General features: G+C 35.5%; 42 protein-coding genes, 1 tRNA gene, 1 other RNA gene and 4 riboswitches (1 of these 48 cut by a window edge). Of the genes, 33 read left to right on the forward strand and 11 right to left on the reverse strand.

What is annotated here, in order from left to right:
- Positions 1-407: 407 nt before the first annotated feature.
- Positions 408-1,100 (reverse strand): alpha/beta fold hydrolase, encoded by a 693-nt coding sequence (locus tag QQS35_RS02295; RefSeq protein WP_285930147.1) that lies wholly within the window; start codon positions 1,098-1,100, stop codon positions 408-410.
- 175 nt (positions 1,101-1,275) lie between these two features.
- Between QQS35_RS02295 and QQS35_RS02300 the strand changes: the two genes are divergently transcribed.
- The 15 genes from QQS35_RS02300 to QQS35_RS02370 all read left to right on the forward strand — a co-directional run bounded on the left by QQS35_RS02300 (position 1,276) and on the right by QQS35_RS02370 (position 21,404).
- A tRNA-Arg gene (locus QQS35_RS02300) sits at positions 1,276-1,348 on the forward strand.
- 624 nt (positions 1,349-1,972) lie between these two features.
- Complete coding sequence (locus tag QQS35_RS02305; protein WP_285930148.1) at positions 1,973-2,557, forward strand: hypothetical protein; 585 nt, start codon at positions 1,973-1,975, stop codon at positions 2,555-2,557.
- Positions 2,558-3,301: 744 nt separating this feature from the next.
- Positions 3,302-3,417: riboswitch (SAM riboswitch) on the forward strand.
- A gap of 121 nt (positions 3,418-3,538) precedes the next feature.
- Complete coding sequence (gene metX, locus QQS35_RS02310) at positions 3,539-4,633, forward strand: homoserine O-acetyltransferase MetX (protein ID WP_285930149.1); 1,095 nt, start codon at positions 3,539-3,541, stop codon at positions 4,631-4,633.
- A gap of 91 nt (positions 4,634-4,724) precedes the next feature.
- Positions 4,725-4,841: riboswitch (SAM riboswitch) on the forward strand.
- A gap of 81 nt (positions 4,842-4,922) precedes the next feature.
- Positions 4,923-6,719 (forward strand): PLP-dependent aspartate aminotransferase family protein, encoded by a 1,797-nt coding sequence (locus QQS35_RS02315; protein WP_285930150.1) that lies wholly within the window; start codon positions 4,923-4,925, stop codon positions 6,717-6,719.
- A gap of 78 nt (positions 6,720-6,797) precedes the next feature.
- The gene (locus tag QQS35_RS02320; RefSeq protein WP_285930151.1) at positions 6,798-8,027 is read left to right on the forward strand and encodes a homoserine dehydrogenase; all 1,230 of its coding nucleotides are present in this window, start codon (positions 6,798-6,800) and stop codon (positions 8,025-8,027) included.
- Between the two features lie 1,050 nt (positions 8,028-9,077).
- A complete protein-coding gene (locus QQS35_RS02325) occupies positions 9,078-10,031 on the forward strand; it encodes an L-lactate dehydrogenase (RefSeq protein WP_285930152.1) in 954 nt (317 codons plus the stop codon).
- 94 nt (positions 10,032-10,125) lie between these two features.
- Positions 10,126-10,356: a glutaredoxin family protein gene (locus QQS35_RS02330; protein WP_285930153.1), complete on the forward strand. Its 231-nt coding sequence runs from the start codon at positions 10,126-10,128 to the stop codon at positions 10,354-10,356.
- A 247-nt stretch (positions 10,357-10,603) separates the two neighbouring features.
- Entirely contained in the window at positions 10,604-11,632 is a 1,029-nt protein-coding gene (locus QQS35_RS02335) for a sugar-binding transcriptional regulator (protein ID WP_285930154.1), read from the forward strand.
- 34 nt (positions 11,633-11,666) lie between these two features.
- Positions 11,667-12,674 carry a type I glyceraldehyde-3-phosphate dehydrogenase gene (gene gap / locus QQS35_RS02340; RefSeq protein WP_285930155.1) on the forward strand — a complete coding sequence of 336 codons (1,008 nt, stop codon included), beginning with the start codon at positions 11,667-11,669 and terminating at the stop codon, positions 12,672-12,674.
- A gap of 175 nt (positions 12,675-12,849) precedes the next feature.
- Positions 12,850-14,031: a phosphoglycerate kinase gene (locus QQS35_RS02345; RefSeq protein ID WP_285930156.1), complete on the forward strand. Its 1,182-nt coding sequence runs from the start codon at positions 12,850-12,852 to the stop codon at positions 14,029-14,031.
- A gap of 18 nt (positions 14,032-14,049) precedes the next feature.
- The gene (tpiA, locus tag QQS35_RS02350) at positions 14,050-14,808 is read left to right on the forward strand and encodes a triose-phosphate isomerase (RefSeq protein ID WP_285930157.1); all 759 of its coding nucleotides are present in this window, start codon (positions 14,050-14,052) and stop codon (positions 14,806-14,808) included.
- The gene (gpmI, locus tag QQS35_RS02355) at positions 14,805-16,343 is read left to right on the forward strand and encodes a 2,3-bisphosphoglycerate-independent phosphoglycerate mutase (protein WP_285930158.1); all 1,539 of its coding nucleotides are present in this window, start codon (positions 14,805-14,807) and stop codon (positions 16,341-16,343) included. Before tpiA ends, gpmI begins: the two co-directional genes overlap by 4 nt.
- Before the next feature lie 29 nt (positions 16,344-16,372).
- Positions 16,373-17,659 carry a phosphopyruvate hydratase gene (gene eno / locus QQS35_RS02360; RefSeq protein WP_285930159.1) on the forward strand — a complete coding sequence of 429 codons (1,287 nt, stop codon included), beginning with the start codon at positions 16,373-16,375 and terminating at the stop codon, positions 17,657-17,659.
- 661 nt (positions 17,660-18,320) lie between these two features.
- On the forward strand, positions 18,321-19,355 hold the full coding sequence (locus tag QQS35_RS02365) for an ABC transporter substrate-binding protein (protein ID WP_285930160.1): 1,035 nt from the start codon (positions 18,321-18,323) through the stop codon (positions 19,353-19,355).
- A 9-nt stretch (positions 19,356-19,364) separates the two neighbouring features.
- The gene (locus QQS35_RS02370) at positions 19,365-21,404 is read left to right on the forward strand and encodes an iron ABC transporter permease (RefSeq protein WP_285930161.1); all 2,040 of its coding nucleotides are present in this window, start codon (positions 19,365-19,367) and stop codon (positions 21,402-21,404) included.
- A gap of 208 nt (positions 21,405-21,612) precedes the next feature.
- Here the strand turns inward: QQS35_RS02370 and ptsP are convergent, their stop codons facing one another.
- The 5 genes from ptsP to QQS35_RS02395 all read right to left on the reverse strand — a co-directional run bounded on the left by ptsP (position 21,613) and on the right by QQS35_RS02395 (position 27,789).
- On the reverse strand, positions 21,613-23,328 hold the full coding sequence (gene ptsP, locus QQS35_RS02375) for a phosphoenolpyruvate--protein phosphotransferase (protein ID WP_285930162.1): 1,716 nt from the start codon (positions 23,326-23,328) through the stop codon (positions 21,613-21,615).
- A gap of 6 nt (positions 23,329-23,334) precedes the next feature.
- The gene (locus tag QQS35_RS02380; protein ID WP_285930163.1) at positions 23,335-23,604 is read right to left on the reverse strand and encodes a phosphocarrier protein HPr; all 270 of its coding nucleotides are present in this window, start codon (positions 23,602-23,604) and stop codon (positions 23,335-23,337) included.
- Between the two features lie 60 nt (positions 23,605-23,664).
- Positions 23,665-25,566: a PTS fructose transporter subunit IIABC gene (locus tag QQS35_RS02385; RefSeq protein WP_285930164.1), complete on the reverse strand. Its 1,902-nt coding sequence runs from the start codon at positions 25,564-25,566 to the stop codon at positions 23,665-23,667.
- Positions 25,567-25,577: 11 nt separating this feature from the next.
- Complete coding sequence (pfkB, locus tag QQS35_RS02390) at positions 25,578-26,492, reverse strand: 1-phosphofructokinase (RefSeq protein ID WP_285930165.1); 915 nt, start codon at positions 26,490-26,492, stop codon at positions 25,578-25,580.
- 370 nt (positions 26,493-26,862) lie between these two features.
- Positions 26,863-27,789, reverse strand: a complete 927-nt coding sequence (locus QQS35_RS02395) for an alpha/beta hydrolase (RefSeq protein ID WP_285930166.1) — start codon at positions 27,787-27,789, stop codon at positions 26,863-26,865.
- A 187-nt stretch (positions 27,790-27,976) separates the two neighbouring features.
- Here QQS35_RS02395 and secG point away from each other — a divergent pair, with 187 nt between their 5' ends.
- The 3 genes from secG to rnr all read left to right on the forward strand — a co-directional run bounded on the left by secG (position 27,977) and on the right by rnr (position 31,562).
- Positions 27,977-28,207 carry a preprotein translocase subunit SecG gene (secG, locus tag QQS35_RS02400; RefSeq protein ID WP_285930167.1) on the forward strand — a complete coding sequence of 77 codons (231 nt, stop codon included), beginning with the start codon at positions 27,977-27,979 and terminating at the stop codon, positions 28,205-28,207.
- Between the two features lie 221 nt (positions 28,208-28,428).
- Positions 28,429-29,172, forward strand: coding sequence for an alpha/beta hydrolase (locus tag QQS35_RS02405; protein ID WP_285930168.1), 744 nt, complete (start codon positions 28,429-28,431; stop codon positions 29,170-29,172).
- A 104-nt stretch (positions 29,173-29,276) separates the two neighbouring features.
- Positions 29,277-31,562: a ribonuclease R gene (gene rnr, locus QQS35_RS02410; RefSeq protein ID WP_285930221.1), complete on the forward strand. Its 2,286-nt coding sequence runs from the start codon at positions 29,277-29,279 to the stop codon at positions 31,560-31,562.
- A gap of 205 nt (positions 31,563-31,767) precedes the next feature.
- Here rnr and QQS35_RS02415 read toward each other — a convergent pair whose 3' ends face one another.
- On the reverse strand, positions 31,768-32,631 hold the full coding sequence (locus tag QQS35_RS02415) for a GNAT family N-acetyltransferase (RefSeq protein ID WP_285930169.1): 864 nt from the start codon (positions 32,629-32,631) through the stop codon (positions 31,768-31,770).
- Positions 32,632-32,856: 225 nt separating this feature from the next.
- Between QQS35_RS02415 and smpB the strand changes: the two genes are divergently transcribed.
- Together smpB and ssrA are read left to right on the forward strand one after the other, a co-directional pair.
- On the forward strand, positions 32,857-33,321 hold the full coding sequence (gene smpB / locus QQS35_RS02420; protein WP_285930170.1) for an SsrA-binding protein SmpB: 465 nt from the start codon (positions 32,857-32,859) through the stop codon (positions 33,319-33,321).
- 180 nt (positions 33,322-33,501) lie between these two features.
- Positions 33,502-33,864, forward strand: a transfer-messenger RNA (tmRNA) gene (gene ssrA / locus QQS35_RS02425).
- A gap of 136 nt (positions 33,865-34,000) precedes the next feature.
- Here ssrA and QQS35_RS02430 read toward each other — a convergent pair.
- Positions 34,001-34,912, reverse strand: a complete 912-nt coding sequence (locus tag QQS35_RS02430; protein WP_285930171.1) for a LysR family transcriptional regulator — start codon at positions 34,910-34,912, stop codon at positions 34,001-34,003.
- A 144-nt stretch (positions 34,913-35,056) separates the two neighbouring features.
- On the opposite strand from QQS35_RS02430, the gene gdhA (QQS35_RS02435) reads away from it, so the two are divergent.
- Together gdhA (QQS35_RS02435) and gdhA (QQS35_RS02440) are read left to right on the forward strand one after the other, a co-directional pair.
- Complete coding sequence (gene gdhA, locus QQS35_RS02435; protein WP_285930172.1) at positions 35,057-36,448, forward strand: NADP-specific glutamate dehydrogenase; 1,392 nt, start codon at positions 35,057-35,059, stop codon at positions 36,446-36,448.
- 423 nt (positions 36,449-36,871) lie between these two features.
- Positions 36,872-38,275 (forward strand): NADP-specific glutamate dehydrogenase, encoded by a 1,404-nt coding sequence (gene gdhA, locus QQS35_RS02440; protein WP_285930223.1) that lies wholly within the window; start codon positions 36,872-36,874, stop codon positions 38,273-38,275.
- 154 nt (positions 38,276-38,429) lie between these two features.
- On the opposite strand, the gene QQS35_RS02445 is transcribed toward gdhA (QQS35_RS02440), so the two are convergent.
- Positions 38,430-39,620, reverse strand: a complete 1,191-nt coding sequence (locus QQS35_RS02445; protein WP_285930173.1) for a DUF4317 domain-containing protein — start codon at positions 39,618-39,620, stop codon at positions 38,430-38,432.
- Between the two features lie 383 nt (positions 39,621-40,003).
- Here QQS35_RS02445 and QQS35_RS02450 point away from each other — a divergent pair, with 383 nt between their 5' ends.
- From QQS35_RS02450 to QQS35_RS02465, 4 genes are all read left to right on the forward strand, one after another.
- Entirely contained in the window at positions 40,004-40,777 is a 774-nt protein-coding gene (locus QQS35_RS02450; RefSeq protein WP_285930174.1) for a tyrosine-protein phosphatase, read from the forward strand.
- 360 nt (positions 40,778-41,137) lie between these two features.
- Positions 41,138-41,791, forward strand: a complete 654-nt coding sequence (locus QQS35_RS02455; RefSeq protein ID WP_285930175.1) for a TraR/DksA C4-type zinc finger protein — start codon at positions 41,138-41,140, stop codon at positions 41,789-41,791.
- Positions 41,792-41,939: 148 nt separating this feature from the next.
- Positions 41,940-42,044, forward strand: a riboswitch (purine riboswitch).
- Between the two features lie 150 nt (positions 42,045-42,194).
- Positions 42,195-42,272, forward strand: a riboswitch (ZMP/ZTP riboswitch).
- Between the two features lie 128 nt (positions 42,273-42,400).
- Positions 42,401-43,597 carry a phosphoglycerate dehydrogenase gene (locus QQS35_RS02460; protein ID WP_285930176.1) on the forward strand — a complete coding sequence of 399 codons (1,197 nt, stop codon included), beginning with the start codon at positions 42,401-42,403 and terminating at the stop codon, positions 43,595-43,597.
- Between the two features lie 262 nt (positions 43,598-43,859).
- Positions 43,860-45,635 (forward strand): glycerophosphodiester phosphodiesterase, encoded by a 1,776-nt coding sequence (locus QQS35_RS02465; RefSeq protein ID WP_285930177.1) that lies wholly within the window; start codon positions 43,860-43,862, stop codon positions 45,633-45,635.
- Positions 45,636-45,738: 103 nt separating this feature from the next.
- On the opposite strand, the gene QQS35_RS02470 is transcribed toward QQS35_RS02465, so the two are convergent.
- Positions 45,739-47,184, reverse strand: a complete 1,446-nt coding sequence (locus QQS35_RS02470) for an aldehyde dehydrogenase family protein (protein ID WP_285930178.1) — start codon at positions 47,182-47,184, stop codon at positions 45,739-45,741.
- 444 nt (positions 47,185-47,628) lie between these two features.
- Between QQS35_RS02470 and QQS35_RS02475 the strand changes: the two genes are divergently transcribed.
- The 7 genes from QQS35_RS02475 (at position 47,629) to QQS35_RS02505 (ending at position 56,688) form a co-directional block, all read left to right on the forward strand.
- On the forward strand, positions 47,629-49,407 hold the full coding sequence (locus tag QQS35_RS02475) for a cache domain-containing sensor histidine kinase (RefSeq protein ID WP_285930179.1): 1,779 nt from the start codon (positions 47,629-47,631) through the stop codon (positions 49,405-49,407).
- Positions 49,382-50,935 carry a response regulator transcription factor gene (locus QQS35_RS02480; protein ID WP_285930180.1) on the forward strand — a complete coding sequence of 518 codons (1,554 nt, stop codon included), beginning with the start codon at positions 49,382-49,384 and terminating at the stop codon, positions 50,933-50,935. The genes QQS35_RS02475 and QQS35_RS02480 overlap by 26 nt, the downstream gene beginning before the upstream one ends.
- A gap of 122 nt (positions 50,936-51,057) precedes the next feature.
- On the forward strand, positions 51,058-52,392 hold the full coding sequence (locus QQS35_RS02485) for an ABC transporter substrate-binding protein (RefSeq protein WP_285930181.1): 1,335 nt from the start codon (positions 51,058-51,060) through the stop codon (positions 52,390-52,392).
- An 89-nt stretch (positions 52,393-52,481) separates the two neighbouring features.
- On the forward strand, positions 52,482-53,378 hold the full coding sequence (locus tag QQS35_RS02490) for a carbohydrate ABC transporter permease (protein ID WP_285930182.1): 897 nt from the start codon (positions 52,482-52,484) through the stop codon (positions 53,376-53,378).
- 3 nt (positions 53,379-53,381) lie between these two features.
- Positions 53,382-54,263: a carbohydrate ABC transporter permease gene (locus QQS35_RS02495; RefSeq protein ID WP_285930183.1), complete on the forward strand. Its 882-nt coding sequence runs from the start codon at positions 53,382-53,384 to the stop codon at positions 54,261-54,263.
- Positions 54,264-54,308: 45 nt separating this feature from the next.
- A complete protein-coding gene (locus QQS35_RS02500) occupies positions 54,309-54,932 on the forward strand; it encodes a YesL family protein (RefSeq protein ID WP_285930184.1) in 624 nt (207 codons plus the stop codon).
- Positions 54,933-55,470: 538 nt separating this feature from the next.
- Positions 55,471-56,688 carry a coiled-coil domain-containing protein gene (locus QQS35_RS02505; RefSeq protein ID WP_285930185.1) on the forward strand — a complete coding sequence of 406 codons (1,218 nt, stop codon included), beginning with the start codon at positions 55,471-55,473 and terminating at the stop codon, positions 56,686-56,688.
- A 209-nt stretch (positions 56,689-56,897) separates the two neighbouring features.
- Here the strand turns inward: QQS35_RS02505 and QQS35_RS02510 are convergent, their stop codons facing one another.
- Positions 56,898-57,671: the 3' portion of a Na+/H+ antiporter NhaC family protein gene (locus QQS35_RS02510; protein ID WP_285930186.1), read on the reverse strand. 627 nt of this gene lie beyond the right edge of the window; the window shows 774 of its 1,401 coding nt (coding positions 628-1,401); the start codon falls outside the window, past its right edge; the stop codon is at positions 56,898-56,900.

Below are 57,671 nucleotides of genomic sequence, written 5' to 3' on the forward strand. Positions count from 1 at the left end.
GATTATAATACTAACTTATATGTCTTTTTAGTACTACCGTTTTGTGTAAAGTGGGTTGATGATTTTATTTATAAAAGTATATCGTAAGTTTTGACGGTATTAACCGTTGCAGTTTATAAAACTACAACATAGCTTTAATTTCGCTCCTTCTAAAGATGAGTACTTAATTCGAAGCAAATACCCTCTTTTCATGGAATACACTTTTATCATTAATAACTATTTTGACATAAATAAAATAATCTCCTTCTTTTTTAGAATAGAAGAAAATAATCCTGAGTTGAAAAACTGTTAGTGAAATTTTAGATGTTCTAATAAGTGGCTAGCGAATAAAGACGGTTGATTTAACATGCTATAATGTTTGCATTTTCAATGATTGTAAAGCTTGAATTAGGAAAGGTTTGATCTAGTTATCTTTCCCAATAGGGTGGAAGGTATCTATCGTGCTGTCCCCACATAAGCTTAACTGGTAGGGTAACCTTTGGAAGGTATGGTACGATATCTTCTGTCTGGTGATGATCAAGCGCAAAGGATGCTTGTTGCAGGGCTAGTTGACCTTGCTCGCCGGAAAACTGTTTTGTGAATTTTTCTAATAAATAAGGTGGTAGTAACTGCGGATGATAAAGACCTTCACGTAACATTCTTTCGATAAATAAAGGAGACGGTTGAAATTCAAAAGCTGTAGGATAACGAATAGAAACAACTTTTGGAAGCGGCCAGTTTGAATAAGTAACACCATCTGCAATTGTAAGGCTTTTAATCCGGTGAGGATTTGTTACGGAAAGAATTTGAACAACCCCACCTCTAAGATCATGTCCTACTAAGTTTGCCTTTTCTATACCTAATTGGGCCAATAGGCTTATAACATAGGCTGCCTGTTTGGGAAGCGTTAAGTCATAATAAGGGGCACGGTCAGAATCCCCGTATCCAATCATGTCAACTGCAATTACTTTGAAATCTTTATTAACGTATGGCACTATTTGATCCCATAAATGAGAGTTAGTTGGAATTCCATGGATAAATACTACAACTTCATTACTAGGATTATCATAGAACTGGTAAGCCATTTGATAGTTTCCCACATTAGTTTTATATTTTGTCATATTTTTCATCCTTTTCATTTTAAAAATGTGTGTCTGACCATATACCTTATGTAGTGAATGGCCTATTCGTTTGGGCAGTTTGAAAAAATATGAGTTTAAATTGAATAAAATTGATTTATCGGTTATAATTGTTTTTGTCCCATTTTTACTGGGGTTACTTATCAAATTAAAATATGCGCCCGTAGCTCAGGGGATAGAGCAATGGTTTCCGGTACCATGAGTCGGGGGTTCAAATCCCTCCGGGCGCGCTACTACAAAAATAGAAAGGACAAGGGTGCGAATTCGCCCCTTGTCCTTTCTATTTTATTCGTTTGTATAACTTTTAAAATGTTGGAATATTAAGATTTTATAATCAGCATCGAAAGATATAATACAATCCCAAGTAGGCTTCACTTGAATATTATTGTTTTCTTCTATCCAAATCAGTCCGTTAAACTCATAATTACGCTCTACTATCGCTATTTGTTTAGTATTTTTTTCAATAATTGGATTTAAATGATCTGGAAGTTTAATTAAGGTAATTAAGAAATTGACTCACCCCAATGTACCATTGGTTTTTTACTGATGGTTATACAAGTCATTAAACATGAAAAATGTTTATATGAGCTTCTAACGGTGTTAGTTCATATGTAATAATTTATTCATTCTCACGGCAATACCATAACAATATAATTATATTACACACTAGAAATATGGAAGTTGATTTACTAGTTTTTTATAAAGTAATTGGTAGTAATTGTAATCATTCGATATATATATATAGCTTAGGGTAGTTATTGTGGTTTAAATTACCATATTTGGAAATTGACTACTTCATTTTACAAATTGTACAGTTTAATAGAATTAAATTTTAAAAATAGGAGGAATTAATTTTGAATCTTAAAAACCCATTAACTAGCAAGGTATTTTTAGTTGTACTTAGTTTCGTATTCCTTTTTACAATGGTGGCTCCTTCAGTAGGTGCTTCTAATTCTACATCGGTGGATCAGAGCGAATTGGAAAAAATTGAGGAATTAAAAAATGAATTAGAAAAACACAACATTTCCGAGGAGGACATTTTAACAGGTCTACAAGAGGAGTTTGAAAAAGTAACACCTAAAAACAAGAGTGTATCTGATGTTTCTTTAAATAATGATATAGTTATAGAACCGCAGGGAGTAAAGTCAAAATCTGCTGCAATTGCAGCGAAAGCGATGATTAAAAAACTAAGAGGTTATGGCGCATACGCCTGGAATTCAACAGTGAAGGAGTACATAAACAAATTACCTATTCCTTCTGGCGCAAAAACTACTCTTGAAAATTATACTAAATATCAAGTTGTTATGGACTCTTTAAATGTAGTAATTAATTTTCAGGGCGACATCACGTCAGCTTTAACTACACAAATGAAAAATATAGGTGTTCCAGGTTGGTTAGCTGGCATGGCTTCAAGAGCAATTGTATTTATACTTCTTTAAATCACCTAGACTTTTAACTGGAAAGGATACATGAAGTATGAAGAATTTTCTATTAACTATACTTTGGATAACTGGTTTATTCGTTCTGTTTGATATTATTTTCGGTTTCAATATAGATGAAAATATATTTATATTTGGGATAGATACTCACATAACTATCAGTTTTGTAAGTAGATTGATAAGATTACTATTTTTTGTTTTTCTTCTAATATATATGAAAAAATATATGAGAACTTCTGATAAAAAAGCTAAACGCTAATTTTAGCGTTTAGCTTTTTGCATAATCTATTTAAGGTATCTTTATTCTTACTGAATTTTAAAAAATGAAAAGCTGTCGAGTCGTATTAAACAAAGGATTCGAGTGGATAAAGTGCAAAAGAAGGTTGCAAACAATACAAAACTTCCTTCAGCAAAAATCAAAAGTGTTAGCAACCATATAGGATAGAATTATCATTTTGGATATAGGCTGTTTATAAAAAGTCGATTAGGCAACATAAAGAATTTCTTCAATTGAATCGCAAACAATTAGTAAAATTAAATCATTATCGCAAAATGTTAAATGTAGTTGCTTCACTCTGAAAGAAAAAGATTGAACTCATAACCGGAGACCATCTTAAGTATTACTATCCCCTATTGTAAGTTAACGAACTTTTCAGAGTTTTCTCACTTATTATGATTGACAGTACTTGTTAGCCATGCTAAACTTTTTGATAGCAAATGTTTCGGAATTTTGACAATTACATAGTCTTATCGAGAGAGGTGGAGGGACTGGCCCTTTGAAGCCCGGCAACCATCAAATGGATTACCATTTGGAAAGGTGCCAATTCCTGCTAAGCTTAATTGCTTAGAGTAGATAAGAGGAGTAGATTACCAATCAACCTCTCTTTCTTAAGAGAGGTTTTTTATATGTCTAGGAACTATAGGTTTCTGTCAACTTTTTAATTGTGTATTTATTTACTTAGAAAGGTGGTAGTGCTTCTTATGAAAGTTGCCACACGAAGAGATACAGGGGTTATTAATATTGGTGAGCTAAGGCTCGAATCAGGAAAAATTCTTCCTAATGTAGAACTAGCTTATGAACGTGTTGGATCGACGAATTTACCTGCTATCCTCGTATGTCACGCTTTAACAGGAACACAAGATTGCGTAGGGAACGAGGACGCTCCTGGTTATTGGGCTAACCTAATCGGGCATGGTGGTTATATAGATTTAGATAAATATCAGGTTATCTCTTTTAATGTGTTAGGCGGATGTAATCAATCAACAGGACCATTAAGCATAAATCCATTAACAGGAAAACCATACCAAACGGAGTTTCCATTTATAACGATTCGAGATATGGTCCAGGCACAATACCAAGCATTAGAAAAGATAGGTATTGAGCATTTGAAAGCTGTTATAGGTGGTTCCTTAGGTGGTATGCAAGTACTTGAATGGGGGATAATGTATCCAAACAAAATGGATGCTTTATTTCCAATTGCTGTGACACCTTTTCTGAACGATTATGCGATTGCTTTTAATAACATTGCTCGTTTAGCTATTTTACAAGACCCGAAATGGAATAATGGGAATTATACACAGGAAGATATACCAGAACATGGATTGAGTCTAGCGAGAATGGTTGGAATGATTACTTATCGTTCTGGAGATTTGTTTAATGAACGATTCGGGAGAGAGCAACGTGGTCCAGTAGGGGTGGCTCATGAGGAGATTGCTTATGAGATTGAATCTTACCTTGATTATCAAGGGAAGAAATTGACGAAGCGATTTGATGCGAATAGTTATTTGTATTTATTAAAAGCAATGGATACGCATGATATAGGAAGAGAACGTGGTGGTTGGAAAAAAGCTGCATCAGCAATTACCAAGCCATTACATGCGATTGGCTACTCAGGTGATTTACTATTTCCTACAAGTGAGTTAAAACAATTGGTTGAGCACTTACAGGTAACTGATAAAATAACCACTTTTGATGAAGTGGATACGCGCTTTGGTCATGATGGATTCCTTGTAGAATTCGAAAAATGGGGTGCACGTATTGAACAACATTTGAAGATGCTTCATAACCAAAAATAATTCTACCAACAAGGGTATAAACAATTTTGACAAAATTCTAAAAACATAGTATTCTCTTAAATACGAATGAATAATTTAATAATTTTTGGATCTCTTATCCAGAGAGGCGGAGGGACTGGCCCGACGATGCCCAGCAACCATCAAAGTTATTTTACTAACTTGAAAAGGTGCTAATTCCTGTAGGAAGCTATTTCCTAGCAGATAAGAGGAGGATTGAGATAATGAGCCTTCTTCTTAAAAAAGTTGGCTCTTTTTGTTTTTTTATTATAAATATTAGGGGGAAGTTAACATGACAGAGTACAAAAATACAACGTATGATCTTGAAACATTATCATTACATGGGGGGCAAGCGCCGGACCCAACAACAGGATCAAGAGCAGTTCCTCTTTACCAAACGACATCGTACGTTTTCCACGATACCGAACATGCGGAGCGTCTTTTTGCTTTAGACGAACCAGGAAACATTTATTCTCGTATTGGTAATCCTACTGTCGATGTATTCGAAAAAAGATTGGCTTTACTTGAAGATGGTGTTGCTGCAGTTGCCACATCTTCTGGAATGTCAGCTATTACACTATCAATCCTAAACGTAGCAAGTGCAGGTGATGAAATTGTAGCAGCTACTAATCTATATGGTGGTACATATAATCTATTTGCAATCACACTTCCGCGCTACGGAATCAATGTAAAATTTGTTGACCCAACAGATCCAAATAACTTTAAGGCAGCAATTAATGATAAAACAAAAGCGGTATTTGGAGAGACAATCGGCAATCCAGGATTACATGTATTAGATATTGAAGCAGTTTCTGAAATTGCACATCAAGCAGGTGTACCACTCATAATTGATAATACATTTGCCACACCGCATAGTTGTAAACCAATTGAATTAGGTGCTGACATTGTTGTCCATTCCGCAACAAAGTGGATTGGTGGTCATGGTACATCAATCGGTGGAATAATTATTGATGGTGGACGTTTTGACTGGAACTCAGAAAAGTATCCACAATTTACAGAACCAGATCCGAGCTATAATGGCATCAGATATGCTGTTGATTTTGGCACATTAGCATTTAGTACAAAGGTACGTGTGCAACTATTAAGAGATTTTGGTGCGGCACTTAGTCCGTTTAATGCTTTCCAATTGTTGCAAGGATTAGAGACATTGCACTTAAGAGTTGAAAGACATAATCAGAATGCTGCAGAACTTGCAACTTACTTAGAAAGTCATCCGGCTGTTGAATGGGTGTCTTACCCTGGTCTTGAAAGTCATCCAGCGCATCAAATAGGTAAGCGAATTTTGAAAAATGGATTTGGTTCTGTGATTGTATTTGGTATAAAAGGCGGTAAAGAAGCCGGTAAGAAGTTGATAAATAATGTTTCGTTATGGTCACACGTTGCTAATGTTGGTGATGCGAAATCGTTAATCATTCATCCAGCTTCGACAACGCACCAACAATTATCTAAACAACAATTAGAAGAAACAGGTGTTAAAGAAGAGCTTGTTCGTCTATCTGTTGGGATTGAATCCATTAGAGATATTAAAAATGACTTAAATCAAGCACTTGCTAAAGCGACAGGAATCTCTACTGGAGGAACAGAAGAAATCGTCATTAATGATGAAGGTGTCATTCGTTGGGCATTAAACTCTGCAATTGAAAGAACGGACGAAAATGGTAATGAGGTAACTCGTCAAAAGACGTTAGCGGTTGTTGGTTTAAGTGGTAAAGAAGGTCGACCTAGTTATCGTTTAGCAAGAAAGATGCAACGTCTTGGATATAAAATTGTACCAGTTAATCCAAAAGAAACAGAAATACTTGGTGAAAAAGCCTACCCTGATTTATTGAGCATACCTTTTGCTATTGATGTAGTTCAAGTATTCAGAAAGCCAGAAGCTGCTGTAGGAGTTGCGAAAGAAGCGGTTCAGATAAAACCAAAACTTTTCTGGCTACAAGAGGGAGTTGTGTCTCCAGAGGCAGCTGAAATTGCAGTAGCAGCTGGAATAGAAGTTGTTCATAACAGATGTACGTATAAAGAAGCACAACGTTTACGTGGTTCGATTTCAACATATGCTTGTGAAATTTAATTATGATTAACCAGTTATATGGAATGTTAACTTTTAACATGATAAGTAAAAGATCAATAGGAAGAGGAGGATGGGGATATGGGCAATATAAAAGTTGCTTTGTTAGGGTTTGGTACAGTTGGTGAAGGAGTGTACCAAGTCATTCAAACCCATCAGCAACGTCTTGAATCCCTGTTAGGTAAAAAGGTAGAAGTAGTAGGTATTTTAGTTCAAGACGATTCTAAACAAAGAGCTATTGATAAAGGTATTCTCCTTAGTTCTGATATTGATCAAATCATTAATATACCTGAATTAGAAGTGGTAGTCGAAGCAATTGTAGGTGTAGAACCTGGCTATAGTTATGTAACTAAGATCCTTAAAAAAGGTATACATGTCATTACAGCAAATAAGGAACTATTAGCCCATAAAGGCGCAGAGTTAAGAAAAATCGCAAATGAATATAACGCTCGTTTAGAATATGAAGCCGCGGTGGCGGGTGGTATTCCAGTTATTAGTACATTAAAGCATTTGCTGCGTCTCAATTCAGTCGTGAAGATAGAAGCGATTCTTAACGGTACTTCTAACTATATCTTAACGGATATTCGTGAAAAACAATCTTCTTTTCATGAGGCATTGCTTTTGGCACAACAAAATGGATATGCTGAAGCGGATCCATCGAACGATATTGATGGTTGGGATGCTTTTTATAAGCTAATGATTATAAGTGATTTGTTATTCGGAAGCCAACCGGATTGGAAAGACATTCCACATAAAGGGATTCGTCATGTAGAAGCTGCCCACATTGAGGCGGCGAAGTCGATCGGTTATCGAATCAAGCATGTTGCAACATTGGAAAATATAAATGGTCTTATTTATGCTTCGATTGAACCTATATTAGTATCTAAAGAGCACGCCCTTTATTCGGTAGAGGGTGTAAACAATTCGATTATTATAACAGGCGATGTTGTTGGCGAACTTTCATTACAAGGACCTGGGGCGGGCTCATTTCCAACTGCTAGTGCTATTATCGAGGATTTAGTGAATATTTATAAACTCAACGATGAAAAGTTGGTTACCGATGATGTATCCTTTGCTTCGAAAAACATCAATCAACAACAAGAATGGTTAATGATTGGCCCTCTTGAACCAATGACAAATATTGAAATTGTCAGTGAATGGTTAGTACCAATTGGTCTTCAATCTATACAATGTTCTCAAGTAAGAGGTAGCTATCAAGAAGTTAAAGAAATAGTAGACAGGTCCCAAGATATTACTGGATTTAGAATTAATATATTACCGATTTCCGAAAAGGAAATAGCAACGGTTTAGTTTTTTAAAAAACCAAACTTCTTTAATTAAATCAGCAATTTTAACTAACTCTCTCTGTATATAGTTGACAGGGAGAGTTTTTTTGTACAGCTGTAAATTTAACAGGACTGTAAACACGATAGAATAGTAGTGAGGTATCGCTAAAAGAAAATCGAAGGATTTAAGTTTACAATCATTTATTGTATAATTGTGACAAAATGATGAAAGGAATTCTTTATGATTAAAAAGTTCTTTATGAATAAAAAGATAGAAATCATCTTAGGTTTAGCTCTGTATTTTTTGCTTTGCATATTCGATTATATCTTCACAAACTCATTTAATTGGAGAATGAATATATTAGAAGCTATAGTCACAATGACAATTATTGTCTTTTTAAACAAACTTGAAACAAAAAAATGATATAGTAATCAGTTTAATATCTATTTAGCACCTTAACCCATTCACCATTTTTAAATTCTTGGAATAAAGTAACCAATGGAGTAGGTATAAACGTTCCCATAAAGGAGGGTCAGTTCATCACACATACATTCTTGCATTTCCGGATCTACCCCGGAACAATTACTGATGCAGAAGAGAATCTATTTAATTGACTTGTCCTGCTAGGTACATAATAAGTATTTTGTTTTAAATTCCAGGCTTTTCTCCTATTTTTATTCTATCAGTTTAATATCAAACCCTACAATTTCACCACTCGAAATCTCTTTTAGATGCTTTGTCAAAGATAAATGCTAGTTATTCGGCAAATTCGGTTACGTCTGAATCTTCCTTTGTTTTTGCTTTTGCCACCGGAGTATATGTGAACAACGTCATATGCAAATGAATAGTTAAACAATATTTTTTGAAAATACTGTGTTTTCCAGATGCTAAATAGGATATAGTAACAGTAGAATATCAACTTAGTAGTTATAAAAGTTAAAATGAAAACTTGGTGAACATGTTATTTTTAAGTGTATGGTTTGGCTTTTTGGGAAAATAGTAAATAAGGATTGTAATTTCCATGAGTCGTTAAATGAGTGAGAATAACTTTTTTGCAAGGAAAGGATGGTTAAGATGAAAAACGGACTAACGAAAACGAGAAAAGTAGTTGTTATTGGAACTGGATTTGTAGGTTCTAGTTATGCATTCTCCTTATTGAATCAAGGGGTTGTCAATGAACTTGTCTTAGTAGACTTAAATCGTGAAAAGGCAGAGGGAGAAGCAAGAGATTTAAATCATGGCATGCCATTTGGTTCTCCGATGAAAATTCGCGCAGGTGATTACCAAGAATGTAGTAATGCTGATTTAGTAGTAATTACAGCTGGAGCAAATCAACAACCAGGTGAAACTAGATTAGACTTAGTTACTAAAAATGCAAAAATTTTCAGAAGTATAGTAAGTACCATTATGGATGTTGGTTTTAAAGGAATCTTCCTTGTAGCGACAAACCCTGTTGATATTTTAAGTCATGTTACACTTGAAGTATCAGGGTTGCCAAAAGAGCGAGTGATTGGTTCAGGTACTATTCTAGACACTGCAAGATTTCGTTATTTGTTAAGTGAACATTTCGAGGTTGATTCTCGTAACGTGCATGCTTATATAATGGGAGAGCATGGTGACTCAGAATTGCCAGTTTGGAGTCATGTCCAAATAGGAGGTATTCCGTTAAGTAGGTATGCAAATATTGAAAAAATCGAGGAAGACAAAGAAATGCAAGCCATTTTTGAAAATGTGCGCGATGCAGCTTACCATATCATTGAACGTAAAGGCGCAACATATTATGGAATTGCTTTAGGACTTGTTCGGTTAACAAAAGCAATTTTACATAATGAAAATTCAATTGTCACTGTATCAACGTTGCTAGATGGTGAATATGGATTAAAAAATGTATTTTTAGGTGTACCTGCGATCGTAAATGAATATGGTATTCGTCAGGTCGTTGAATTAGATCTAAATGAGAAAGAACAGAAGCAACTAGAAAACTCAGCTTCAATTTTAAAAGAGATGACTAACAAAGCACTAGGTTAAGTTTTACCAGACTAAAAAACTCCTCTATAATTGTATAGAGGAGTTTTTTTCTTTAATAATAAAAAAAGGATATTGGTAACAGGAGGCTTAGATAATGAAGCAAGTCATTTTATATACGAAAAAAAATTGCCCTTTATGTGAAGAGGCAAAACAACTGCTATTAATGTTACAAAAAGATTCAGTCTTTGTATTAAATGAAGTTGATATATATGAAGATGATAACTTACTTGAGAAGTATCAATTAATGATTCCGGTTGTAGAAGTTGATGGTATAGAGGTTGATTATGGGCAAATAAACATGGAACAACTGTTACAATATATATAAGGTACCTTCTATATTTTAGACAGATAATAGCTTATACTTCCATTGTCAAGCATATAGTGAGTAAATTAACACTGAAAAGGGAATAGTGTTAACAAAACCTTAACAAAAAATATGTAGAAATTAGTTGTGGTAAATACAGGCATCTGATACAATAATTAATGGAAAAGGTTTTTTTGCCGCTTGCGGGACATTATATGACTAGCAGGGACGCAATTATCCCAGGAGATTATATAAAAGGAGTTTACTCATGAGAGCATTGATAGATCTTCAAAAGAAATTATTCCCTGATCTGCTCGATGTCATGCAGCGAAGATACAAAATTTTGCATTATATTCACTTAATGGAACCAATTGGTCGAAGGAGTTTGGCTGATAACATTGATATGACAGAAAGAATTGTTCGAAGTGAAATTGATTTTTTAAACAAAAATGGCTTTATTGATGTTACTGCCAAAGGCATGCATTTAACTAGATCAGGCAATGATGTTCTTGATCAATTAGCAAACTTTATGAAAGAAGTTTCTGGATTTAGTGTTTTAGAACAACACATTAAGGATAAATTACAATTGGACCATGTAATTGTTATTCCAGGTAATAGTGATGAGCATGATTGGGTAAAACAAGAGTTAGGGAAAGCATGCGTACAATTTCTAAAATCAATGCTTAACTCAGATCAAACGATAGCTGTTACTGGTGGAACTTCAATGGCAGCTGTAGCTGAAGTGATGAAGCCGCTAAAGGGTATCAATAATTGCATGTTTGTTCCTGCGCGTGGCGGACTTGGCGAACGTGTGGAAAATCAAGCAAACACGATTTGTGCTGAGATGGCCAAAAAAGCAAATGGGCAGTACCGGTTGTTATATGTACCTGACCAACTGAGTGAGGAATCATATCAATCCATTATTGGTGAACCTTCCGTAAAAGAAGTTCTAGACCTAATTCATGAAGCTGCTGTAGTAATTCATGGCATAGGCGATGCAATTACAATGGCAAAACGAAGAAAAGCATCTGAACAAGTGTTAAAAAAGATAAAAGCGGGTAATGCAGTAAGTGAGGCATTTGGTTATTACTTCAATGATTACGGGGAAGTTGTTCATAAAGTTAGAACCGTAGGTATTCAATTGGAGGATTTGTCTGATACTAATTGTGTCATTGCAGTTGCTGGGGGAGAATCAAAAGCTAAAGCGATAATCTCTTACTTCAGACAAGGTAAAAGCAATGTATTAATAACTGATGAAGCTGCAGCAAATGAGTTAATAAGGGGATTTTCCCTTTAAATATATTTTTTTCAAAAACAAGGAGGAAACAAGAATGACTGTAAAAGTTGGTATTAATGGTTTTGGACGTATAGGTAGAAACGTATTTCGTCAAGCTCTAAAAAATAATGAGGTGGAAGTAGTAGCTGTTAATGATTTAACAGATGCAAATATGCTTGCTCACTTATTAAAATACGATTCTGTTCATGGGAAACTTGAAGAAGAAGTAACAGTAAACGGTACAAACCTAGTAGTAGCTGGTAAAGAGATTAAAGTACTTTCCGAGCGCGATCCTGCTAACCTTGGTTGGGGAGATCTTGGCGTTGAAGTTGTAATCGAATCTACTGGTCGTTTTACTAAGCGTGAAGATGCTAAAAAACACCTTGATGCTGGTGCGAAAAAAGTAGTTATTTCTGCTCCTGCTAATGATGAAGATCTTACAATTGTTATGGGTGTTAACGAAGATAAATATGATGCTGCTAGCCACCATGTGCTTTCAAACGCATCTTGTACAACAAACTGTCTTGCACCGTTTGCAAAAATACTTAATGACAAATTTGGTCTTAAGCGCGGTATGATGACAACTGTACACTCTTATACAAATGATCAACAAATTCTTGACTTGCCACACAAAGACTACCGTCGTGCACGTGCGGCAGCTGAAAACATTATTCCTACAAGTACTGGAGCTGCAAAAGCAGTTGCATTGGTACTTCCAGAATTAAAAGGTAAATTAAATGGTATGGCTATGCGTGTTCCTACTCCAGATGGTTCTCTTGTAGATCTAGTTGCTGAACTTGATAAAGATGTAACTGCTGAAGAAGTTAACGCTGCATTTAAAGAAGCTGCAGAAGGAAAACTTAAAGGTATCTTAGGATATAGTGAAGAGCCATTAGTATCTGCTGATTATGTTGGAGATCCTCATTCTTCTACTATCGATGCTCTTTCTACAATGGTAATGGAAGGTAACATGGTTAAGGTTGTATCTTGGTATGACAACGAAATGGGTTACTCTTCTCGTTGTGTAGACTTAGCTGTATTTCTTAAAAAACAAGGACTTTAAGTAGAACTTGAATAGAAATTAGTAATATTAGGGAAATGTAAGTGGGAGGGGGATCAATCCTCCTCCCATTTTGCATTAAACTATGTGCTCCTTTGGTTTTTCTTGTATAGTTTCTCGGGTGGAAATATACATAAAAGAAACATAAAATTAGGGATAAATACTAGGAGGCCGCAAAATGAATAAAAAAACAATTCGTGATTTAGCAGTTAATGGAAAGAAAGTATTTTGTCGTGTAGATTTCAACGTGCCAATGTCAGGTGGAGAAGTAACAGATGATACAAGAATTAAAGCAGCTCTACCTACGATTCAATATCTTGTAGACCAAGGAGCGCGTGTTATTCTTTCCAGTCACTTAGGTCGTCCAAATGGTGAAGTTGTCGATGAGCTAAGACTAGATCCTGTTGCAAAACGTTTAAGCGATTTACTTAATAAGACTGTTACAAAGACAGATGAAGTTTTTGGTCCGGAAGTGGATAAAGCATTAGCAGATTTAAATGACGGGGACGTATTATTAATAGAAAACGTTCGCTTTAATCCAGGTGAAACTAAAAATGATCCTGAATTAGCAAAAGAATTTGCTAAGATGGCTGATTTCTATGTGAATGATGCATTTGGTGCCGCACACCGTGCGCATGCTTCAACTGCTGGTGTTGCAGAACACTTGCCTTCTGCTGCTGGTCTTCTGTTAGAGAAAGAGCTTGAAGTATTAGGAAAAGCACTTTCTAATCCAGAGCGTCCATTCACTGCTATCATTGGTGGAGCAAAAGTAAAAGATAAGATTGGTGTTATTGATAATCTATTAGACAAAGTTGATAATCTGATTATTGGTGGTGGTCTAGCTTATACATTTATTAAAGCCCAAGGTCATGAGATTGGAAAGTCTCTTCTAGAAGAAGATAAAATTGATTTAGCAAAAGAATTCATGCAAAAAGCTAAAGACAAAGGTGTTAACATGGTATTACCAGTTGATGCAATTGTTGCAGATGACTTTTCTAATGATGCAAATACACAAGTTGTAGCTATCGATAGCATTCCAGCTGATTGGGAAGCGTTGGATATTGGACCTAAAACACTAGAAAAATACGCTTCAATCGTAAAAGATTCAAAGCTTATTATCTGGAACGGACCAATGGGTGTATTTGAGATAGAGGCGTTTGCTAAAGGTACAACAGGAGTAGCAAAAGCACTTGCTGAAACAGAAGGGTATACGGTTATTGGTGGAGGAGACTCTGCAGCTGCTGTTGAGAAATTCAATTTCGCTGACAAGATGGACCACATTTCTACTGGTGGTGGAGCTTCTTTAGAGTTTATGGAAGGTAAAGTACTACCAGGTGTTAATGTATTAAGTGATAAATAATTGAGGAGAGGTGTTAACATGAGAAAAAAAGTAATCGCGGGTAATTGGAAGATGAACAAGGTACTTTCAGAAGCAGAGAAATTTGTTGCAACTACGAAAGACAACATCCCTACGAGTGATAAAGTAGAATCTGTTATTTGCGCACCATTCCCATATTTAGCTGCATTGGTCGAAAGAGCTAAGGGTTCTGATGTGAAGATTGCTGCTCAAAACATGCACTATGAGGCGAACGGGGCATTTACAGGCGAAGTTAGTCCAGTGATGTTGAAAGACATTGGGGTTACTTATGTTGTAATTGGTCACTCGGAACGACGTGAATTGTTCGCAGAAACAGACGAAACAGTTAACAAAAAAGTTCATGCAGCATTCAATAATGCTTTAACACCAATCATTTGTGTTGGCGAAACACTTGAACAACGGGAAAGTAATGAGACGATGTCAGTAGTTGAGTTACAAGTGAAAAAAGCGTTAGAAGGTCTAAGTGATGCACAAGTACACGAAGTAATTATTGCTTATGAACCAATTTGGGCGATTGGAACTGGTAAAACTGCTTCAACAGAACAAGCAAATGAAGTTTGCACACATATTCGTGGTATTGTAAGTGAATTTGTTTCTTCTGATGCTGCTGAAGCTGTTCGAATTCAATATGGTGGAAGTGTAAAACCTGCCAACGTTGATGAATTATTATCTCAGTCAGACATTGATGGAGCATTAGTTGGAGGAGCTAGTCTTGAAGCTGATTCGTTCTTAAAATTAGTGGAGGCTGGTGCAAAATGAGTCAGGATAAATTAGCTGCACTCATTATTCTTGATGGTTACGCCATTCGTGATGAGGTAGTAGGTAATGCTGTTAAGCAGGCAAACACACCTAATTTTGATCGTTTTTGGAATCAATATCCACATAATCAATTGCAAGCAAGTGGCGAAGCTGTTGGTTTACCAGACGGTCAAATGGGTAATTCAGAAGTAGGGCACTTAAATATTGGTGCTGGAAGAGTTGTCTATCAAAGCTTAACAAGGGTAAACTTATCCATTCGTGAAGGTGACTTCTTTGAGAATAAAGTATTGGTAAATGCAGTAAATCAAGCGAAGGATAATAATAAAGCTCTACATGTATTTGGTTTATTATCTGATGGTGGCGTCCATAGCCATATCGAGCACTTGTATGCAGTATTAAAATTAGCTGCTAGTCGAGATTTGAAGAAGGTTTATGTTCACGGATTTCTAGATGGACGTGACGTTGGACAAAAATCAGCTAAAAAGTATATTAAAGCTGTCCAAGAGGTAATGGATGAGTATGGTGTAGGAGAAATTGCGACACTATCAGGTAGATATTACTCCATGGACAGAGATAAACGTTGGGACAGAGTAAAGAAAGCATATGACGCTATGGTTTACGGCCAAGGTCCGACTTACAAGGATCCTATGGCGCTAGTAGATGATTCATATGAGAATGGTATCTATGATGAGTTTGTTCTCCCTTCCGTTATGACTGATGAGCAAGGACAACCAATCGCTACAATTGAAGATGAAGATTCATTAATTTTTTATAACTTTAGACCAGATCGTGCGATTCAAATTTCTCGTACATTTGCTAATGAGGATTTCCGCGATTTTGACCGTGGGGATAAAGTTCCAAAAAACCTACACTTTGTTGGCTTGACTAACTTCAGTGAAACGGTTGATGGATTTGTTGCATACGAACCAGTTAATTTAGATAATACTGTAGGTGAAGTATTAGCACAAAATAACTTAAATCAATTACGTATTGCCGAAACAGAAAAGTATCCACATGTCACATTTTTCATGAGTGGCGGTAGAGAAAAAGAATTTCCAGGTGAAAAGCGAATCCTAATTGATTCACCTAAAGTAGCAACGTATGATCTTCAGCCAGAAATGAGTGCTTATGAAGTAACAGATGCATTATTGAAGGAACTTGATGAAGGTAATCAAAATGCTATCCTTTTAAATTTTGCTAACCCGGATATGGTTGGTCACTCCGGAATGTTAGAACCAACAATTAAAGCAATTGAAGTTGTTGATGAATGCCTTGGTAAAATTGTTGATAAAATAATTGAAAAAGGCGGGCATGCTATTATTACGGCTGATCACGGTAACTCTGATGAAGTAGTTTCTGTTGATGGAACACCGATGACTGCCCATACAACAAATCCTGTACCAGTAATTGTAACGAAAAAAGATATCGAGTTACGCGATGGTGGTATTCTTGGTGATTTATCACCAACATTGTTAGAATTATTACAGGTAGATCAACCAAAAGAAATGACAGGAAAATCATTAATTAAAAAATAATTTAGTTTATAAAAGGAGAGTATTAAACAATGCCATACATTACAGACGTTTATGCACGCGAAGTATTAGATTCCCGTGGTAACCCAACAGTAGAAGTAGAAATTTTCACAGAAACAGGAGCATTTGGTAAAGCACTAGTACCAAGTGGTGCTTCAACTGGTGAACACGAAGCAGTTGAATTACGTGACGGTGATAAAGAACGCTACCTAGGTAAAGGTGTTCTTAAAGCAGTAGAGAACGTAAACGAAATTATTGCTCCAGAATTACTAGGATTAGATGTTACTCGTCAAGTTGTTATCGACGAACTACTTATTGAATTAGATGGTACAGAGAACAAAGGTAAACTAGGTGCTAACGCAATCCTTGGTGTATCTATGGCTGTAGCACATGCAGCAGCTGATTTCCTTGGTGTTCCACTTTATACTTATCTTGGTGGATTCAATGCAAAAACACTTCCAACACCAATGATGAACATTGTAAATGGTGGAGAGCATGCTGATAATAACGTAGACATTCAAGAATTTATGATTATGCCTGTAGGTGCTCCATCTTTCCGTGAAGCATTACGTATGGGTGCTGAGATTTTCCATTCATTGAAAAAAGTTCTTAGTGGAAAAGGTCTTAACACTGCGGTTGGTGATGAGGGTGGATTCGCGCCAAACCTTAAATCAAATGAAGAAGCACTTTCTACAATCATTGAAGCAATTGAAGCTGCTGGTTACAAGCCAGGCGAAGAAGTTATGCTAGCAATGGACGTTGCATCTTCTGAGTTCTATGAAGATGGAAAATACAACCTTAAAGGTGAAGGTGTAGTTCGTACATCTGAAGAAATGGTTGGTTGGTATGAAGAAATGATTAACAAGTACCCAATTATTTCAATCGAAGACGGTCTAGATGAAAATGACTGGGAAGGTCATAAACTTCTAACAGATCGTATTGGTGATCGTGTTCAATTAGTTGGTGATGATTTGTTCGTTACAAACACAGTTCGTTTGAAGCAAGGTATTGAGCAAGGTGTAGGTAACTCAATTCTTGTTAAAGTGAACCAAATTGGTACACTTACTGAAACATTTGATGCAATTGAAATGGCTAAACGTGCAGGTTATACTGCTGTTATCTCACACCGTTCTGGTGAAACAGAAGATGCTACAATTGCTGATATCGCAGTTGCAACAAATGCTGGTCAAATTAAGACTGGTGCACCTTCACGTACAGACCGTGTTGCAAAATACAACCAATTACTTCGCATTGAAGATGAATTAGTTGGAACTGGTATCTATGCTGGTAAGACAGCATTTTACAACTTGAATAAGTAATTTATTTTATAAATACCCTTGCCATGTTACAATGGCGAGGGTATTTTTTGTGAGCTGTTTTCTAAAGTTTGTTGCTGGATACTTGATGTAAAGTTTGCACTAACTATTCTTAACTTTTATGCAGTGATAACTGAGTGGTAAAACTCCGTTCCGGCAGAATACTACGCTATCCACGGGCACGGCTTCAGCTAACTCAGAAGAAGATCACTTCTGAGTGGATCTTCAGCTCGCGCTATTCCCGTAGGAGTCTACGCATTCTTCCTTCACTAGTAATGATTTTCTAATTATAGTAAGATAAAACCCTGTAAAATCATTATATGGACTTTTTCTCTAATTTATAGAAAGCGAGTGTTTTTCCGTAGCGCAAGATCACCATTCAACTAGGAAAAAGTCCACAAAAGTTAAACTTAGTGCATACTCAATATAAAGTTTGAACATAAAAACAATTAATTAGCCTTTGTGTAAAAGGCTCCATGTCATAGTCCAAGCGTAATAAAATCTAGCTAATAGAAAACACTAATATTGAAAAAATATTTGACAAGGTAGATTATATTAGGTAATATTACACATGTGATAATGATAATCTTTATCAATTAGTGTTGGTATTCTATTTAATTAGCTGCCATTAAAAATAAAACATACATACAAGGGGTGGACAAAAATGAAAAAAGCAATTTTATTTTTAATTATCGGTCTGTTGGCAAGTGTAGTATTGGTAGCTTGTGGTAACGACGATACAGGAAATGAAACAACAGATGGAGAAACAGAAAATAATGGTGAAACAAATACGGAAGAAACAGAAGAAACAACGGAAGAAACAAGTGCTGTAACTGTTACAGATGCTTATGGAGAACAAACATTTGAAACAACACCAGAACGTGTAGTAGTGCTTGAATGGACTTACGCAGAGGATGTACTTGCTTTAGGTATCCAACCAGTTGGAATGGCTGATATTGAAAACTACCATAATTGGGTAAATATTGAGCCAGAGGTTGGGGAAGATGTACAAGATGTTGGTACGAGACAAGAACCTAATTTAGAAGCGATTGCTGAATTGAATCCAGATGTTATTATCACTGCTGGCTATCGTCACGAAGCAATTATGGATAGTTTAACAGCTATCGCTCCAACACTAGCATTTAACCCTTATCCTGCTGAAGGTGAAGGGAATCAATACGAGGAAATGACTACGACTTTTAATGAAATTGCTAAATTGTTCGGAAAAGAAGATCAAGCAGAACAGATTTTAAGTGATTTAGATACATCTTTTACTAGTATTGAAGAAGAAATCGAAGCTGCAGGTATCGAAAATAAATCATTTGTATTATCACAAGCATATAGCTCTGATAACAATCCTGTGATAAGATTATTTAAAGACAACGCGATGGCAACAACAATTATGGAAAAAATCGGTCTAGAAAATGCCTATGAATCAGAAGGATTCCAAGTGTACGGCTTTGATGAAGCAAGTGTTGAAGTATTACAAAATTTCCAAGATGCACATTTCTTTTATATTGTTCAAGACGAAGACAATGTATTTTCAAACCAGTTAGCTGGAAACCCAGCATGGGAAAACCTTGGTTTTGTTCAGGAAGAAAGAACATACCAACTACCAGGAGATACGTGGACATTTGGTGGACCACTTTCTGCACAAGTTTTTGCAGAACAAATAAAAGAAGCATTAATACAAGAGTAGTGATAATTAATGACTAGTTTACTTACAAACAATTGGATTAAAACGGTTCTTACCTTTGTGGGAGGAACCGTCCTTTTGTTTTTTTTATTGTTTATACATATTAATCAAGGAAGTGTGAATCTCTCACCAACCGTCGTGTTACAAGCAATATTTGCACCACAAGATATATTGGAGCACCACACCGTTCGATATTTGCGATTACCAAGAGCAGTGATTGGTATTTTAGCAGGTGGAGCACTAGCGGTCTCAGGTGTAATTTTACAGACGATTACAAAAAATCCACTATCATCTTCTAGTACGTTAGGCATTCATTCGGGGTCTTACTTTGCTGTTGTTTTCGCAACGATTTTTATACCCGCTTCTCTTCAATTGAATGGTTTATTTGTAGCATTTGTCGGTGGTGTACTTACTGCCACACTTGTCTATGGCTTGGCAGGTAGTGCAACAGCCAATCCTGTAAGAATGGTTTTAGCCGGTATGGTTGTTACAATCATGTTTTCATCGTTTACCTCATTACTACAGATTTTTTATGAAAATGAAACAGCAGGTTTATTTTTATGGGGCTCAGGCACCCTTGTACAAAATAATTGGGACGGTGTTACCTTTTCATCACCTTTTATTTTATCAGGAGTTTTAGTAGCTTTGTTGTTAGCAAAGCAATTAGATATCTTTCGTTTAGGGGAAGATGTTGCCTCGTCATTAGGTCAAAATGTATCGCGACTTCGTATTATTTCATTATTAGTCGCTGTATTTTTAACAGCAGTAACGGTTAGTGTTGTTGGTCCAATCGGTTTTGTTGGATTAATTGCGCCACATTTAATTAAATTACTAGGCTATCAAAATCATTATTTGTTGATAATAGGTTCTTTTATATGGGGAGCAAATGTATTGCTAGGGGCCGATGTACTTGCACGAATTGTGGACCCATCTTTCTCAGAATTACCGGTTGGTGCGATTACTGCATTCATTGGTGCACCATGGTTGATTTGGCTCGTATTAAGAAAACAAAACAGGCAATATGGTGAAAAAGGTAGTGCTATGCTTGCAGGCCGATTAAAATTACCAATGTCATCAAGTTATGTTATTAGTATTTTATCGGTTGGATTAGTCCTATTGATTGTAATAGGTGCATCTACAGGTAACTCAGGGATCCAAATTAGATCTAGTATGGTCGCGATGTTTGGTGGTTCTAATGACTTTATAAGGGATATGATATTAACTATTCGAATGCCTAGATTATTTGTAGCAGGATTTAGTGGTGCCTTACTCGCGATAAGTGGTTATATCTTTCAAGGAGTATTGCGAAATCCATTAGCTGATCCATCTATCATTGGAATTACATCTGGTGCAGGTGTTGGCGCCTTAATGGTACTCTATATTTCTGGCCTGTCAGCAGTATTTGTCCCACTTGGCGCGTTTGTTGGAGCGATTGTGGCATTCTTAGTTGTCATGGGGTTGTCCTATCGTGCTAATTTCCAACCTACATTATTAGCATTATTAGGCATAGGTATTTCTGCATTTGGATCGGCAATTATACAAATACTTGTTGTTCAAGCTGACATGTCTGTAGCATCAGCGCTAACATGGTTATCAGGTACGACATATGCAAAAAGCTGGAACGAGTTATTCTCCTACTTATTATGGCCGATGGTTATTGTAGTACCTATTTTATATTTTCAAATTAGAAACATCGATACACTTTCATTAGGTGACGATACTGCAAAAGGCTTAGGCATGAACGTTATGAATACTAGGTTCTTGATGGCATTATTAGCATCTTTACTAGCGGCAGCTAGTGTTGCTGCAGTTGGTACAATAGGTTTTGTAGGACTAATTGCACCACACGTAGCGAGGATGTTTCTTGGACCGGGTCATAAACATTTACTACCCACTACAGCTTTGTTAGGAGCCGTATTTTTAGTAATTGCTGACATTCTTAGTAGAACATTAATTGTGCCTAAAGAAATCCCATCAGGTATCATTGTGGCCTTGATAGGTGCACCGTACTTTTTATATATTATGTATAGATCAAACCAAATAAAAAAATGATTTAAACAAATAACTAATAACAATTAAGTCAAATAAGACAGTACAATTAATTGCGCCGCATTTTGCGGTGCTTTTTGTTTTAAAAATAAATTAGAGGGGTTAGTTTTGAAAATAAGCTAACAGGTGTGATTATTTTCAAAAGGGAAATTCGTACGAAATATAAACTTAAAAAGTAAAAAACCCTCACTATCGCAGTGAGGGTTAACTATTATTGATTTGTTTTTTCTCTTACAAACTTTTCAACTTCATCTGCTGTACTCATAGATAGGAGTTGGTCTTTGTAAGAAGCTAAGTCTTGTTTAGAAAGATCTCTAATTTGTGTACGTGCAGGTAGGATGGAAGTAGCACTCATACTAAATTCGTCTAGACCAAGACCTAAAAGAATTGGGATAGCAATCGAGTCGCCAGCCATTTCTCCACACATACCAGCCCATTTACCTTCTGCGTGAGCTGCTTCGATAACATTATGAACCAGGTTTAGTATTGCTGGATGATAAGGTTGATATAGGTAGGAAACACGCTCATTCATACGATCAGCAGCCATAGTGTACTGAATTAAGTCATTTGTACCAATACTGAAGAAGTCTACTTCTTTAGCAAATTGGCGTGCAATGACAGCTGTTGATGGTATCTCAACCATGATTCCAACTTCGATATCATCAGATACGTTAATACCTTCATTTTTAAGGTTGTCTTTTTCTTCTAAAAGAAGAGCTTTTGCTTGACGGAATTCATCTAACGTAGCAATCATAGGGAACATAATCTTTAAATTGCCATATGTACTCGCACGTAGTAATGCACGTAGTTGAGTACGGAAGATGTCATCACGTTCCAAACATAATCGAATAGCACGGAAACCTAAAAATGGATTCATTTCCTCTGGAAGCTTCAAATAACTTAGTTCTTTGTCTCCACCTATATCCAGTGTACGAACAACAACAGGTTTGTTACCCATTTGCTCTAAGACAGATTTATAAGCATCGAATTGTTCTTCCTCTGTTGGAAGTTCGCTCTTACCCATGTATAAAAACTCCGTACGGTAAAGGCCAACACCTTCACCACCATTGTTCAATACACCAATAACATCTTCAGGAGTACCAATGTTCGCTACTAATTCAACGTGCACATCATCAGCAGATACCGTTGGCTCATCTTTAAGTTTAGCCCATACTTGTTTTTGTTTTTCAAAATCTTCTTGTTTCTTTTTGTAACTAGCAATTTCATCTTCACTTGGATTTAAAATTACTTGGCCGTCAATTCCATCGACAATAATAAGATCATCTTTCTTAACGTCTTTTGTAACTGTTTTTGTACCTACGACTGCAGGTATTTCAAGTGATCTTGCCATGATGGCAGAGTGGGATGTACGTCCACCGATATTTGTAGTAAACCCTTTAACAAATTGCTTGTTTAACTGAGCCGTATCAGATGGAGTAAGATCTTCCGCAATCACAACTACTTCTTCATCAATGAGAGCAGGATCTGGGAATGTAACTCCAAGTAAATGTGCCATTACTCGTTTGGTAACATCTTGAATGTCAGCTGCTCTTTCTCTCATGTACTCGTTGTCCATTGCTTTAAACATGTCGATAAACATATTTGCTGTTTCTTCAAGCGCAGTCTCTGCATTAACAGCATCTGTCTTGATTTTATCCTGAATCGGATTGATCATTTCTGGATCACTTAGAACTAGTAAGTGTGCAGAAAAAATCTCAGCATGTTCATCACCAAGCGTTTTTCGTGCATTTTCTTTAATCTTTTCAAGCTCTTGTTTAGAAATATCTAACGCTTGGTGCAGGCGTTCAACTTCTGATTCTGGATTATCTATTTTCTTTTTTTCAAAAGAAAGGTCGGGACTTGCCAAAATGTACGCTTTAGCAATGGCAATCCCGCTTGATGCTGCTATTCCATTAATGTTACTCATTAATAATTACTCTCCTAGTTCTTCTTTTTTAATTACATCAACAATCGCATCTATTGCTTCTTGCTCGTCAGATCCATCAGCTGTAATCTTAATTTCAGAATCTTTAGGAATTCCAAGAGACATAACACCCATAATTGATTTAAGATTTACTGACTTACCGTTATACTCTAATGTAACGTCTGATGCGAAACTACCTGCTTTATTTACTAGTACTGTTGCTGGTCGTGCGTGAACACCTGTTGCATCAGTAATTTTCATTGTTTTTTCTACTGCCATTTTAAAAAACCTCCTAATATAATATATAAAAATTTTGTACGGGTACACTACAATCTAATTTTACTCTTTTTGTAGGTCCTTTTTCAAGAACCCAATTAGAAATCCACTGATAATTGTACCAATTAATATTGCTAAAAGGTAAAGAAATGGATTTCCTTCGACTAATGTTGCTACTACAACACCGCCGTGGGGAGCTCTAAGTCCAATATCAAACAACATTGTAAGCCCACCAGCAACTGCAGAACCAACTACGATGGATGGAATGACACGTCCAGGGTCTGCTGCAGCAAATGGAATTGCCCCTTCGGTAATAAAGAATGCACCTAACGCATAATTGGATTTTCCAGCATCTCTTTCTTGTTGAGTAAACTTGTCCTTAAAAATTGTTGTAGCTAGTGCTGTTGCAAGTGGTGGAACCATTCCGCCTGCCATAATGGCTGCGATAAAGCTTAAATTACCCGCATCAAGCATTGCTATTCCAAATGTATAGGCAGCCTTGTTAATGGGACCACCCATGTCTATAGCCATCATACCACCAAGTATTAACCCCAGTAATACAAGATTCGTGTCACCAAGCCCTTGTAACCAGCTAGACAAACCAGTATATAGCGTAGTCAGTGGTGGGTTAATGAGTAACATGATGAGGCCTGTTATACCAATACTGAAGACCGGATAAAGAAGTACAGTTTTTAAGCCGTCAAACATAGCTGGAAGTACTTCCAAAGCTTTTTTAACTCCAAGTGTTAAGTAACCAGCTAGGAAACCAGCAATTAAACCACCAAGAAAACCAGAACCACCATCAGCGCCTTCAACACCAGAAGAAATCGCGATAAGACCAGCAACCATACCAGGTGCAAAACCAGGTCGGTCTGCTATACTAGAGGCAATAAAACCGGCCAAAACTGGAACCATTAAGTAAAATGCATTACCGCCACCAATAGTGTTAAGCATTTCTGCGAATCGGTTATATTGATCACTAGTTGGATCGGCTGAATTGATACCAAATAAAAATGAAATCGCAATTAAAATACCACCACCAACAACAAATGGAAGCATGTTGGAAACACCATTCATTAAGTGTTTATAGAAACCGCTGCGACCTTTTGTATCATCAGATTCACTTTTAGAGGAAGAAGAATCTCCTTTATAAATAGGTGCATCTTTTTTCATTGCACGTTCAATTAATTGTTTAGGTTCATGAATCCCTTTAGCTACTGGAACTTGAATGACATGTTTTCCTTTAAAACGTTCTGTTTCAATTTTTGTGTCTGCAGCAATAATAATCGCATCTGCTTTTTTAATGTCTTCCGATGTAAGGCGATTTTTAACACCGCCGGAGCCGTTTGTCTCAACCTTAATGGTAACACCCATTTCTTTAGCAGTAGCTTTTAACTTATCCGCTGCCATATAAGTATGAGCAATTCCTGTAGGACAGCCAGTAACAGCTAATAAGTTGGTTGCCTCGGGAGAACCTTCACTTGTATCTTGTTCAGTATCATCGTCTTCTTCACGTTCTTTATCATTAATTACTTCGATTACTTCATCTTCACTTTTCGCAGCTTCTAGTTTCTCACGGAATTTATTATCCATTAAAAAGGAAGAAAGTCTTGATAATGTTTCTAAATGAGTCTGATTGGCGCCTTCAGAAGCAGCAATCATAAAAAATAAATGGGAAGGTTGCCCATCAAGCGATTCATAATTAACCCCTTGAGACGAACGACCAAAAACAATAGCAGGAGTCTTTACCGCATCTGTTTTTGCGTGTGGAATTGCAATACCTTCACCAATCCCTGTTGTGCTTTGTTCCTCGCGCGCTAGAATTGCTTTTTTAAATGCCTCTTTATCATTTAATCGTCCAGCTTGATTTAACTTTTCAATTAGTTCATCAATAACTGAGGCTTTAGAATTAGAATCTAATTCTAAGATGATAGTATCTTTTTTCAATAAATCAGTAATATTCATTATTGTACCCCCTAATCTAATCGTTCCATTTCAATGCGTTGAAGTAATTCCTCTACATCTTGATTCGTGCATAAATCTTCACTGAAAGCAGTAGCACTGCCTGTTGCAACGGCATATTTAAATGCATTTTCTAGACTATTCTCTTTTACATACGCAGAAAGAAAGCCAGCAACCATGGAATCACCAGCACCTACCGTGTTTTTAACTTCTCCTTCAGGTGCTTTCGCAAAAAAACAATGGTCTTTGCTTATGAAAACTGCACCATCGCCACCCATGGATACAATCACGTGTTCAGGTCCTTCTTGTAACAATTTTTTTCCGTAAGCAAGCGCATCATCAACGGAACCGATTACCGTGTTAAATAACTCACCCAGTTCATGGTGGTTTGGTTTAACTAGAAACAACCTTTTACCGAGAATCTCTTTAAGTGCTTGACTTGAAGTATCTACAATAATCGGAACATCATTTTCATTACAAATTTTTGCAACTTCAGCATAAAAGTTAGCTGGAACAGATGCAGGTGTACTTCCTGCGGCTACTAGAAAGTCACCTTGTTTAAGAGTCCCAATCTGATCATAAAGCTTTTGGATTTGTTCTTTGGTAACTTCGGCCCCTGGTCCATTAATTTCAGTCTCTGAGTCCGATTTCAATTTAACGTTCACTCGAGTATTGCCAGAAACTTCAATAAAGTCTATTTGTATATCTTCTGCATGTAATTCATTTTTTATAAACTGGCCTGTAAAACCACCAAGAAATCCTAGTGCTGTATTTTCCACTTTTAATCGTTTTAAAACACGCGAAACATTTATCCCTTTTCCGCCAGGATAATAGAATGTGTTTTCACTACGATTTAATTCTCCAGCTCGGAATTCGGATACTTGGATAATATAATCTACAGATGGATTCAACGTACACGTATAAATCATGCATACACAACCTTTATAATCGTATTATTTTTTATATACCCGAAATGAATTTTCACTAATCAAGTTGCTCACCAAATAATATCAAAATTCGCTAGATACGTTTTATTTTGTACTATCAAAATGAAATTATTAAAATGACTGCTGGCAGGGAGGTAGGAAGAATAAATTAATATCCAGCACACGTTTTGTTGCGTATGTAATTAATCTTAAAAGTATTCATGTGGCGAGACTTTAAAGCATTCAAATAAATAATAAAGGAAGCTTTTATTATTTTCAATCAAAAACTTTCAAAAAACGTCATTTTCTATCAAATGAGTTCAAAAAATAGTCAAGAGCCCTAGATTTTCTAGGGCTCTTGGGGCTAAATAGCTTATATTTGTCGGTTAATCCAATTTAAAACATCCTCAAATACTTCTTGTCTATTTATTTCATTAAGCATTTCATGTCTTCCATCTTTATAGAAATGACTAGTAATATTGCTAATGCCTACTTTTTCATATTGAGATATAACTTTTTTTACACCAATTGATTGTGCACCTACTGGATCCTTATCACCGCTAATAAACAACATTGGCAAATCACGTGGGATATTTCGCATCAATTTACGATTATGTATTTTATCTATGCCATCAAATAAATCGTAAAAGAATCCTGTAGTAGGTGTGAATCCCGTATATGGATCTTCTACAAAGTTTGATACTTGTTGTTTATCACGAGATAGCCAATCAAATGCAGTATCGCCATCTTTAAAAGGCTTATTAAATGCTCCGAAGGCAATATTATTTAATCGTTTTGAGGGAATTGTTTTGCCCTTGTTCCGTATTTCAATTTTTGCAATCAGTACACCGATTTTAGTGATTAGTTGTGGGTAACTTCCAGTACCAGATAGAATAACCCCGCTTAATAAGTCAATGTTTTTTTGGATGTACCGTCTGGCTAAGAAAGAACCCATACTATGTCCGAGTAGAATAATTGGAACGTTAGGGTAAACCATTTGTATGTATTTAGTGATTTCAATTAAGTCATCCGTTGTCTTTTCAAATCCGAGTTCATCTGAAAAGTATCCTAATCTTCCTTGCGTTTCACCGGTTTTTCCATGACCGCGGTGATCATTTCCATATACAAAAAAACCGTTTCTTACTAAGAAAGAGGCGAACTCGTCGTATCTTTCAATATGTTCAGCCATCCCATGAGATAGCTGAATGATCGCCTTTGGATGATCTGTTTGATGCGACCATTTCTGTATGTAAACCTCTTGTTGATCTTTCATCGTAAGCCAAAAATTTTCAAGATCCATGGCGTTTCCTCCTCCTGTAATATCGCTATCTACATCATACATCATTTCATTAATTGTAACCGATTCTAAAAACGCTTCCAATAAAAACAAATCTAGTCTCTGGTTAAGCAGAATTAACTTGCTAAAACCTTAGTAACTATGCTACATTATCAATATGTATTAGTGCGTCTTAGGAGGTGTATGCAACATGGGTGGAGTTGCGATTACGTTGTTAGTGATTGATGCAGTTGCTCTTATTATTTTAGTGTTATTACAATCAGGTAAAAGCGCGGGCCTTTCTGGTGCTATTTCTGGTGGTGCAGAGCAATTATTTGGAAAGCAAAAAGCACGTGGTATTGATGCGGTCTTGCATCGTTTAACTGTTATCACTGCAGTGCTTTTGTTTGTTCTTACATTTACCGTTGCATATGTAATATAAGTTTTTAAACAACGATTATTAATTTTTGTTTATGGACAACCTTTATACATCAATGAGTAAAAAGACGATCCCTTACTACTTTGCTAGTAAGGGATTCTTTATTATTCATAAAAGAATGCATCAAGATTGTGAGCCGATGTCTGTGAAACTTAAGGATAACTTTGGTACGATTAACCCATTATAATTAAAGTACATAGTAAAAAGGGGATGAGTTAATCATCATGAAAATTAAACAACCACAAGCCTTCACGTTTGAAGGTGGAGAACGTGCGGTATTATTACTACATGGCTTTACTGGCCACTCAGCAGATGTACGGATGTTAGGACGTTTCTTGCAAAAGAAAGGGTACACGTGTCATGCACCTATTTATAGGGGACATGGTGCGCCACCAGAGGAACTTATAGAGTCTAACCCTGATCAGTGGTGGGATGATGTACAGACTGCATTAAATCATTTGAGAGAATTAGGACATAAAGAAATTGCTGTTGCCGGGTTATCACTTGGTGGTGTACTAGGGATGAAATTAGCCTATTCAGAACCTATAAAAGCAGTCATTACAATGTGTGCACCAACATTTTTTGATAATGAAAGTCAACTAACAAAAGGATTTCGGGCTTTTTCTAAAGAATATAAACAATTAGAGAAAAAAGATGAAGCCACGATTGAAAAAGAAGTAGAGGCCCTAATGGAAGATTCTAAGCAATTATTTTCTGATTTAGGTGGGTTTATTACTGAGGTAAAAGAACATATTGACCATATCTATGCACCAACCTTTGTTGTCCAGGCATCAAAAGATCAAATGATTAATAAAGAAAGTGCAACGTACATTTATGAAAATGTGGAAGCGGATAAGAAAGATATCAAATGGTACGAAAACTCGGGTCACTTAATTACATTTGATAAAGAAAAAGAACAACTACATGAAGATATTTATCAATTTTTAGAATCATTGGACTGGTTTTAAGCAATAATAAGACAAAAACAGTTTATGCCAACATGAAATTTAAAAAGTCACCGTATTGGATATCTTCCAAAAGAATAATAGTGAAGGAAGGTGAGCGTTTGAATATTAATGAAGTAAAGCAACAAATATTGGATTACTTTAGAGAGAATGCTTCTAAACCTCTTGCCGTTAAAGAGATAGAAGAGATATTAGATTTGCAGGATTCAGATCAGTTTACAATCTTATTGAAGGTATTAAATGATTTAGAGGAGTCTGGTGATTTAGTCAGAACGAGAAAAAACCGTTACGGTCCACCAGAAAGAATGAATTTAATTCGCGGAAAAATACAAATGCATGCAAAAGGCTTTGCGTTCTTAATTCCTGATGAAGAAGGACAGGATGATGTCTATATTAATCATGCCGATCTTCAATCAGCGATGAACAATGATAAGGTATTAGTTCGAATTGATGGCAGAGATGAGCAAGGGAAACGTCCTGAAGGTGTAGTCATCCGGATATTAGAACGTGCAACAAGAGAAATCATTGGTACGTATGATGGAAATGGGAATTTTGGATTTGTTATCGCGGACGATAAGCGGATTCCAAACGACATTTTTATTCCTAAAAACGCAGCAGGTGGAGCAGTAACCGGCCATAAAGTAATTGTAAAAATCACAAAATACCCTGAAGACCGAATGAGTGCGGAAGGGGAAGTAATTGAAATTCTGGGACATAAAAATGATCCTGGCATGGACATTATTTCAATTATCTATAAACACGGCATCCAAGTTGATTTTCCAGAGGAAGTCTTGCAACATGCTGCTGATACACCTGAATCAATAAACGAGGATGAAATTAAAAATCGTCGCGATCTAAGAGATGAAACGATTGTAACCATTGATGGTGCCGATGCAAAAGACTTAGATGATGCTGTTACAGTGAAGAAGTTAGATAATGGTAACTACAAGCTAGGCGTCTATATTGCAGATGTTACCTACTACGTACCAGAAAACTCACCGATTGATAAAGAGGCATTTGAACGAGCTACGAGTGTATATCTAGTTGACCGCGTAATTCCCATGATTCCGCATCGTCTCTCGAACGGGATTTGTTCCTTAAACCCACAAGTTGATCGTTTAACACTTGGATGTGAAATGGAAATAAACAAGCAAGGTGAAGTTGTTGGTCATGAAATATTCCAAAGTGTTATCAATACAAATGAGCGAATGACGTATTCTGATGTGAATAAAATTTTAGTCGACAAAGATGAAACAGTAATTGATCGTTACAAAAATCTAGTACCAATGTTTCAAGATATGGAAGATCTAGCTGAAGTCTTACGCGGCAAGCGTTTTGGCCGAGGAGCTATAGATTTCGATTTCAAAGAAGCTAAAGTACTAGTTGATGATGATGGCAAAGCGACTGATGTTGTTTTACGTGAGCGTTCTGTAGCTGAGAAGCTAATCGAGGAGTTTATGTTGGCAGCAAATGAAACAATAGCAGAACATTTCCATTGGATGGATGTACCTTTTATCCACCGTATTCACGAAGATCCAAGTCCTGATAAGTTACAAACTTTCTTTGAATTTATTGCGACGCTAGGATACGTAGTAAGAGGAACAAATAATGAAATACATCCGCAAGCATTACAGAAAGTATTGGAAGAGGTAAAAGGTGAACAAGAGGAAATGATTATTTCGAAGTTGATGTTGCGGTCAATGAAACAAGCCAAGTATGATCCGCAAAGCATCGGACACTTTGGTTTAGCAACAGACTTTTATACACACTTTACATCACCAATCCGAAGATATCCGGATTTAATTGTCCACCGTTTAATTCGGACTTACCTGATTAATAAGCAATTAGACGATAAAACAACACGTCATTGGAAAGACAAAATGCCTGAAATTGCTAAACATGCTTCTGAAAAAGAACGTGGCGCAGTGGATGCAGAGCGTGAAACTGATGACTTGAAAAAAGCAGAATATATGCTAGATAAAATTGGTGAGGAATATGAAGGTGTGATAAGTTCTGTTACCAACTTTGGACTATTCGTTGAGTTACCGAATACAGTAGAAGGTCTTATCCATGTTAGTTATTTAACGGACGATTACTACCATTTTGATGAGAGATCTTATGCTATGATCGGTGAACGAACAGGTAATATATTCCGAATTGGTGATGAAATCACTGTGAAAGTTGCCAATGTCAATTTAGATGAGCGAGTAATCGATTTTGAGATTGATGGTATGAAACCGAGAAAACAAAGAACGAAACCAGAGCGACCAAAAATTATCAAAACAAAAAATCTTGGTTCAAAAGATAATGGAAATAAACCAAAAGGTAAAGGAAAACCGCCAAAAGCTGCCGGTAAAAAGAAAAATAAAAGTAAGAAAAGAAAAAGAAACTAGACGTGAAGCACGTCTAGTTTCTTTCTTTAAAAATCAAGATTTAGCGCCTAACAAGTCTTAACTTGTCGGGGTTTAGCAAGGCACCCCGAGCATGTGCCTCGTCGAGCTCTAGCGCCTACCCGAGTCAAACATATTTGTGGTAAAGCCCACCACATAGATGTTCGCCTTAATTGCCCTAGGGTGAGCAATGCGCCCTGAGCTTTTCTTATATCCATTTACCGTATAATACCCAACCATCACTTAATTTGAAAGTATCTAGATTAGGGATTCGTTCGTAACCTGTCTGAGAAAAATCTACCCAAGGTTTTATTCCTTCTTCAGGCTGTTGCTCTGTGTATGCGAGCACGGTCTCCCAAAAGCCTGGTTGTTGAAAATGATCATTCCAAAAATACTTCACTTGAGCAAACCAATCTCTTTTTTGATCCTTCTTTATTACCAAAAACCGATCTTTCGATTGATTTTGGAAAAAGGCTGAGTCATTAAGGTGTTCGTCAGTTAGCAAGTTATCCGAAAATGGAAATGGATAATAACATTCATAAGGATAGACACCAAGTGCATTTTCTTGTTTGAGGGACTGCAGCAGCCTTCTTTTCTCCTCTATCGTTTCAACGGCTTGCCAAACACTGCCTTTTGTTCCATTAAGTAGAGTTTCATCGATTAAGTATAGTGAGTGTAATCTAGTGACCTGTTGTAATCCTATTTTTTCTAGTACTCTTCGCGCTGGTATATTTTCCATATTCGTATTAGCGCCAACCCACGTGATTGATGGGTCTTTTTCTAATTCGCTTTTTATATACGCTAATATCTTGGTGGCATTACCTTTGGATAAATAGCGTTTATCACTTCTAAGTCTTCCAAGCATCGCATACCCACCTGGAAAAAAGGAAGAACCAGCTATTGCCAAAAGGTGGTCATCATCAAATAACCCATATACAGAATTCGAATTGGATTGAACTAGGTCAGGAAAAATATTCAAGACATAGTCGTCATCAATGTTTGTTTGCATCATTCTAACGATATCTTGGTCTTCTAGTGTTAATTCTCTCAACTGTAGTAATCCTTGTTCCACGATAGATACTCCTTTTTTTTACATAGTTAATCATATATCATTTACATTCATACAGTTCACTAGAAAATGATATAATAGAGATTTTTTTAAATGTATAAGTATTACTTTCTCATGATAGACGTAAATTTGTCTATTAACTTAGCTTTATGAACGTATAGATTAAATTGGAATCAAAGTCTGTTTTCTGTTAAAATAATCCTCACGGAGCAATAGGAGGTAAGTGTTATGGCAAAAGGTCAAGGGAAGGTACTTGCACAAAATAGAAAAGCAAACCATGAATTTTCTATCGAAGAAACATATGAAGCAGGTCTTGTATTAAAAGGGACAGAAATTAAATCAATCCGTGCAGGTAGAGTCAATATGAAAGATAGCTTTGCCCGAATTGAAAGAGGAGAAGCGTTATTATATAATATGCATATCTCTACTTATGAACAAGGAAATAGATTTAACCATGAACCAACGAGAACTAGAAAATTGCTCCTTCACCGCAAGGAAATTGATAAGTTAATTGGTGAAACACAACAAGCGGGATATGCATTAGTTCCTTTAAAGATGTATATAAAAAATGGTGTAGCAAAAGTCTTAATTGGTTTAGGTAAAGGAAAGAAGAAGTACGACAAACGAGAGGATTTAAAACAAAAACAAGCGAAGCGTGATATTGATCGAGCTCTGAAAGACAGTATGAGGTAGTTATTACCAGCTGGTAAGACTTGAAAAATAGCTTCTATCTGTTATAATGAAGTATGTCGCTAAGCTATTTGACAACTTAATAAGCAAGAGTGCTCGACTTCTTGTTTTCCGATATACTGTCACCACGATAGTATAAGAAAAACTTAGACAATAATTTAGTTTTTCTAATTACCCTATCATGGGGACGTTTCGGATTCGACAGGGATAGTTTGAGCTCAGGTTGCGCGTCGAGGTTACGTCTCGTAAAACGTTACACGCCAATAATAACTGGCAAAGAAAACAATTACTCTTTAGCAGCTGCGTAAGTAGCACTAAAGGATCCTTCCTACCATCGCCCATGTGGTAGATAGAAGGGTCTCAAATGAAGTGGGCTACGCTGTCATTCTCCGCCTGGGGATGCACAGAAGAGATTAATCAGGCTAGCTCCTTGGACGCCTGTTGGAAGGCAGAAGAGAGAGTGAATTGCTAATATTTCAACTACACGCGTAGACGCCTGAGTGGCGATATCTCTGGACGTGGGTTCGAGTCCCACCGTCTCCACCAATACATAATTGGTGGTTTTTTTGTGTTTTCTTTTGTGTGACTTGAAGCATAAGCTTTCCAAATGGAAAACGTACGCTTTACGTCACGGTTTAATATAATTGATATAGCAGACGGGACAAATATCGAATTTAATCATTTATTTTTTAAATTCATTTAGTCGATCATAGGTCTTGAGTAAAAACTCATAAAACAATGCTTCAGTAGGAAGTAAATCGCGTTGTGTTGGGTAAATTACACCAACTGTACGTTTCAAATTATAGTCGTTTAACGGAATGACTACTGTGGATCTTGGTGTATTATCGATTAACGTCATCTCAGGCATTAAAGCTATGCCTAAGCCAGCAGAGACTAAGCCTTTTAGTGCATCAATATCTTTTCCTTCAAATGCAATTTGTGGTGAATATCCTACTTTCATGCATGCATTGACAACCTGTTCACGAAATATAAACCCCTCCGGTAATACGACAAATGGGTCATCTTTCAATTCTCGTAGCGAAATGGATTTCCTGTCTGCAAATGGATGGTGGAATGGTAATAGAGCGACTATATTTTCAGTAAATAATGTAGTACCATTTATTTTATTCTCTATTTCTTTGGGAGGCATGGGTGCAATCATTGCTAGATTAAAATCACCAGTCACAACACCATTAATTAAATCATAATAGAGGGCATTACTCATTTGGAATTTTGCTTCAGGAAAACTTGTTCGAAAAGCGTAAATAATCGATGGCAATGTGTGAGCGGCCATACTAATCGGAAAAGCAATTCGAACGGTTCCTTTTTCTGGGTTTAAATATTCTTTAATTTCTCTTTTTGACTCCTCCATTAAATTTGTCACTTGTTTCATCCGTTCAAAAAAAACTCTTCCAAGGGGGGTTAATTTAACTCTCCTACCTTCACGAATAAAAAGATCTACACCTAATTCATCTTCTAAATTGAATATTTGTCTGCTAACAGAAGACTGAGCTACATGCAGAGAATCGGCTGCTTCTGTCACATGTTCTCGTTTTGCAACTTCCATAAAATATTGTATTTGTCTTATTTCCATCATCAATCACTCCATTAATCATGCGTTGAACGCATGGATTTCATCGTTATTAAGTATTGAAGCTATCATTTGTAATACTATAAAATGATTCTAAGTAATAAAAAGTATTCTGTCCATTTTTAAATTTATAGGGAGTTGATTGTGTTGAATGATTTAGAAGTTTTAGAAAAAGTTGAAGATGTAGAAACAAAAAATGTCAAAGATTATGTCACTCATTTATTCCGAAGTGTTGAGCAGCGTAATCCAAATGAAACTGAGTTTCTTCAGGCGGTTAAAGAAGTGTTTGATTCTCTAGTGCCTGTCCTTGTGAAGAATCCTATATATATTGAAAAAGGGATTTTAGAGCGGATGGTTGAACCTGATAGAACCATTTCTTTTAGAGTTCCTTGGGTGAACGATGATGGTAAGGTGAAAGTAAATCGTGGATTTCGAGTACAATTTAACAACGCGATTGGTCCATACAAAGGTGGGTTAAGATTTCATCCTTCTGTAAATCTTAGCATTATCAAATTTTTAGGTTTTGAGCAGATTTTTAAGAATGCTTTAACTGGCCAACCGATTGGTGGAGGAAAAGGTGGGGCTGATTTTGATCCAAAAGGTAAGTCAGATTTAGAAATTATGCGCTTTTGTCAAAGTTTCATGACTGAACTTAGTAAGCATATTGGACCAGATACGGATGTGCCTGCTGGTGACATTGGGGTTGGTGCTAGGGAAATAGGGTATATGTTCGGACAATATAAGAAATTAAAGGGAGCATATGAAGCTGGTGTTCTAACTGGAAAAGGCATTGGTTATGGCGGTAGTTTAGGTAGGAAGGAAGCAACAGGATACGGTACGGTCTATTTTGTGGAAGAAATGTTAAAAGATGCTGGCTTAGGTTTTAGTGGAAGTAAGGTTGTCGTATCTGGTTCAGGTAATGTATCCATTTATGCTATGGAAAAAGCGATACAACTAGGAGCTAAGGTAGTAGCTTGTAGCGATTCAGGTGGTTATGTATATGATCCTAATGGTATCGATTTAAATACAATCAAGCGTTTAAAAGAAGTGGAAAATAAAAGAATTTACGAATATGTAAATGAACATTTAGATGCTAAATATATAGAAGGATGTGGAGGTATTTGGTCTATTGATTGTGATATCGCATTACCATGTGCCACACAAAATGAGTTAGATGAAGATGCAGCCAAACTACTTGTTTTAAATGGAGTAAAAGCAATAGGTGAAGGTGCAAATATGCCGTCTACCCTAGGTGCTGTTGATGTCTTCTTGGAAAACGATATATTATTTGCACCTGGTAAAGCAGTGAATGCAGGGGGAGTAGCTGTATCTGCATTAGAAATGGCCCAAAATAGTGCTAGATTAATTTGGTCACAAAATGATGTCGATATTAAATTACAGAGTATTATGAAAGATATATATAAAGAAAGTTTGAAAGCATCAGAAACGTATGGTGTACCAGGTAATCTGGTTGTGGGGGCAAACATAGCTGGATTCAAAAAAGTGGCTGATGCGATTCTTGCTCAAGGAGTAATCTAAATAATATTACCTAAATATCGGTATTTACGTTACTTATTCTATTTATACATTATGGTGTAGGTTGCTACGTAACTAAATAATAAGCATCAGGCTCTTTATAAATATAGTGCCTGATGTCTTTTTAATAATTTTTTTCTGTTCAATATGGGACTAAATTAAGAATTAATGAGAAAAGTATCCAACATGAATCTGATAAGAACAGTGCTACGTTTAAGGGAGCAAAAGAGATAGTCTGATTATTATTTGCGTAAAAAATTGTAAGAAATCAGGTATGAACGTTAGCTGAAAAAAGTGTGTTCCATCATGTCTAAACATAAACTTCATCGTATATTAATTTTGATGCTATCAATTAAAAAGTTATAGGGTTAAATTTTTATCATATCAGATAACTAATTTGAAACCTTATTATGGGAGGTGATCATTATTAAAGTATTGGAGGGAGTAGAACGGACCCAAACCATTAACGTAAAAAATTATGTGAATCTTATAATAGGTAAAGTAGAAAAGCTAAATCCTAATGAACCAGAGTTTCTTCAAGCAGTGAAAGAAGTATTCGATTCTTTAGTTCCAGTACTTGTGAAAAATCCAATATATATGAAACAAGCAGTTTTAGAAAAGATAGTAGAACCTGAACGAATGATTTCTTTTATAGTACCATGGGTAGATTCTTATGATAATACAAGAGTAAACCGTGGATTTCGTGTTCAATTTAATAGTGCTATTGGACCGTATAAAGGTGGATTAAGATTTCATCCCTCCGTAAATGCTAGTATTATAAAATTTCTGGGGTTTCAACAAATTTTCAAAAACTCATTAACAAAACAACCAATTGGAGCAGGATCAGGTGGCTCTGATTTTGATCCGAAAGGTAAGTCGGACTTAGAAATTATGCGGTTTTGCAAAAGTTTTATGGCAGAACTTAGCAGGCATATAGGACCATATAAGGATGTACCCGCTGGTGATATAGGTGTCGGAGAAAAAGAAATAGGGTATTTATTTAATGAATATAAAAAAATACGTGGCACGTATGAGGCAACTGTATTATCGGTAAAAGCTGTAGGTTATGGAGGTAGTTTTGGACGAAAAAAAGCTACGGGATATGGAATCGTATATTTTGTTGAAGAAATGCTAAAAGATAAACGACTCAGTTTTAATAAAAGCACAGTTATAGTTTCTGGCTCAGGGAATGTGGCCATTTATGCAATGGAAAAAGCAATTGGCTTAGGTGCAAAAGTAGTGGCATGTAGTGACTCAACTGGTTATATTTATGACTCTAATGGGGTTAACCTCGAAACTATTAAACAATTGAAAGAAAGAGATAATAAAAGTATTTCTGATTACGTAAACGAGCACCCTGATGCTCTTTTTATAGAGGGATGTTCTGGTATATGGTCTATCCCCTGTGATATAGCATTACCATGTGCAACTCATAATGAAATTAATAGAAATGTTGCTTCTCTACTCATTGCCAATGAAGTAAAAGCAATTGGCGAAGGTGCAAACATGCCGTCAAATTTAGATGCGATTAATCTCTTCTTAAGAAATAATGTCTTATTTGCTCCCTTCAAAGCAACGAATGCTGGTGGTGTTTCTGTATCAGCATTAGAGATGGCGCAGAAAAGTAAAAGGTTAATTTGGACAAAGGAAGAAGTTGATTCGAAATTACAGGAGATAATGAAAGATATTTACCAGACAAGTATGAAAGCATCACAAAAATATGGTGCTCCTGGCAATCTTGTTGTTGGAGCAAATATAGCCGGATTTGTAAGAGTAGCAGATGCGATGATTACACATAAAGTTATAAATAGTGATATTTCTATTGATTAATCTATTAATTACCGGGAAGGTGTTTTATCTAAGTTATAGTGTTCAACAAACTTCTTCTCAGAAAGCCTTCACATATAGGGGCCCCATTGCTTTGGATTTTTTGGTTTATGGGACCCTTTTAATAGTTTTCTAGCTAATTTATTGAAAAACAACCTTATCCTTCATGATTGTTACTATTATCAGCAAAAGCCTCCGGAATCATCGTAAACCCTTCGATTACTGTATCTTCCTCGACTTCAATCATAATGCATAACTTTCCGTTAAAATTCACCTGTCTCACGTATTTTAAGTCTTGCGGGCTAAGAGAGATATTAGCTACTTTTGTGCTGATCTTTATAGACTTTGAATTATATTTTGGTATGATGTTATTTGCTTTCAGCTCATATCTTTCATCATCAATTACTTTTTGAAAAGCGGCTTCTACTTTTTCTGTATTTACTTCTTCTAGACCACTCATTTTTAAGACGCGTTCTACGTCCCTACGGTCTAATTTTGGTGTTTCTTCTCCTTCTGTATCCTCAATCACACGATGTATTTCTTCGTACACATTAGCAAGTGTTGATGTGTTTAGTTGATTTCCTGTAACGTCTTTTACGATCTCTTCAAATACAATTTTGTCATCTTCTGCAGTCATCGTTTCCTCAGCATTTAATACTTCCTCTATGAACTCTGGATCCGGCTCATATGCCTTGCCTGATGAATAGAGTATGTGATTGACATCAGCTGCATTATCCGTAATAGAAGGAAATAAAAATCCTCCTACTGGAGCTTTTAGATTAATGACTGGATCTACTTCCACGTTATACTTGAATTCTTTTTCCACATAGTCAAAGGCTAATTCTTTTTTCGGTTCCTGGGTTTTATTGATACTGCATAAAATGAATGCATTCGAATAAACAGCGTCTCTTCCACCTTCTTCTGACTCTTCACTTCGACGTTTCATTGCTTTTAAGTACTCACCGCGAATGAATGTGATAACAAGATCATTTTCATATTGTTTGTCGTCAAGCATTTTATCAACGATTAATAGCATTTGCTCTTTCCAATCATCGACATTACGACTTAGTAATCCTTTATGGAGAATAAGCTGACTACTATCCTCTGCATCCGGTTGAAACTTTAACTCGAATAATTTTTCATCCAATCGACCAGTTAAGACTTTTTTGAAATTGCTCATAAACAACTCTTGTTGATCTTCGTCTAGCATTTCAAATGGCTGCATTTGCTCATGATAGATTTCACTTGATTCTTTCATGATATAAACATTATAAATATTTGTGATTTTTAGTAAGTCATTTCCTACCTTGAATTGTTTTCGAATATTTGCTACGTCTTTTTTGTTCATCTATCTTTCACTCCTAAGCTTTAAATTCTACCAGTATACGTTTGAAATAAGAGAGCTACACAACCCTAGCAAAATTGAACTCTCTTTGTTTAAAGTATCTTCTTATTTTAACACAGGGTTGGATCCAAGAAGATTAACTTTTTTAGGGAATTTGTAGTTATATAACTAACAATAGCATGTATGCGATTTAATATTTTTTTAAGATACTTAAATCTGTATGTTAAAATATAGTGAAAGTAATTCGAATAAAAAATTGCTTATAAAAAAAATAGTTTAATAGATATTTTTATTTTGGAGCACTTTGAAGCGGAAGGCTCTGGTCTATCTATATTGAAAGGTTCCTTATCAAAAAGGATATAACTTTAAGAACAGGAGTACACGAAATGGATAAAATTATGCGTGAAATAAAATTAGAGGGTAGTTTCAACTTTAGAGATTTAGGTGGTTACCAAACAGAAGATGGACGGCGTGTAAAACACGGGATGCTTTATCGCTCCGGGAACCTTAGTAGATTAACAGCTAGTGACTTAGAAATAGTTAATCAACTAGGTATCAAAAAAATCTGTGATTTACGTGGAGCAGATGAAATAGAGAAGTTTCCAGATCCGAAATTTGAAGGGATTATATGGCATCACACGCCAATTTTATCTGATGAGCAGATGTTAGGGCAGGTAGGAGATCATAGAGATTTTGCTGAAACACTACGAAATACGAAGCCAGGAGAACTGTTACTTAGTTTGAATCAAAATATGGTATCGTTTAAGCAAGCATTTCAGAAAGTATTTAAGGTCTTACTGACTGAAGCACATACTCCAATGCTTTTTCATTGCATGGCTGGTAAAGACAGAACCGGTGGGATAGCCGCACTTTTGCTTTATATTCTAGGAGTTCCCCGACAAGCGATTACTGAAGATTATTTATATACAAACGAAACATTAGAGAAAATGACCAAAAACTTCACAGAAATTGGTTATAACGACCTTTCGGATGTTGACCAAGACGTACTTGATGCTTTGTTCGAAGCTCGGGTGGAGTATATCGATGCTTTTTTAGATGAAATAGAAGCAAGGTATGAAAATGTAGAGGTATATGCAAAAGAAGTGCTTGGACTCGCGGATGATGATATAGATATACTGAAACAGCATTTATTGGAGTAAATATTATATCAGTACTTACTTTTAGAGAATCACATACACACCTGTTCTAGTTTTATTATTAAATATAAAAACTTTCTAGATGAAGTGAATTACTAGCCAACCAATAATTGTTTGATAAGCCATAAAACTAGAATAAGTATAAGATAGAAAATATTTAGTGAAAAATAGTATTTAACAGGGAGGAGACTTATTGTCTGCTCCTTATTTTTTATCCTAGAATCATGTAAAGTAATGATTTGGTTTACATATTATTCTGCTATCTATTACGTTTACTATCATGACATTTCGGAAATAAGTACAATATACACTTGTTAAATAGAGTGCAGGTTTTATAAAAAGTTAGTCGCTAGGAGGCTTTATATGGTTGCTACAAAAGTTATCAACGAAGCTAAACAAATATTAATACAACAAAATCAAAATATGTTGGAACATTTAAAAGTAAATCATGATGAATCAAATAAAGAGGCAACAGGAGATTTATCTAATTATGATAATCATCCTGGTGATCAAGGAACAGAGCTATATGATCAAGAAAAAGATATCGCCTTGAATGAGCATGCAAAACAAAAAATGAAAGAAACAAATCAAGCGTTACATGCAATAGAGAATAACACATATGGAATATGCGAAGTATGTGGAAAAGAAATTCAGGAAGAAAGGTTATTGGCAGTTCCAACCACTTTTAGATGTCAGCAACACGCTGAGGGTGGTTTACGCGAAGATAGACCAGTGGAAGAGGAAATTATAGAACCTGATATTATTGAAAGAGACGATAAAGCAGAAGCAACCGAATCAACAGGGTTTGATGGAAAGGACGCTTGGCAAGCTGTTGAATCATATGGTTCATCGGAGACGCCATCTGACTTTTACGAAGAACAAGATAGTTATGATGATATGTATATAGATTCAGATGAACTTGTAGGTAGTTCTGAAGAGATTGAAGAAGTAGCAAAGACAGCCATGGACGGAAAAAGCCAAGTGAATCGTAACAAAACAGAAGAAGATAAAGAATAGACAAGGACATCGATTTGTCCTTGTCTTTATAGTTTTCATAAGTTTTTTTATTGAATAACAATAGAACACGAACAATATAATTAATTATACGAAAAACATACATATTTTTATTGATTATACTTTGTAAGTTTGCTATATTAGCTATGTAATCATTTTAAATATCATTACTCGTATATTCTCGGTAATATGGTCTGAGCGTTTCTACCTAGTTCCCATTTGTAAGAACTAGACTACGAGTTAAAGTATTGGTTGTTAGCTTAAAATAAGTTGCTTCCATATAATAACTATTGGCATCATTTATGCTGAATTTTATTTGCTTTAACGTGCGTAGGTCTAGAAAGTAGAAATATTCTACAGCTTCTGGACCTTTTTCTAATCATAGAACTTTTTAAATTAAAGAGACAAGACTATGTGTGACTGGCGAACGCGGATAACCGCGAGGGAGCATATAGTGTCATAGCCGTTCGCCTGGGCAGAGGTAAGGGGATTTCCCCTTACCTCTTTCTGTATATTTAAGGGGGAATTGTTACTACGCTCTTTTTTATATCATAGTGGTGAAAATTAATAAATGGAAATTGGAACAGTTTTGACTTAAAAGGAGGAAATGAAATGAACACAATCATGTTAGAAAAAATGAACACAATAAAAACGTTAAATGTTATATCTGAAGGCGGGTTAAATGTATTCAAGAATAACTATAAACTTGATGATGACCATGAGAATCCTGATGCTATTCTACTTCGCAGTTTTAATATGCATTCGATGGAATTCGGTAACAAGCTAAAAGCAATTGCACGAGCGGGAGCAGGTGTCAATAATATTCCAGTTGATAAGTGTACAGATGAAGGAATTGTCGTTTTCAATACTCCTGGTGCTAATGCTAATGCGGTAAAGGAACTTGTGCTCACTACATTAATGGCATCATCCCGAAACCTATTTGATGGTGTGGCTTGGACTAAAACGTTAACAGGTGAAAGCGATCAAGTTTCCAAGCTTGTAGAAGCAGGAAAGAAACAATTTGTTGGGAAAGAAATTAGAGGTAAAACACTAGGAGTCATAGGCTTAGGAGCGATCGGTGCGCTTGTAGCTAATGATGCACTCGACTTAGGTATGGAAGTAATCGGGTTTGACCCTTTCATCTCTGTTGATACAGCTTGGAACTTATCAAGCCATGTCCAGCGCGCAATGACTATTGAAGAGTTGTTTGCTAACTCCGATTTTATCACTGTACATGTTCCATTTACTGATACGACAGGAGGAATGTTTAACCAAGCAACATTTAGCCTGATGAAACCAGGAGTTCATATACTGAATTTTTCTCGTGGTGAGCTGGTTAATGAGAAAGATATGGGTCCGGCACTTGAAAGTGGTATTGTTGGCAAATATATTACGGACTTCCCTAATGAAAATGTATTAAAGATGGACAATGTAATTCCGATTCCTCACCTTGGTGCTTCAACAAAGGAATCAGAGGAAAATTGCGCGATGATGGCGGCTCGTCAAGTGAAAGATTTTCTTGAAACAGGGAATATAAAAAACTCAGTTAATTATCCAAACGCTTCTCTTCCTTATACAGGAAAGCGACGGGTAGCTGCTTTTCACAAAAATGTTCCGAATATGGTTGGACAAATTACAACTGCTTTATCAAGTTTTAATTTGAACATTGCTGATATGGTTAACAGAAGTAGAGAGGGATACGCCTATACAATGGTTGATATCGAAAATGATGTGAACGGAGATATTATTCCAAGTTTAGAAGAAAAAATCAATCAAATTGAAGGTATTGTTACGACACGTATTATTTAAACTTCTGAGTTACGCAGATGAAAGGTGAGTCATTTTTAATTACCAATATAATTTTAAGCCCTAAACACAGTATGATACTTGTAGTTTAGGGCTTTATTATGCGTTTATATTTGGGAAAAGCAACCTGTCTTTATGTCTTACTTTACTAATTCTAAAATTTGCTTTAAAATTCAACTTTATATCCTTTTATAACTAAGTTGGAGCGGTGTAGCTTTCTAACTTGAGGGATTATTTCATTATTCTATTACATCAGGGTGATTACATGTTAACCGTATTAAAAAATGGTTTGCAAGATTTCAAAGTATCTTATAAAAAATATCTATCATTTGAATTAATATTTCTACTTCTTACGAGCTTTATTTTCGTTCCAGTAATTTCATTCATATTTAACAGAATGTTGAAGGTGATGGGAAATGGTGCATTGTTAAATGCTGAAGTGTACAAAATTGCTTCGAGCTATACGGGCGTAGTCGGTATGCTTATCATCAGCTTTTTTGCAGTTATCATTTTATTTTTGGAGTTTGGAATTCTGATTATTATTGCACAAAAAAGGTATTTCAATAAAAATATTCTTATATCTGAAGCGTTTGTTACAGCTTTAAGAAATCTACCCAAATTACTTGGGTTTGGGGTATTTCAATTCATTATTTTATTGTTTTTACTTACTCCTTTTATCAATATACCGGTACTTCCAGCATTGTTAGACTTTAACATGCCTATATTTTTAACTAGTCAGTTCTATGAATCATATTTAGTAATAATTATCTATGTAACGGTCTTTTTGTTGGTGATGTATCTTTCTTTACGTTGCATATTTATGTTTCATTATATATTCATTGAAGGAAAAACAATTTGGGAAGCGATGAAAGCAAGCTTTAAAATAACAAAATATAATAAATTGAGAATATTAGTTAGTCTGTTTTTGCTAAATATTGTGTTTTTTTTATTTGGATTTTTGTTTGTAACTTTCATTTCTAATTTAGTCAGTCTAATTGAAACAAAAATAATTGGTGATATTGTTGAGAATTATTTACTAACTTTTTCAAGTTACATGACGATTACTTTTTCGCTTCTGTTAATTCCAATTAATATTATAATAATAACAAGATTATTTTATCAATATAAGTTGAATCAGAGTGATGAAATACAAGATCAGTTACATTTAAATACGAATAAAAGTTTGGCAAGGGTAGAGAACTATTTGATACATTTTTTCACGAAGAGAAAGTACACATTGTTATTCGTCATCATGGTGTTTCTAACAGGATCGGTGGTAATTAATTATTCTGTCCATGATAATATTGTTTATTTAAAATGGGATGTATCGGTAGCAAGTCACCGAGGGGATTTAATGAATGCACCGGAAAATTCGATGAGTAGTATCAGTTCAGCCATTGACAAAGGTGTCGATGCTGTTGAAATTGATGTGCAGATGACCAAAGACGGGGTTGTGGTTCTAAACCATGATACAAATCTTCAAAGAATTGCTGGTCTTCCATCTAAAATAAGTAATATGACTTTTGAAGAAGTCTCAAAAATAGATATCGGGCAGCTATATGCTGAAGAATTTAAAGGTGAAAGAATTCCAACATTAAATGCGGTGTTGGAAGAGGTGAAACAGGAAGATGTTAAGCTTATCATAGATACAAAACCTGTTGATACAAAAGAAGGGTTCGTTGAGAAAGTAGTTCAAGCGATTGAGTTTTATGATATGGAGGGTACTACCTATATTCAATCATTTGATTATGATATATTAAGAGAAGTACGTATGTTGAATAGTAACATTAAAATCGGTCAAATTATTTACTTATCAGCTGGTAACCTATCCAGTTTGGATGTGGATTTTTACACTATTCGCCAAAGTATGTTGACTGAACGGTTTATTGATAATGCAAGAGAACAAAATCGTGAAGTATGGGTGTGGACGGTTAATACAGAGAGAAATATGAATCAAGTACTGAAATACGATATAGACGGCATCATAACAGATTATCCAGAAAAAGCGCAGAATGTTATTGGGATTGATTTTGCACAGTAGTTAACTTTCGTGTCGTTATCAAATAAATAGTTAATCTAAAAGAGGGATGCAATTTGCATCCCTCTTTGATTGGACAAAACTCATGTTATCTTGATATAGATCCTTAAAAATTTCTGTAGTCTGCTTGAACACTTATCCACTTTTCTGTCGTGAATTTATCTAAAGCCCAGCTGCCGCCAAATCTTCCTAGACCAGAATGTTTTTCTCCACCAAAGGCAACATGAGGCTCATCGTTTACGGATTGATCATTGACATGAATCATGCCAGTATTAATCTGTTTTGCGACTTCTAGACCACGCCAGCGATCTTTTGTGAATACTGATCCGCTTAAGCCATAAGGTGTATCGTTTGCTACTTTGATAGCACCTTGCTCATTTTTTACTTTAATAATAACGGCGACAGGACCAAATATTTCATTTTTAGCCATTGTCATGTCATTGGTTACATCAGTTAAAACAATTGGATCGATAAGATTTCCATTCACTTCACCAGAAGTTACCACCTTAGCACCTTCTTGTTTAGTCTTTGCAACATCCTCTAATATACGTTCAACCTGACTGTTATTAATTAATGGTCCAACAAATGTATTAGGATCGTTAGGATCTCCCACTTTAAGTTTTTTCACTTGTTCTGTGAATTTTTCAACAAATTGATCGTGCACTTTCTCATCAACAATAATTCGATTAATCGCCATACAAATTTCGCCTTGGTGTAAGAACTTACCGAAGATGGCGGCTTGTACAGCTTCGTCTATGTTAGCATCTTCTAGTACCATCATCGCATTATTACCACCTAGTTCAAGAGCGGTATCCTTTAAATCTTTCCCTGCTAATTGTGCCAAGTGACTCCCAACTTCAGTTGACCCTGTGAAGGAGATGGTTGTTGGTATAGGGTGAGTGATAATAGAATCACCGATTTCAGAGCCTCTTCCTACTAATACATTAATGACACCTTTAGGGAAGCCTGCTTCTTCAAATAAGGATGCAATTAATGCCCCTGAGGTAACAGGTGTATCAGAAGCAGGTTTAATCACAACTGTATTTCCAGTTGCAACTGCAGGAGCTACAGAACGCATGGTTAAATACAGTGGAAAATTCCAAGGTCCGATGACACCAATAACTCCCTTTGGATTACGATATACGAAATTCTCTTTTCCAGGTGTATTAGAAGGTAAAATCGTACCAGTCATACGAGTCGGAAAAGAATGCGCTTCTTTTATTACCTCAAAACAAATGTTGAACTCGATTGTTGCTTTTGTTCTTGTGCTTCCAGATTCAGCTACTAACCAATCAATGATTTCTTCTTTTCTTTTCTTAAAAACATTGATTAAATTTAAAAAGTACTCTTGTTTCTCTGCTGGCGAACTCTGTTCCCACTTTTCTTGAGCATTGCTTGCAGCTTGATAAGCTTTATTTACATCCGCTTCATTTGCTGAAGGAATACTTGTAATTTCTTTTTGAGTGTAAGGATTTAAATCATGCACAACGGAATTACTTGATCCGTTTATCCATTCACCATTTATATATTGCTTTGTGAATTGTTGTTCCAACTTAATTCCCTCCATTTAATTAGTTTCTATATGACTATTCCACGGGAGTTACTAGACCTAAACATTAGGATTGTATTAAATCTAATCTAAAAATTGGGATCATTGGTAAACAAAGTGTACAGACAGTTTAATAATTGAATTGATTATCTTATTGACCTAGTACCTTAATGACATTGACTGGATTAATCTATGGCTATATAATTATGTTACTTATTATGTAAGCGTTAACAATACATTGAAGAAAACGGAATTGCTATATGCATCGTACTAATCCTCATGAAACCCGCATACGAATTGAACAATCGGTATCCTAAAACAATCACTTTATTTATCAACCGAGACAATTTCATAATTACCTTATTCAGTCATCTACGACAAAATTGGTATTATGAAATTTGTTAAACGATTCATTTAAATTACTTTAAGACAATAGGGGGGAATCTATTGTTAAGGAAAATAAAGATATTTTATTCAAATTTAAGAATAAAATACAAAATGGTTTTGCTAACTACCTTTGTATTAATAGGATTCAGTGTTGGCGGACTCTCTATCCTTCAATATGGTTTTAATACGTATAACGAAGAAATTTATCGTCAATCTGCCCAATCACTTCGAGTCTCTTCCAACGCTGTTGAAACTGAATTAAAAAAAATGGAACGATTATCTTATGAAATCTCAACAGATCTTTATGTGCAACATTATTTATCACAAATAAAAAGTAGTGAGACAGAATATGATCGTTTTATTATCGGTAACGAATTAAGGAAAAGATTATTAGAAATTGGGGCACTAAACAAATATGTGAACTCATTACAAGTTTATGATTTACTAGGGAATGAATACGCAACAGGGAATCATATGCATTTAATAGAAGATAAAAAATTGAAAGAAATAAAGAAGAAGTCATCCGAACAACATGGTGGACTCGAATGGATTTTTCCGGATGACACAGATACGTCATTAATAGCTGCAAGAGAAGTAAGACTGTACCCGAAATTCACTTTGGAGCCAATAGGAATGATAGTGGTAAGAGTGAACCTAGAGAAAATGATAGCGGATGTTTCGTCAAATTTAAACAATAAAGGTACAAAACTTGTTATCGTTAACAAAGAAAATCAACAAATATATCCAAATGAAAAAGTGTTATCGAATAGTTATAGTCGTGAAACTACTAAAGGAGATAAGGGGTACAATTTAATAGAAGATAACGACGAACAATATTTTGTTACATATATCCCAACAGAACATACAGAGTGGACCTATATGATTGTAACTCCTTATGGAAGTCTTTTCGAAGCTATTTCATCTGTTAGACGAGCAATTCTGACAGTCTATATTTCCTTATCATTCATTATGATATTTTTGGGAATGCGATTTATCGGTGGGATTACTGGACCGATTGAAAGTCTGAATAAAAAAATGAAAAAGGTTCAAACCGGTGATTTTAATGGGTTTAACAATGATAATGAGCGGTTACCAATGGATGAGTCTGGTCAAATGCACGATAATTTTAAGACAATGATGGATCACATTAATTATCTCATTGCTGAAAATTATAAAAAACAACTGGTTATAAAAGATGCCGAATTCAAAACACTACAAGCACAAGTGAACCCACACTTTCTATATAATACATTAGAATCTATTAATTGGGCAGCAAAAGTGGACGGTCACAAACAGATATCGAGAATGGCAGAGTCGCTAGGCTACATTTTACGATCTTCTATTAACATGAAGGAATCACTGATTACACTGCAGGAAGAGCTAGAGATAGTTGAAAATTACATTACTATTCAAGGGTATAGGTTTGAAGAAAGATTAGTGTATCGTACGGATATTCCAGAGCATATTCTTACTAATAAATTCCCTAAATTTATATTACAACCATTAGTGGAAAATGCTATACGCTACGGTTTACAGCAAATAATTGGCACTTGTACAATTACTATTTATGGAAGAATAGTAGACAATAAAATTATGATTACTGTTGAGGACAATGGCCCTGGTATGAATAAAAACTATATAAAGAAGATATATACAGGAGATTACAAACCAAAGGGAACTGGTATTGGCCTGAAAAATATTGAAGAGAGAATTAAGATATTATTTGGAGAACCATACGGTATAAAAGTTGAAAGCAAGGAATTGCAAGGAACAAAAGTTCACATTATATTGCCTTACGAAGGAGTGAATGACCATGTACAAAGTATTGTTGGTAGATGATGAAAGAACGATACTAGAAGGGATATCGGCAATTGTTGATTGGGAAAGCCAAGGGGTTGTTCTTTCAGGTACTGCCAGAAATGGTATTGAGGCTTTAGAATTTATTTCAAAAAACAGACCAGATATTGTTATTAGTGACATTACAATGCCTGGACTAGACGGAATTCAATTAGTAGAAAAAAGTAAAGAAGATTTTCCAGAAATAAAATGGATATTTTTATCTGGTTTTAGTGAATTTGAATATGCAAGGAAGGCTATGCGTTTTGGTGTAAAGCATTACTTATTAAAGCCATGCAATGAAAATGCAATTTGTCAGGCTTTAGGTGAAGTAGTTCGTGAAATCGAACAACATGAAATGCAAAATCATTATCTAGAAGATATCGAAAGCAAGGTTAATCGTTTACAGGTTGAGGAGAAAGAACAGTTATTAAAAAAATTAATAACAGATGGAGAAGCGAGCACTAATAAAATGGATAATTTTATAGAGTTGTTAGGAATGTCAACAAAAAATAAACAGATTAGGATGGTATTGTTTTATTTTGAGGGGGCGTTCCACTATTCCGAAGTGCAGGTTTTAAAAGATTTATTACAAAAAGTACTTGGCGATAATAGTTATCTTGCGGATGCAATAGTAGGTGACTACTTTATTGTATTACTCAATAATATCTATGATCAAAATAATTTAATAGATTATATGGATGAAGTGAAAGCAATGTATCAACAACAGCACGATAAAGGTGTCACTATTGTTATTAGTGAAGATAAAGATATCAAGCAATTGAAGTTAGTTTACAACTATTTGCTTGGTAAATTAGAAAATCGGTTTTACCTTGGTAAAAGAAGTCTCATCACACCATTTAATCATATAGAGTACAGTACTGATGACAGTGAACTATACCAGTATGATGAAGAAAAGTTAACCTATTTATTAAAAGCGGGTAATGATGAAGAGGTAAAACTAGAACTAATAGACATATTTGCAAATATAGAATCACTCAAAGTTAAGCCAATCTTAGCAAAATCTTATTTAACCCATCTGTATTTATATTTAGCGAAGAAGACATTACATTCTGTTGATAAAGCACGCTTTAAAGAGATTTCCAAGATTGATCAAATGGATACATTGCAAGAATTCCGTGCGTATTTTGAATCATTATGTTTTACAATAAGTGATTTAAATAAAGTCAACCTTCATAAATACTCTAGTGTTGTTGTTAAAATGATTGAGGTAGTGAAAGAACATATGGAAGAGCCGATTTTATCTTTACAATGGGTTGCCAATGAAAAATTATTTATGAATCCGGATTATCTTGGCAAAATGTTTAAAAAAGAAGTGGGGCAACGCTTTTCTTCGTATGTTACTAAAGTTCGGATTGAAAAAGCAGTAGAAATCATTGAACAAGAAGAAGATATAAAGGTATTTGAGTTAGCAGAACGACTTGGATTCGGTAGCAATCCGCAGTATTTCAGCCAAATATTCAAAAGAATTACTGGATGCACGCCGTCAGATATTATTAAATCCAGTTGAAATGATAACAATCCTCTTTTATTTAAACAATCGCAACTGTTTTTTCTATAATGGGACTGTACAACTATCTGTTATGATTTAGTTGTAATCGCTTACACGCGAATTAAAGGGGAGGGGAAAAGATGAAAAAGGTTTTATTTTTAATTTTAGGTCTTTCAATGGTTTTTTGGTTAGCTGCATGTAGCGACGAGGGTACTTCAGGAGAATCAGATGAAAATACAGAAGGAAACGATACAGAACAAGCAACTGATGATAATGAGGAAGAAGCTAATGAAGATGAGCAAGTTACGATTAGAATTGCTTGGTGGGGGTCTCAACCAAGACACGATTACACGCTTGAAGTAATTGAGATGTATGAAGAACAAAATCCTAATGTGAATATTGAACCAGAATATGCTAGTTGGGATGATTACTGGCAGAAGCTAGCTCCACAAGCAGCAGCAAATGAACTGCCAGACATCGTTCAAATGGATTTATCTTATTTATCACAATACGCTCAGAATAATCAGTTAGCAGACTTGAATCCATTTTTTGGAAATGGTATTGATACAAGTAATATAGGAGATTCAATTTTATCTGGTGGTAAAGTTGGTGATGGAATATATGGATTTAACCTAGGGGTAAACGCGGTAGGTTTCCACTACAACCCTACTTTATTAGAAGAAGTTGGTATTGATTCTATTCCTGAAGGGTGGACATGGGATGATTATCAAGAAATGACACAGAAAGCAGTTGATGCTGGTTATTATTTTGATACAGGTATGACTGCAGATGTGTTCTTTAATTACTATTTACGTACGCAAGGTAAACGACTATATGCAGAAGATGGTAGCGGTTTAGGTTATGATGATGATCAATTATTTGTTGACTTCTTCTCGATTCAAGCTGAGCAAGTGGAGAAAGAAGCAACACCAACTCCAGATTTCCTTGCGCAATTAGCTGGTCCAGAAGACGACCCAGTTGTAAAAGGAGAAGCTATAGGAATGTTCCAATGGTCTAACCAGTTTGTGGGTTTAGAGGAAATTTCAGGATTGGAATTTGACATGGCACCAATGCCAGGGCCAAATGTTTCAGATGGATTATTTTTAAAACCAAGTATGTTCTTCTCTATATCTGAGAATTCAGATCAAAAAGATGCAGCAGCTGAGTTCATTAGCTTCTTTGTAAATGATATAGAGGCAAATAAATTAATCCTAGGTGATCGTGGTGTACCAGGATCTTCTGAAGTGAAGGAAGTCTTAAAAGCCGAAGTCTCAGCATCTCAAGCGGAAGTATTTGAGTATATTGAATGGGCTGAAGAGAATAGTTCTGATATGGGAGCGCCTGACCCTGCCGGAGCTGGCGAAATTATTGAACTTATCGTCGGTTTAGCTGAACAAATTAACTATGGAGAAGTTAGTCTAGAGGATGCAGCAGCAAACTTTAGACAACAAGCTGAGAGTATTTTAGGAAACTAATTATTGCAGTTCGATAGCTGATCTAATTTGATCAGCTATCGTTATATAAACTCAATACACTTGTACTTCTGTAGAAAGGAGCTGAGAAGGTGAATACCCAATTACGTCGGAATCTCTGGGGTTATTTCTTTATAGGGCCGTTTATTCTTGGATTTCTAGCTTTCACAATAATTCCAATATTATCTTCTCTATATTTTTCATTTACATCCTATGATTTATTTTCATCACCTCGATGGATAGGGATTGAAAACTATACAAAGATGTTTACTGATGATCCACGTTATCTTCATTCACTAAGAATAACTTTTATTTATGTATTTGGTGGTGTACCGTTACGTTTGGCATTTGCACTACTGGTTGCAATGTTATTAAATACTGCATCTAGAGCAGTTGGATTATATCGGACAATGTATTATTTGCCATCACTAATTGGTGGAAGTGTAGCAGTTGCGATTATGTGGCGGAATATTTTTGGCGATGAAGGGATTGTAAATTTAGCATTAGCTGGAATTGGGTTAGAGACGGTTCGGTGGTTTGGTGATCCAACAGCTGCTCTTTGGATGCTGATTTGCCTATCGATATGGCAATTTGGTTCATCAATGTTAATTTTCTTAGCAGGTTTAAAATCAATACCACAAAGTTATTACGAAGCAGCAAGTGTGGATGGTGGAAACTTTATTCAAAAGTTCTTTAAAATTACAATTCCAATGTTAAGTCCAGTTATTTTATTTAATGCAATTATGCAGACAATAGCTGCATTTATGACTTTTGTCCCTGCCTTTATTATTTCAAAAGGAACAGGCGGTCCATTAGATGGAACACTATTATATTCCTTATACCTATTTAAACAAGGGTTCGAATTTTTTAACATGGGATATGCATCCGCTATGGCATGGGTCATGTTGATTATTATAGCGATTTTAACGTCAATAATTTTTATATCTTCACGTTTTTGGGTTCATTATGAGTCGGAAGGGGGCAGGTAAATCATGCGTGCGAGTCTTGAAAAAAATTATCAGTACCAACGAAGTCGTTCACGGATCAAACCGAAGAAGATTATATACCATCTTCTAGTAGGTGGATTTGCAATACTGCTACTTTATCCAGTCCTATGGCTCTTAATGAGTTCGTTTAAAGTAAGTGAACAAATATTTATTACTGCAGATTCATTAATACCAAGTCCATTTGTTTTAGGGAATTATGCTCAGGGTTGGGAAGGATTTGGAGAGTACTCCTTTGGTGTTTTTATTAAAAACACAGTTGTCTTTGTCATTTTTGTATTAATAGGTCATTTAATTTCTTGTTCTTTAATTGCATTTGGTTTTGCCAGGTTGAAGTTTGCAGGCAGAGGTTTTTGGTTTGCGATTATGATTATGACACTAATGCTTCCCTATGAGGTTGTTATGATACCGCAATATATAATCTTTGCAAAATTAGGATGGTTAAATTCTTTAGCACCTCTGGTTGTACCTGCTTTTTTTGGACATCCGTTTTTCATATTTTTGTTAGTACAATTTATTCGAACGATACCAAGGGATTTAGATGAAGCGGCAAGGATTGATGGTTGTAATACCTTTGGAATATACTATAGAATTATTTTACCGCTTATCACACCAGCATTAGCAACAACGGCTATTTTCACCTTTTACTGGACATGGGATAATTTACTCGGACCAGTGCTTTATTTAAATAGCCCTGATAAATATACAGTTTCGATGGCACTTAATATGTTTTTAAGTAATGAGACAGTTTCAAATTGGGGTGCTATGTTTGCCATGTCGATTGTTTCATTGGTACCTGTATTCATAATATTCTTTATCTTTCAACGTTATGTTGTTGAAGGTATTAGTACAAGTGGAATAAAGGGCTAATCGCAACTTCACTTTGTTTATTCGCCTTGAAGGGGGAAGTAACTGATGGCTGCCATAAATAAAGCTCTAGAATGGATTACAAGGTTAGCGTATTTGAACATGCTTTGTATTGGTTTTACGATAGTAGGAGCTGTGATATTCGGCCTGTTTCCATCTGTTGTAGCTACATTTGCCGTAACACGAAAATGGGTATTGGGTGAAACAGATGTTCCAGTATTTAAAACGTTTTGGAAATCCTACAAAAGTGAATTTGTAAAAAGCAATATACTTGGTTTTATCCTTTCATTAGTTGGCTATGTGTTGTATTTAGATTTTGTATTTGTTAATGCTATTGGCAACAATCTAGGTTTAATACTAACAATACCATTTCTAATTATTTCAATCATTTATATACTAACAATGTTTTACGTTTTTCCAGTTTATGTTCATTATGATATGAAGTTGACTCAAGTGGTGAAAAATTCCTTTTTTATTATGTTTATGAATCCATTAACAACCATAATTATGTTATTTGGTTTCTCAGGCATCACTTATATGTTATGGAACTTTCAAGGATTAATGATATTCTTCAGTATTAGTGTCCTTGCGACAGTAATCATGATGTCTGCATATCGTGCATTTGATAAAGTTAACAAGAAGCAAAAGTTATTACTGCAAAACAGTAACTAAAAATGAATAGATTAAAAAAGTTGAAAGAACTTTCTTTCAACTTTTTTGTTGCCTAGGAAACTTTATAATTTGCAAAATGTGGCTAACATGTAAAAACAGAGGAGTCCAGCTCCAGCGCTAACCAACTCGAGGTCTTAAGATGGATCTTCTGTCTTGCGAAGAACAATACGCCAAGGCTTGTCTTTATTGCCTTAAGTTGAGTCAAGGCGCCCTAAGCTTTCCTTGTGTGGTTTATTTTTTATTTGATGATTTTGATAGGAAAGAAGTGCACTAGTAAACCTACTAAATGGCATCATTCTACTGACAAATCTTAGATAAGGTTATATTTTATTCTCTTCGATAAACTACTATATGTTTCCATCATACTAAAGTAACAATCGATATTGAAATAGAATTGTAACATTAGTATTACATTCCTGACATTTGAAAGTGTTATACTGTCTATGGAACTAGTTGAAAGCCTTTTCTATAAAACTATATTTTTAATTCATAGATATACATATTAATTGTATTATTAGAACGAAAGTAGGGGAATCGAGTGCCAAAAAAAAATAATTTAGTAGTAAACACAACATTCGCAATAGGTCTTATAAGTATGTTGTTCGCGAACAATGTGGAAGCTGAAACATCTACTCAAATCCAAGAACAGCGTTCACAAATTCAAACAGATATTAAAAAGTCAGAAGAAGAAATTGCAGCAACCCGAGAAGAACTAATCCAACTAAATGAACAAATTAAGCGGGTTGATGAAGCAATTAAAGACAATCAACAATTGATAGATGACACAGAACAAGATATTACTTCTGCAAATGAAGAAGTTGATCAATTAAATGGTGAAATTGTTTCCATTGAAGAAGATATAGAAAAACGGTATGAAATATTAAAAGAAAGAGCAGTTGCTCTTCAACAAAAAGGTGGGGCAGTAAGTTATTTAGAGGTGGTTTTAGGTTCAGAGAGTTTTACTGACTTTATAGACCGTGTATCCTTAGTAACAAGAATAGCTGAAGCGGACACTGAACTTATGGAACAACAAAAGACTGATAAATTTGTATTAGAACAAAAACAAGAAACTGTTGAAAATACATTAAAAGATTTAACAACAATGAAAACTGAATTAGAAGGCATGCAAGCTAACATATTAGTCCAAAAAGAACAAAATGATCAGTTAAAAGCAGAGTTGAAAGAAAAAGAAAAAAATAATTTAGATATTAAAGCAGAATTAGAATTACGAGATTCCAGCCTTGCTTTGGAGCAAGCAGAATTGGAACGGGAAAAGGAAAGAAGTAATTCAGATTCTAACTATAATTTGCTTGCTTCAGAACAAGATAATTCAGGTGGAAGTACTAACACAGTTTCCATACCTGATGGAAATGTAAATGATGTAGTTACGGTCGGTAATAAGTACATTAATAATTCAGTGTATGTTTTCGGTGGAGGAAGAAGTTCCTACGATATTGCAAATGGAAGATTTGATTGTTCTGGGTTTGTTAGCTGGGCATTTTCACAAGTTGGTGTTAGTGTGGGTTCTAGTACGAGTTCTTTGAGCGGTCAAGGGCAAAAGGTTTCAGTTAGTGAAATGAAACCAGGTGATTTAGTTTTCTTTAACACGTATAAGACTAATGGTCATGTAGGTATATATGTAGGTGGAAACAAATTTATCGGTTCTCAGAGTTCAACTGGCGTTGCTATTGCAGACATGGGTAGTGGTTATTGGAACGACAAATTTAGTGGTCATGTAAGACGAGTAATGAATTAATATATAATATGAAAGACTGTCATTATTATACATAATAATGACAGTCTTTTTTTATAGCATATGAAATTAGCCATGTCATAGCGCTTATTGGACTTCTTCAACTTAGACTTAATTATATAATATAAGATATTGTAATCGAAAGTTACCCTACTAATAAGAAGTAACGAAATTTAAATATTGAATAAGATGTTTTGAAATTAAATCTATCTCTAAAAGATAAAGGTAACGCCAGTATATAGTACAGTAGTAATAGCCGCCGCAATCAATGCTGGTTTTAATTTGTACCTTGCATAATCCATAACAGTTAAATCAAGGATTTTTGCTAATGTATTGGTGTCATCGCTTAGAGGGGAAGCAAAAGCACCAAATGACCCACTTGCAAATACTGCTCCTATAATTAGAGGAAGAGAAACATCTGCTGCCACAGACAGTGACACACCTAGAGGCATTAAAATTCCCCAAGTTCCCCAAGCTGATCCTATAAAATAAGAGATTGTTGCACCAAATAAAAACATTAGTGGTGCGACAAACATTTTTGGTATCCAATCTGTATGAGCGGTAATAAATTCTGAGAACCCCAAGTCGCTCGTAACGGATGATAAGCCCCAAACGATTGATAATAAAACAATTACTGACATTAAATCATTTCCACCCATAATAAAACTATTTATTAAATTGCTTAATTTAAATCGCTGCACAGAATATAAAATGATGGATAAGAAAACGGTAATCAACAATGAAATTACCATTGCTTCTAAAACATCCGCTTGTATAAAGGCTTCAAAAAATGGATATCCTTCCGTTTGTCCATCCCACCAAGTAAGAAACAAGGTAAGGAAAATCACTAATAATATAGGAATTATTAAATTCCACGGTTTATTTGGTAAATCTTTATGAACAGCTGGATGGCAGTCGTGCCAGTCATCCTCTTTTTCCTCATCCATCTCTGTAGGTGCGTCGGAATGGGATGGATGAAAAAAGCT

Source organism: Aquibacillus rhizosphaerae (genome assembly GCF_030282825.1).
GTDB classification, from domain to species: domain Bacteria; phylum Bacillota; class Bacilli; order Bacillales; family Amphibacillaceae; genus Aquibacillus_C; species Aquibacillus_C rhizosphaerae.

What these genes read in the sequence shown, in the direction of transcription:
- QQS35_RS02365 (WP_285930160.1), top strand. Translation starts at nt 18,321, where the DNA reads ATGAAAAAAGCAATTTTATTTTTAATTATCGGTCTGTTGGCAAGTGTA.
- QQS35_RS02330 (WP_285930153.1), top strand. Translation starts at nt 10,126, where the DNA reads ATGAAGCAAGTCATTTTATATACGAAAAAAAATTGCCCTTTATGTGAA.
- eno (WP_285930159.1), top strand. Translation starts at nt 16,373, where the DNA reads ATGCCATACATTACAGACGTTTATGCACGCGAAGTATTAGATTCCCGT.
- QQS35_RS02445 (WP_285930173.1), bottom strand. Translation starts at nt 39,620, where the DNA reads ATGAACAAAAAAGACGTAGCAAATATTCGAAAACAATTCAAGGTAGGA.
- QQS35_RS02315 (WP_285930150.1), top strand. Translation starts at nt 4,923, where the DNA reads ATGACAGAGTACAAAAATACAACGTATGATCTTGAAACATTATCATTA.
- QQS35_RS02500 (WP_285930184.1), top strand. Translation starts at nt 54,309, where the DNA reads ATGGCTGCCATAAATAAAGCTCTAGAATGGATTACAAGGTTAGCGTAT.
- QQS35_RS02295 (WP_285930147.1), bottom strand. Translation starts at nt 1,100, where the DNA reads ATGACAAAATATAAAACTAATGTGGGAAACTATCAAATGGCTTACCAG.
- QQS35_RS02395 (WP_285930166.1), bottom strand. Translation starts at nt 27,789, where the DNA reads ATGGATCTTGAAAATTTTTGGCTTACGATGAAAGATCAACAAGAGGTT.
- QQS35_RS02455 (WP_285930175.1), top strand. Translation starts at nt 41,138, where the DNA reads ATGGTTGCTACAAAAGTTATCAACGAAGCTAAACAAATATTAATACAA.
- QQS35_RS02450 (WP_285930174.1), top strand. Translation starts at nt 40,004, where the DNA reads ATGGATAAAATTATGCGTGAAATAAAATTAGAGGGTAGTTTCAACTTT.
- QQS35_RS02345 (WP_285930156.1), top strand. Translation starts at nt 12,850, where the DNA reads ATGAATAAAAAAACAATTCGTGATTTAGCAGTTAATGGAAAGAAAGTA.
- smpB (WP_285930170.1), top strand. Translation starts at nt 32,857, where the DNA reads ATGGCAAAAGGTCAAGGGAAGGTACTTGCACAAAATAGAAAAGCAAAC.
- tpiA (WP_285930157.1), top strand. Translation starts at nt 14,050, where the DNA reads ATGAGAAAAAAAGTAATCGCGGGTAATTGGAAGATGAACAAGGTACTT.
- QQS35_RS02430 (WP_285930171.1), bottom strand. Translation starts at nt 34,912, where the DNA reads ATGGAAATAAGACAAATACAATATTTTATGGAAGTTGCAAAACGAGAA.
- QQS35_RS02405 (WP_285930168.1), top strand. Translation starts at nt 28,429, where the DNA reads ATGAAAATTAAACAACCACAAGCCTTCACGTTTGAAGGTGGAGAACGT.
- QQS35_RS02480 (WP_285930180.1), top strand. Translation starts at nt 49,382, where the DNA reads ATGTACAAAGTATTGTTGGTAGATGATGAAAGAACGATACTAGAAGGG.
- gap (WP_285930155.1), top strand. Translation starts at nt 11,667, where the DNA reads ATGACTGTAAAAGTTGGTATTAATGGTTTTGGACGTATAGGTAGAAAC.
- QQS35_RS02325 (WP_285930152.1), top strand. Translation starts at nt 9,078, where the DNA reads ATGAAAAACGGACTAACGAAAACGAGAAAAGTAGTTGTTATTGGAACT.
- QQS35_RS02460 (WP_285930176.1), top strand. Translation starts at nt 42,401, where the DNA reads ATGAACACAATCATGTTAGAAAAAATGAACACAATAAAAACGTTAAAT.
- QQS35_RS02495 (WP_285930183.1), top strand. Translation starts at nt 53,382, where the DNA reads ATGCGTGCGAGTCTTGAAAAAAATTATCAGTACCAACGAAGTCGTTCA.
- QQS35_RS02380 (WP_285930163.1), bottom strand. Translation starts at nt 23,604, where the DNA reads ATGGCAGTAGAAAAAACAATGAAAATTACTGATGCAACAGGTGTTCAC.
- QQS35_RS02335 (WP_285930154.1), top strand. Translation starts at nt 10,604, where the DNA reads ATGAGAGCATTGATAGATCTTCAAAAGAAATTATTCCCTGATCTGCTC.
- metX (WP_285930149.1), top strand. Translation starts at nt 3,539, where the DNA reads ATGAAAGTTGCCACACGAAGAGATACAGGGGTTATTAATATTGGTGAG.
- QQS35_RS02485 (WP_285930181.1), top strand. Translation starts at nt 51,058, where the DNA reads ATGAAAAAGGTTTTATTTTTAATTTTAGGTCTTTCAATGGTTTTTTGG.
- QQS35_RS02370 (WP_285930161.1), top strand. Translation starts at nt 19,365, where the DNA reads ATGACTAGTTTACTTACAAACAATTGGATTAAAACGGTTCTTACCTTT.
- QQS35_RS02320 (WP_285930151.1), top strand. Translation starts at nt 6,798, where the DNA reads ATGGGCAATATAAAAGTTGCTTTGTTAGGGTTTGGTACAGTTGGTGAA.
- QQS35_RS02385 (WP_285930164.1), bottom strand. Translation starts at nt 25,566, where the DNA reads ATGAATATTACTGATTTATTGAAAAAAGATACTATCATCTTAGAATTA.
- QQS35_RS02465 (WP_285930177.1), top strand. Translation starts at nt 43,860, where the DNA reads ATGTTAACCGTATTAAAAAATGGTTTGCAAGATTTCAAAGTATCTTAT.
- gpmI (WP_285930158.1), top strand. Translation starts at nt 14,805, where the DNA reads ATGAGTCAGGATAAATTAGCTGCACTCATTATTCTTGATGGTTACGCC.
- secG (WP_285930167.1), top strand. Translation starts at nt 27,977, where the DNA reads ATGGGTGGAGTTGCGATTACGTTGTTAGTGATTGATGCAGTTGCTCTT.
- ptsP (WP_285930162.1), bottom strand. Translation starts at nt 23,328, where the DNA reads ATGAGTAACATTAATGGAATAGCAGCATCAAGCGGGATTGCCATTGCT.
- pfkB (WP_285930165.1), bottom strand. Translation starts at nt 26,492, where the DNA reads ATGATTTATACGTGTACGTTGAATCCATCTGTAGATTATATTATCCAA.